Annotated in this window: 54 protein-coding genes and 2 tRNA genes (2 of these 56 only partly in view); 21 read left to right on the forward strand and 35 right to left on the reverse strand. The window is 41.1% G+C overall.

Features of this window, described 5'->3' with window-relative positions:
• Positions 1-320 carry the 5' portion of a glucosyl-3-phosphoglycerate synthase gene (gene gpgS, locus BKM01_RS03245; protein WP_072359958.1) on the reverse strand. It extends 904 nt beyond the left edge of the window, so only the first 320 of its 1,224 coding nucleotides appear in the window; the start codon lies at positions 318-320; the stop codon falls past the left edge of the window.
• 417 nt (positions 321-737) lie between these two features.
• Between gpgS and BKM01_RS03255 the strand changes: the two genes are divergently transcribed.
• From BKM01_RS03255 to purQ, 5 genes are all read left to right on the forward strand, one after another.
• Positions 738-1,010, forward strand: coding sequence for a tetratricopeptide repeat protein (locus tag BKM01_RS03255; RefSeq protein ID WP_072359954.1), 273 nt, complete (start codon positions 738-740; stop codon positions 1,008-1,010).
• Positions 1,011-1,112: 102 nt separating this feature from the next.
• Positions 1,113-1,364 carry a tetratricopeptide repeat protein gene (locus tag BKM01_RS03260; RefSeq protein ID WP_072359952.1) on the forward strand — a complete coding sequence of 84 codons (252 nt, stop codon included), beginning with the start codon at positions 1,113-1,115 and terminating at the stop codon, positions 1,362-1,364.
• 79 nt (positions 1,365-1,443) lie between these two features.
• Positions 1,444-2,031: a CDP-alcohol phosphatidyltransferase family protein gene (locus tag BKM01_RS03265; RefSeq protein ID WP_198926188.1), complete on the forward strand. Its 588-nt coding sequence runs from the start codon at positions 1,444-1,446 to the stop codon at positions 2,029-2,031.
• 67 nt (positions 2,032-2,098) lie between these two features.
• Positions 2,099-2,350, forward strand: coding sequence for a phosphoribosylformylglycinamidine synthase subunit PurS (purS, locus tag BKM01_RS03270; RefSeq protein WP_072359950.1), 252 nt, complete (start codon positions 2,099-2,101; stop codon positions 2,348-2,350).
• Positions 2,347-3,036, forward strand: a complete 690-nt coding sequence (purQ, locus tag BKM01_RS03275) for a phosphoribosylformylglycinamidine synthase I (RefSeq protein WP_072359948.1) — start codon at positions 2,347-2,349, stop codon at positions 3,034-3,036. The genes purS and purQ overlap by 4 nt, the downstream gene beginning before the upstream one ends.
• Here the strand turns inward: purQ and rnhB are convergent, their stop codons facing one another.
• The 3 genes from rnhB to BKM01_RS03290 are packed head-to-tail and all read right to left on the reverse strand — an operon-like array spanning position 3,037 to position 8,074.
• Positions 3,037-3,684 (reverse strand): ribonuclease HII, encoded by a 648-nt coding sequence (gene rnhB, locus BKM01_RS03280; RefSeq protein ID WP_072359946.1) that lies wholly within the window; start codon positions 3,682-3,684, stop codon positions 3,037-3,039.
• Between the two features lie 14 nt (positions 3,685-3,698).
• Positions 3,699-5,903 carry a type II secretion system F family protein gene (locus BKM01_RS03285; protein WP_099816289.1) on the reverse strand — a complete coding sequence of 735 codons (2,205 nt, stop codon included), beginning with the start codon at positions 5,901-5,903 and terminating at the stop codon, positions 3,699-3,701.
• Between the two features lie 17 nt (positions 5,904-5,920).
• Positions 5,921-8,074, reverse strand: a complete 2,154-nt coding sequence (locus BKM01_RS03290) for a type II/IV secretion system ATPase subunit (RefSeq protein WP_072359943.1) — start codon at positions 8,072-8,074, stop codon at positions 5,921-5,923.
• Positions 8,075-8,267: 193 nt separating this feature from the next.
• On the opposite strand from BKM01_RS03290, the gene pheT reads away from it, so the two are divergent.
• The gene (pheT, locus tag BKM01_RS03295) at positions 8,268-9,887 is read left to right on the forward strand and encodes a phenylalanine--tRNA ligase subunit beta (RefSeq protein ID WP_072359941.1); all 1,620 of its coding nucleotides are present in this window, start codon (positions 8,268-8,270) and stop codon (positions 9,885-9,887) included.
• A gap of 33 nt (positions 9,888-9,920) precedes the next feature.
• Here the strand turns inward: pheT and BKM01_RS03300 are convergent.
• From BKM01_RS03300 to BKM01_RS03330, 7 genes are all read right to left on the reverse strand, one after another.
• Positions 9,921-10,019, reverse strand: a tRNA-Arg gene (locus BKM01_RS03300).
• A gap of 56 nt (positions 10,020-10,075) precedes the next feature.
• Positions 10,076-10,849, reverse strand: a complete 774-nt coding sequence (locus tag BKM01_RS03305; protein WP_072359939.1) for a sulfite exporter TauE/SafE family protein — start codon at positions 10,847-10,849, stop codon at positions 10,076-10,078.
• Positions 10,850-10,855: 6 nt separating this feature from the next.
• Positions 10,856-11,539 (reverse strand): potassium channel family protein, encoded by a 684-nt coding sequence (locus tag BKM01_RS03310; RefSeq protein WP_072359937.1) that lies wholly within the window; start codon positions 11,537-11,539, stop codon positions 10,856-10,858.
• Between the two features lie 13 nt (positions 11,540-11,552).
• Entirely contained in the window at positions 11,553-12,557 is a 1,005-nt protein-coding gene (locus tag BKM01_RS03315) for a potassium channel family protein (RefSeq protein WP_072359935.1), read from the reverse strand.
• An 18-nt stretch (positions 12,558-12,575) separates the two neighbouring features.
• Positions 12,576-14,249 carry a site-2 protease family protein gene (locus BKM01_RS03320; RefSeq protein ID WP_072359933.1) on the reverse strand — a complete coding sequence of 558 codons (1,674 nt, stop codon included), beginning with the start codon at positions 14,247-14,249 and terminating at the stop codon, positions 12,576-12,578.
• A 106-nt stretch (positions 14,250-14,355) separates the two neighbouring features.
• On the reverse strand, positions 14,356-14,799 hold the full coding sequence (locus BKM01_RS03325) for an ester cyclase (RefSeq protein ID WP_072359931.1): 444 nt from the start codon (positions 14,797-14,799) through the stop codon (positions 14,356-14,358).
• A 300-nt stretch (positions 14,800-15,099) separates the two neighbouring features.
• Positions 15,100-15,726, reverse strand: a complete 627-nt coding sequence (locus tag BKM01_RS03330; RefSeq protein WP_233125660.1) for a molybdopterin-dependent oxidoreductase — start codon at positions 15,724-15,726, stop codon at positions 15,100-15,102.
• Positions 15,727-16,004: 278 nt separating this feature from the next.
• On the opposite strand from BKM01_RS03330, the gene BKM01_RS03335 reads away from it, so the two are divergent.
• A tRNA-Leu gene (locus tag BKM01_RS03335) sits at positions 16,005-16,090 on the forward strand.
• Between the two features lie 423 nt (positions 16,091-16,513).
• Here the strand turns inward: BKM01_RS03335 and BKM01_RS03340 are convergent.
• Positions 16,514-16,705, reverse strand: coding sequence for a putative zinc-binding protein (locus BKM01_RS03340; protein ID WP_233125658.1), 192 nt, complete (start codon positions 16,703-16,705; stop codon positions 16,514-16,516).
• Between the two features lie 267 nt (positions 16,706-16,972).
• On the opposite strand from BKM01_RS03340, the gene BKM01_RS03345 reads away from it, so the two are divergent.
• From BKM01_RS03345 to BKM01_RS03365, 5 genes are all read left to right on the forward strand, one after another.
• Positions 16,973-17,287, forward strand: coding sequence for a DUF6951 family protein (locus BKM01_RS03345; RefSeq protein ID WP_072359927.1), 315 nt, complete (start codon positions 16,973-16,975; stop codon positions 17,285-17,287).
• 78 nt (positions 17,288-17,365) lie between these two features.
• Complete coding sequence (locus BKM01_RS03350; RefSeq protein ID WP_072359925.1) at positions 17,366-18,220, forward strand: universal stress protein; 855 nt, start codon at positions 17,366-17,368, stop codon at positions 18,218-18,220.
• A 5-nt stretch (positions 18,221-18,225) separates the two neighbouring features.
• Positions 18,226-19,281: an ACR3 family arsenite efflux transporter gene (arsB, locus tag BKM01_RS03355; protein WP_072359923.1), complete on the forward strand. Its 1,056-nt coding sequence runs from the start codon at positions 18,226-18,228 to the stop codon at positions 19,279-19,281.
• A 64-nt stretch (positions 19,282-19,345) separates the two neighbouring features.
• Complete coding sequence (locus BKM01_RS03360) at positions 19,346-20,200, forward strand: fumarate hydratase (protein ID WP_072359921.1); 855 nt, start codon at positions 19,346-19,348, stop codon at positions 20,198-20,200.
• Positions 20,185-20,760, forward strand: coding sequence for a FumA C-terminus/TtdB family hydratase beta subunit (locus BKM01_RS03365; RefSeq protein ID WP_072359919.1), 576 nt, complete (start codon positions 20,185-20,187; stop codon positions 20,758-20,760). Before BKM01_RS03360 ends, BKM01_RS03365 begins: the two co-directional genes overlap by 16 nt.
• Here the strand turns inward: BKM01_RS03365 and BKM01_RS03370 are convergent.
• The 4 genes from BKM01_RS03370 to minD are packed head-to-tail and all read right to left on the reverse strand — an operon-like array spanning position 20,753 to position 25,432.
• Positions 20,753-21,736, reverse strand: a complete 984-nt coding sequence (locus BKM01_RS03370) for a type II secretion system F family protein (RefSeq protein WP_072359917.1) — start codon at positions 21,734-21,736, stop codon at positions 20,753-20,755. The two genes, BKM01_RS03365 and BKM01_RS03370, sit on opposite strands and share 8 nt — an antisense overlap.
• Position 21,737: 1 nt before the next feature.
• Positions 21,738-22,661, reverse strand: a complete 924-nt coding sequence (locus BKM01_RS03375; protein ID WP_072359915.1) for a type II secretion system F family protein — start codon at positions 22,659-22,661, stop codon at positions 21,738-21,740.
• Positions 22,654-24,612: a type II/IV secretion system ATPase subunit gene (locus tag BKM01_RS03380; RefSeq protein WP_072359913.1), complete on the reverse strand. Its 1,959-nt coding sequence runs from the start codon at positions 24,610-24,612 to the stop codon at positions 22,654-22,656. The genes BKM01_RS03375 and BKM01_RS03380 overlap by 8 nt, the downstream gene beginning before the upstream one ends.
• 16 nt (positions 24,613-24,628) lie before the next feature.
• The gene (gene minD, locus BKM01_RS03385) at positions 24,629-25,432 is read right to left on the reverse strand and encodes a cell division ATPase MinD (RefSeq protein ID WP_084006292.1); all 804 of its coding nucleotides are present in this window, start codon (positions 25,430-25,432) and stop codon (positions 24,629-24,631) included.
• Between the two features lie 200 nt (positions 25,433-25,632).
• Between minD and BKM01_RS03390 the strand changes: the two genes are divergently transcribed.
• Entirely contained in the window at positions 25,633-27,153 is a 1,521-nt protein-coding gene (locus BKM01_RS03390) for an AMP phosphorylase (RefSeq protein ID WP_072359909.1), read from the forward strand.
• Positions 27,154-27,195: 42 nt separating this feature from the next.
• Positions 27,196-27,723, forward strand: a complete 528-nt coding sequence (locus BKM01_RS03395) for a tRNA (cytidine(56)-2'-O)-methyltransferase (protein WP_072360294.1) — start codon at positions 27,196-27,198, stop codon at positions 27,721-27,723.
• 160 nt (positions 27,724-27,883) lie between these two features.
• Here BKM01_RS03395 and BKM01_RS03400 read toward each other — a convergent pair whose 3' ends face one another.
• Complete coding sequence (locus BKM01_RS03400; protein WP_072359907.1) at positions 27,884-28,624, reverse strand: Nif3-like dinuclear metal center hexameric protein; 741 nt, start codon at positions 28,622-28,624, stop codon at positions 27,884-27,886.
• A gap of 302 nt (positions 28,625-28,926) precedes the next feature.
• On the opposite strand from BKM01_RS03400, the gene BKM01_RS03405 reads away from it, so the two are divergent.
• Positions 28,927-29,718, forward strand: a complete 792-nt coding sequence (locus BKM01_RS03405; RefSeq protein WP_072359905.1) for a beta/alpha barrel domain-containing protein — start codon at positions 28,927-28,929, stop codon at positions 29,716-29,718.
• 9 nt (positions 29,719-29,727) lie between these two features.
• Positions 29,728-30,501: a Rossmann-like domain-containing protein gene (locus BKM01_RS03410; RefSeq protein ID WP_072359903.1), complete on the forward strand. Its 774-nt coding sequence runs from the start codon at positions 29,728-29,730 to the stop codon at positions 30,499-30,501.
• Positions 30,502-30,504: 3 nt separating this feature from the next.
• On the opposite strand, the gene BKM01_RS03415 is transcribed toward BKM01_RS03410, so the two are convergent.
• The 8 genes from BKM01_RS03415 to BKM01_RS03450 form a co-directional block, all read right to left on the reverse strand.
• Positions 30,505-31,275: a formate dehydrogenase accessory sulfurtransferase FdhD gene (locus BKM01_RS03415; protein WP_072359901.1), complete on the reverse strand. Its 771-nt coding sequence runs from the start codon at positions 31,273-31,275 to the stop codon at positions 30,505-30,507.
• Positions 31,276-31,277: 2 nt separating this feature from the next.
• Positions 31,278-32,585: a formylmethanofuran dehydrogenase subunit B gene (locus BKM01_RS03420; RefSeq protein WP_072360292.1), complete on the reverse strand. Its 1,308-nt coding sequence runs from the start codon at positions 32,583-32,585 to the stop codon at positions 31,278-31,280.
• A 1-nt stretch (position 32,586) separates the two neighbouring features.
• A complete protein-coding gene (locus tag BKM01_RS03425; protein ID WP_072359900.1) occupies positions 32,587-32,976 on the reverse strand; it encodes a molybdopterin dinucleotide binding domain-containing protein in 390 nt (129 codons plus the stop codon).
• Positions 32,977-32,985: 9 nt separating this feature from the next.
• Positions 32,986-33,795, reverse strand: coding sequence for a formylmethanofuran dehydrogenase subunit C (locus tag BKM01_RS03430; RefSeq protein WP_072359898.1), 810 nt, complete (start codon positions 33,793-33,795; stop codon positions 32,986-32,988).
• A 4-nt stretch (positions 33,796-33,799) separates the two neighbouring features.
• Positions 33,800-35,557 carry a formylmethanofuran dehydrogenase subunit A gene (locus BKM01_RS03435; RefSeq protein WP_072359896.1) on the reverse strand — a complete coding sequence of 586 codons (1,758 nt, stop codon included), beginning with the start codon at positions 35,555-35,557 and terminating at the stop codon, positions 33,800-33,802.
• 1 nt (position 35,558) lies between these two features.
• The gene (locus tag BKM01_RS03440; protein ID WP_072359894.1) at positions 35,559-36,584 is read right to left on the reverse strand and encodes a 4Fe-4S binding protein; all 1,026 of its coding nucleotides are present in this window, start codon (positions 36,582-36,584) and stop codon (positions 35,559-35,561) included.
• The gene (locus BKM01_RS03445) at positions 36,581-37,186 is read right to left on the reverse strand and encodes an FmdE family protein (protein WP_072359892.1); all 606 of its coding nucleotides are present in this window, start codon (positions 37,184-37,186) and stop codon (positions 36,581-36,583) included. Before BKM01_RS03445 ends, BKM01_RS03440 begins: the two co-directional genes overlap by 4 nt.
• A 188-nt stretch (positions 37,187-37,374) precedes the next feature.
• Positions 37,375-40,122, reverse strand: coding sequence for a UPF0182 family membrane protein (locus tag BKM01_RS03450; RefSeq protein ID WP_072359890.1), 2,748 nt, complete (start codon positions 40,120-40,122; stop codon positions 37,375-37,377).
• Positions 40,123-40,302: 180 nt separating this feature from the next.
• Between BKM01_RS03450 and BKM01_RS03455 the strand changes: the two genes are divergently transcribed.
• From BKM01_RS03455 to engB, 4 genes are read left to right on the forward strand one after another with little or no spacing between them, the layout of a single operon-like run.
• Positions 40,303-41,907 (forward strand): BatD family protein, encoded by a 1,605-nt coding sequence (locus BKM01_RS03455; RefSeq protein WP_072359888.1) that lies wholly within the window; start codon positions 40,303-40,305, stop codon positions 41,905-41,907.
• A 13-nt stretch (positions 41,908-41,920) separates the two neighbouring features.
• On the forward strand, positions 41,921-43,189 hold the full coding sequence (locus BKM01_RS03460; protein WP_072359886.1) for a hypothetical protein: 1,269 nt from the start codon (positions 41,921-41,923) through the stop codon (positions 43,187-43,189).
• 29 nt (positions 43,190-43,218) lie between these two features.
• A complete protein-coding gene (locus tag BKM01_RS03465) occupies positions 43,219-44,196 on the forward strand; it encodes a single-stranded-DNA-specific exonuclease RecJ (RefSeq protein WP_072359884.1) in 978 nt (325 codons plus the stop codon).
• On the forward strand, positions 44,193-44,816 hold the full coding sequence (gene engB, locus BKM01_RS03470; protein WP_072359882.1) for a GTP-binding protein EngB: 624 nt from the start codon (positions 44,193-44,195) through the stop codon (positions 44,814-44,816). The genes BKM01_RS03465 and engB overlap by 4 nt, the downstream gene beginning before the upstream one ends.
• A gap of 13 nt (positions 44,817-44,829) precedes the next feature.
• Here engB and BKM01_RS11195 read toward each other — a convergent pair whose 3' ends face one another.
• The 9 genes from BKM01_RS11195 to BKM01_RS03515 form a co-directional block, all read right to left on the reverse strand.
• Positions 44,830-45,774, reverse strand: coding sequence for a TatD family nuclease-associated radical SAM protein (locus BKM01_RS11195; RefSeq protein ID WP_084006291.1), 945 nt, complete (start codon positions 45,772-45,774; stop codon positions 44,830-44,832).
• Positions 45,775-45,776: 2 nt separating this feature from the next.
• Complete coding sequence (locus tag BKM01_RS03480; RefSeq protein ID WP_072359880.1) at positions 45,777-46,967, reverse strand: geranylgeranyl reductase family protein; 1,191 nt, start codon at positions 46,965-46,967, stop codon at positions 45,777-45,779.
• 46 nt (positions 46,968-47,013) lie between these two features.
• A complete protein-coding gene (locus tag BKM01_RS03485) occupies positions 47,014-47,466 on the reverse strand; it encodes a hypothetical protein (protein WP_072359877.1) in 453 nt (150 codons plus the stop codon).
• 11 nt (positions 47,467-47,477) lie between these two features.
• Entirely contained in the window at positions 47,478-48,956 is a 1,479-nt protein-coding gene (locus tag BKM01_RS03490) for a dihydropteroate synthase-like protein (protein WP_072359875.1), read from the reverse strand.
• A gap of 70 nt (positions 48,957-49,026) precedes the next feature.
• On the reverse strand, positions 49,027-50,187 hold the full coding sequence (gene ftsZ / locus BKM01_RS03495; RefSeq protein WP_072360288.1) for a cell division protein FtsZ: 1,161 nt from the start codon (positions 50,185-50,187) through the stop codon (positions 49,027-49,029).
• 42 nt (positions 50,188-50,229) lie between these two features.
• The gene (locus tag BKM01_RS11230) at positions 50,230-50,442 is read right to left on the reverse strand and encodes a ribbon-helix-helix domain-containing protein (RefSeq protein WP_394334657.1); all 213 of its coding nucleotides are present in this window, start codon (positions 50,440-50,442) and stop codon (positions 50,230-50,232) included.
• Positions 50,443-50,548: 106 nt separating this feature from the next.
• Positions 50,549-51,262 carry a UPF0280 family protein gene (locus BKM01_RS03505; protein WP_072359873.1) on the reverse strand — a complete coding sequence of 238 codons (714 nt, stop codon included), beginning with the start codon at positions 51,260-51,262 and terminating at the stop codon, positions 50,549-50,551.
• Positions 51,263-51,276: 14 nt separating this feature from the next.
• On the reverse strand, positions 51,277-51,663 hold the full coding sequence (locus BKM01_RS03510) for a 4Fe-4S dicluster domain-containing protein (protein ID WP_072359871.1): 387 nt from the start codon (positions 51,661-51,663) through the stop codon (positions 51,277-51,279).
• Positions 51,664-51,665: 2 nt separating this feature from the next.
• Positions 51,666-53,168, reverse strand: coding sequence for a homocysteine biosynthesis protein (locus BKM01_RS03515; RefSeq protein WP_072359869.1), 1,503 nt, complete (start codon positions 53,166-53,168; stop codon positions 51,666-51,668).
• A 128-nt stretch (positions 53,169-53,296) separates the two neighbouring features.
• Here BKM01_RS03515 and BKM01_RS03520 point away from each other — a divergent pair, with 128 nt between their 5' ends.
• Positions 53,297-56,134: a sensor histidine kinase gene (locus tag BKM01_RS03520; protein ID WP_072359868.1), complete on the forward strand. Its 2,838-nt coding sequence runs from the start codon at positions 53,297-53,299 to the stop codon at positions 56,132-56,134.
• Here BKM01_RS03520 and BKM01_RS03525 read toward each other — a convergent pair.
• Positions 56,120-57,671: the 3' portion of an ATP-binding protein gene (locus tag BKM01_RS03525; RefSeq protein ID WP_072359866.1), read on the reverse strand. It continues 110 nt past the right edge of the window; the window shows 1,552 of its 1,662 coding nt (coding positions 111-1,662); its start codon lies beyond the right edge, outside the window; the stop codon is at positions 56,120-56,122. The two genes, BKM01_RS03520 and BKM01_RS03525, sit on opposite strands and share 15 nt — an antisense overlap.

Consider the following 57,671-nt stretch of genomic DNA (forward strand, 5'->3'; position numbering starts at 1 on the left):
TCTATGATCTTTTGAACCCTTTTGCCATTACACCATATGAGCATATGGTCGGTTTTTAACTGGCTGAAAAATTGTGCAGCTTTTGCGTATTGTTCGGGATTATCAGCTGCCATCGGAATAATTATCTGTTTAACACAGTTGCATTTATTTAATTCCTCCACGATTTGCTGAAGAGGACGTTTTTCTACTTCCTCGTATAATATCGGTATGATCAAACAAGCAGGTCGCTTTTTTTCAAGTTGCTTGATTTTTTCTTCAAGTTTATTGACATCAATGCAAAAATCATGTATTGTAGTAATATCCTCCTGATGAAAATCCATTTAATACCCCCGTTTATGGATGATTTTTTGTACTATGAATATATTTTTGTCATCCTGATTCTCTCCCCCTATAAAGTCGAATCAGTGATTAGATGTCTATTCATAATTCCATTTTTGCTCTATATAATGGAGCCAAAAAATTTATAGTTTTCTATTTGCCTAAAATCTCCTATAAGAAAGGTCCAGAATATAAATTTGCAAGTTATATCACGTCAGTATCTCAGAAAAGTATGATTAATAGACTGCAGTGGATATTTGTTTCTACAATGATTATGATTGTAAATTTTATACAGGTTGAACTTTCGTGATGTCTATTTTGAATGATTATATGTAATGGATAATAAGTATTTTATACTTCGAATAACCTTATATTTGTACTTATACTTAATATCTGGCGTGGTCAGGAGCATACTATAAATGGAAGGAATGGCGGCAGAAAAATGGTTTCAGCTTGGTTTTCATGCCGAATATCCTGAAGATAAGATTCGTTGCTACTCACGCGTTCTCGAAGTGGAAAAAGATTCTCTTATCTGGGATAACGAAGCGATTGCTCTTGTATGGACAAATAAAGGTATAGCTCACAGTGATCTGACAGAATACCAGGAAGCTATTCATTGTTTTGATAATGCTCTTGAACTTAATGGTAATAATCCTGATATATGGTACAATAGAGGCATAGTCTATTCCTAGTTGAAATAGCCAGAAAAAGCGATTGAATGCTTTGACAAATCCACCAAGATTGATCCAGATTATGATAATGCATGGCTCAATAAAGGCATGATGTTCTGTACTATGGAAAGATATGAAGAAGCCCTGATATGTTATGAACATATAAACATCAGGGAAACTGATTCTGCTGAAAAGAAAACAATTTTGTGGAACTGTCGGGGCATATCACATTTCTTAAAAGGGACATATGATGAAGCGACACGATGTTTTTCTCATGTATTAAATCTTGATCCGGAATGTGAAGAAGCAAAAAATTACCTGAAAAAAGCCATATCCCTGCTTAATCAGCAAAAAAAACAAACATCCAATTACTAAGGACCCATTATTTGTGTTTAATTTTATATATGTGAAGTCCCAATATCTCTACGATCATACTACCAATTTATGAAGAGGGATGGAAATACTTGGTAATTTAAAAAACTACATACGTCATTCTGTATTGCCATTTGCATCCAGAATCCCCCTTTCTCCCGACACTATCACATATCTCGGGCTTTTTGTAAGTTTTCTGGCAGCTTTTGAGTTTTCAAAAGGCGATCTTTTATACGGTGCCCTTTTTTTAATTCTTGGAGGGGTACTTGATGTTTTGGACGGGGCCGTTGCACGTGCAAGTGGTACAACATCGGCTTTTGGAGGGGTACTTGATTCGGTTTGTGATCGTTATGCGGATGCTATTGTTTTTGCAGGTTTGATTTACGGTTTTGTAAACAACACAATTCAAGGGAGCGGATTTTTTATAGAAGGGTGGATCTGGTGTATCTTTGCAATGATTGGCTCATATCTAGTCAGTTACACACGCGCCCGTGCCGAAGCAGCAGGTGCATCCAAACTTGATATAGGGGTGGCAGAAAGATCAGAAAGAATTATAATTCTGATAATCGGCGCACTTTCAGGTTTCCTCCTGCAGGCACTTGCACTTATTGCAATCCTGACCCACATTACTTTTATACAGCGGGTAATGGGGGCAAAACAGCGCCTATAGAAGAGATTATATAACACATCATTTATGTCTAGATTGAATTACTTTACAGTCACAGCTGAGGATTAATATGCTATATGAGGCAGAAGTCACCATCAATCTAAAGGCCGGTATGCTGGACCCTGAAGGAACTACTATCAAGCGTGCTCTGGGACACCTGGGTTATAATACAGAGAGTGTTAAAAGCACCAAAAGGTATGTCATTGAACTTAATGCAGAATCAGAAGAAAATGCCCGCGGACTTGTTGACCAAATGTGTCAGAAACTGATTGCAAACCCTATCATTCATGATTACTCGATTGACCTGAGGGAAATAGAATGACCGTTGCCATCATACAGTTCGGTGGAAGCAATTGCGATAATGATGTCCTGCATGTCTTGCAGGATGTACTTGGAATTGATGCCGAACTTGTCTGGTATAAAGAGGAAAAACTCGATGACTATGAGGCTGCTGTAATCCCGGGTGGTTTTTCATATGGTGACTATCTGAGATCAGGTGCTATTGCTTCAAGGACACCTATAATGGATGCTGTGAGAAAAATGGCCAACGATGGCAAGCCAGTGATGGGAATATGCAATGGCTTCCAGATACTTACTGAATCAGGTTTACTGGATGGAGCCCTTACAACAAACAGTTATCCCAAGTTCAAATGTGAATGGTCATACTTGAAGGTAGAAAATACGAATACGCCTTTCACTTCAATGTATGAAAAAGGTCAGGTGATTCGTATTCCGATTGCCCATAAGGATGGAAAATACTATAATGATGATGCATCCCTGCAGCAGCTGGAGGATGATAATCAGGTTGTATTTAGATATGTAGATGAAAGCGGCAATCCAAACGAAGCTGTCAATCCAAACGGCTCACGTAATAACATTGCAGGCATCACAAATAAAACCGGCAATGTACTGGGTATGATGCCACATCCCGAAAGAGCATCAGAGAAAATTATAGGTTCTGATGATGGTCTTTTGATGTTTAAGTCGATGTTAATTGGTCAGAAATAATCATTTGCTTACTTTTATTTTTGCAGCGGTCTTCCAGGAATGCCTGACAAAATCGGGCAAATTCCCATTTTTATCCATCCACTCCTGAAGGAATTTTTTGGTTTTGGGATCTGATGGATAACCGCTTCCAAAATCTTCATTGATAGATGTTTTGATATTTCCTATAAGCTCGTCTCTTCTGACTTTTGCAATAATGGAGGCCGCAGATACTATTGGGTATATGTCATCGGCACGATGCTCGGAAACAATTTCCGGCTTTTTTTCTCCTTCATGCTTCTTTTCATATGCAGCAAGAAGTTTCTTGCCGAATCTTTCTGCGTTTACATCTGCAGCATCTACATATGCCATATCAGGTTTCAGGTTTTCGAGGACACTAGAAAATCCCCTTATCATGATATCATTCATGCTCATTATGTTGCGTAGCTCATCTATCTGGCATGCTTCTATTTCCTGTATAAATATCCCATCTGCATATTTACGTATCTGACGGGCGAGATTTTCCCTTTTTTTGGGGGACAGTTTTTTTGAGTCTGCCACACCCAGATTCTTCAGGGCGTTTATGTTTGATTCATCCATAATAACACCGGCAACACACATTGGTCCGATTACCGGTCCTTTGCCAGCTTCATCAATTCCTGCAATTTTCATAGTTGTCCTCATCTTCAGATAAATAAGGTAAAGATAACGTAAGCAATTGTCATCATCACTATTGAATGTTTCAATCCGGCAAGGACTTTTCCTTCACCCATTGCTCCTGCCATCAGACCGGAACTCAGTCCCTGTATCAGACAGGCATGTTTGAACAATCTCGTATACTCATCCAGGTTAAAACTTGAAAGGAAACTTCCCTGTGTTCCCGAAGCAGCCATTTTTGCACCCGCATCTGCCATTTCTGTCAGGAATGTAGTGGATATTACATATATCACACCTACAAAAACAAAAAAAGCAATGTAGATAATTACTATATAAATCATCATGCTCATTGAACGTTCCCGCTTCATATCCTGTTCAGATGATGCATCACGGGATGCTACGAGTAAAACCTGACCTATATCTCCACTGGATTCATTGGCCTTGGTAATAAGGGTAAATGACCTTGCCACAACCTGGGTCCTCAGTCGATTTGCAAACCTGACAAGACTGTCATTTATGTTTACTCCCCAGGAAATATCCCTCCAGACCTTTTTTATTTCCTTACTGAGAGTATCAGTCTCCTTTCTTGACATAAGCTTTATTGAATCCTGTAATGTCATCCCGGTTTCGTTAGTACTGGCCAGTTTTTTCAACAGGTCAGGAATATTTTGTTCCAACTTCTTCTTGCGCCGATTTTTCTTTTCATAGAATATAGTCAGGGGAACAACTGTTGCAAAAAATCCAAATACAAGATAATCATCAATAAAATCAATTATCCCGGAGGGTAATCCTCCATCTTTCATATTGAGAAGGAGGGGAATTATTATTATGCATGCACCAATCGGGCCCGTTATAACCAGTGTATATTCGGGCTTTTCAAGCATTGGCTTTAAAGGATTTCTTATATATTTCTTATATTGAAGGCCCTTTTTTGATTTGATAAAACTTTCAAAATATCCGCGTTTTTGTACTTTGTCTTCATTTTCTTCTATAACTTCCCCGTTTTCGTCATAAACCGGCTGGAGGTGTAGAGGTACTTCGGGGATTCCATGATCATATGTATCATTGGTCTTGAGTAACTTTGGTTCCCCTAGTTCGCCAGGTGTTATTATGCTGATCATAACAACAAACATGAGGGAACCGATGGGGAGGACAGCATATATGATTGCATATACCATTGATTTTGAGCCGGAACCCATGATAATCATCATAACTCCCATTATTATTATAAACAGTGGACCGGCCACAAATGCAGTTACATATGATTCAGAAAGCAATGCCAGTGTTTCCAGGAAACCTTTCTGGTCCACCATACTTTTCTGCAAGTATTGATCTGATTTATCCTGAAAATATTTTGCGATGTCTCCCCCACTATCTATTATTGTAACAAGATTGTATATCAAATCCTGAAACCTGTCTGAAGGGGTAGTACTGGATATATTTGTCAGTGCTGTTCTGATGTCGTGGCCGAAATATTCCATGTCCTTTACAATGGTATCGACTTCGACAGCCACTTCCCCATAGGTATCTTCTGCCTTTGCAAGGGATTTGAATACATCCAGGATATTCATCCCGCCCCTTGTTAATGCATACATAAAAGTTACTGCATAGGGGAGTTGTTGATCGATATTATTTTTCCTCTCCCCTGCCTGGAATGCCGGATAAAACATGAAGAGAACATAAGTTATACCTCCCAGTATAAGTGTCAGGAAAATAACAATAAAAAAGCCTATTATAATATCCCTGTAAGCCAGCAACCATGCAAACGATGAATTGACCTGGATGCCGGTTAGCTGATCGGGTAATCCTATGATCGTGAAAATAAGGTAAGCAAATAAAAGTCCCAGCAAAGCGCCGAAAATCCCTGCAACCACAGAATAAAATATCCCTGCTGATACATACATCTCATAAGACACAGGAATTCGTGCCTGTTTGAGCTGGAGCTGGAGGCTTGAATAACTGTTCCCTCTTTCCTTAACCCTCTCTCCCAGCAGGGCGAAAGGAATTTTTCTGGCAAGGTCAAAAAGAATTTGACCATAATCTTTCTCGGAGTTGCTTTTACCATTTAATTTGAAACGTGTTTTTAAATGTCTGGAAGAGTTTATTATTTTTTGTTTGAGCGATATTTTATTGGTTTGAGGTAGTTGGGATGCTTTTTTGACAGGATCCGTAGATTCATCGATTGCGTCGGGTTCAACTGTAGTTTCATTTTCTTCAGTTTGTGATCCATCCAAGTATTATCCCACCATTTTCATTTATCCATTCCAAATCTGGCAAGGGTTTTTTCGGGTGTTGCCTGGTACTCTTTAATGATGGTAGCAATCTCTTTGAAATCCCGGATTCCATTGTACAACATATATTCAAGTATATTCTGCCGGGTTTGCAGTTCTCGATTAATATCTCCTTCATTCCAGCCCCTTTGTAGCTTTATGTCATTCAATGCTTTGGATTTACCCGTATGCCTGAAGGAATCAGTCGATGAATCCCACGTAAATATGTCGTTGGTTCGAATATTGCGCGTATTTGGATCTATATCGGTGATCTCCACAAGTTTCAGGTTCCTCCTGACACGTTTGCCTGCTGAAAATGTCTGTGCCTGAATACTCATTATGTCAAGAGCCTGGATCATATTTCTGGGTACACTTATAGGAGGATTTTCCAGCCTGTGAATTGCCGATGATACAGAATCAGCATGCATGGTAGAAAATGTGGTGTGGCCTGTAGACATCGCCTGGAACAACGTTAGTGCTTCTTTGCCCCTGACCTCACCTACCAGCAGGTACTCCGGTCTTTGCCTCAAAGCCGCCTTCAGCAGGTCATACATGTCAACAGCTCCTCTTTCGTCTGCTGTAAATGAGTCCCTGGTAACTCCTGGTATCCAATTAATATGCGGTAATTTAAGCTCTCTTGTATCCTCAAGGGAAATGATTTTTGCCTTTTCAGGAATGAAGAGGGAGACTGCATTCAATGATGAAGTCTTACCTGAAGCCGTACCTCCTGCATATATCAGACTCTTATTATTTTCAATACACAACCACAGATATGTCATTCCTGCCGAAGAAAAGGTACCCCACTCAAGAAGGTCAATTGGTGTAATAGGAGTTTCACTGAATTTACGAATTGTGAAGGTACTGCCGTGAGTGGTTACAGTTGTACCCAGAGTCATCTGGATACGGGACCCATCTGGCATTGTGGCATCTATCATTGGCTCGGCTACGGATATATGTTTACCACTTTTTTGAGCAAGCTGGATTATAAAAGAATTGAGTTCATCTTCTTCAAAGTAGATATTGGTGGAAATATTGCTGTATTTTTTGTGATAGAGAAAAACAGGCTTATCGTGTCCGTTACCTGATATATCTTCTATTCCATCGTCATACATCAGTGGATCAATTTTTCCCAGCCTGACAAAATCCCTTTTTACATAGTAAATGATTTTTCCCAACATCAGGGGGGTAAATTTTATAGCATAATCCTTAAGGATGATCAGTATCTTGTCTTCCAGTATCTTTTCTTTATTTGCCAGTCTGTCAATATTTTCCACGAGTAAAACATCACGCAAACGATCTTTAATCTCTGTCAGGAAGATTTCTTCAAATTCATCTAATTTTGGTTCAACTATCTGGTACAGATAATCATTGAGGAGTTCATTATAAAGAATGACGACAAAACAAAATGGCTCATCAAGCCAATATCTCTCAATTTCTTCATAATTTGCTATCCCTTCAAAATATGTAATGGGACCATGGATAGCAGGGTCATACTGTTCGATTGGTTCTATTTCTCTTTCAAGGAGATTACGTATTTTCTGGACGAAATTAATATTTTTGAAACTTTTTTTTATTTTAGTTTGTGAATCAGCCTCTTCGCCTGATTCTTTATTTCCCTCCTCCGGTTCATCCTCCAGTAAATTTTCCGTGTCATCATTTACAGTAGGATCTTGAGATAAGGAAGTCTTCACCATTGCGCTGTTATTTAGGTCTTCAGAGTCATCTGTTTCAGTTGTTTTTTCCTGTAATTCTCTTATATTTTTTTCAGTATTATCGCTTTCTGGAGGGGGAGAAAATATATTTGGTAAATCCTCTTTAGAATTGGAAGTATTTGATTCTCCATCGGATAGTTTTCTTTGTTCTTCATTATTCTCGTTTGCAGATGGATTTTCTCTACGTATGGTTTTTTCACCTTTGGAAGGTGTGAAAATAATTTCATCCTTTTTTTCTTTAACAATCAAGGTGTCTTTTTGAGAAGATTTTTCTTTTTTACGGAAGGAGCCGGGTTTGAAAAGTTTTGGTTCTATCACTCCCGATTCTTCTTGCTTGCCAGTGGATGAGTTTTTATTGTTCTTTGAAAGTTCTCCCTTGCTTGAATAATCCATTCCCCTTTTTACGGAATCTTCATCACTCATTTTGTCACCGGAAATTAATTATTATTTATGGGTATTATGGGCCTAAATGCAGCGTACATATATATCAGTAATAATATTATAATCATTATTATAGTTATGGATAATATTCTCCTTATGTCTATCCATGAAAAACATTAAATCTTAGATACCCATTACTTTCCAAGCATACAGACCAACTTTACGGAAGATCCCCATGCCCATTATAACACTGGATTATGAAGACCTTGAGAAACTTACAGGTACTGACCGGGATAGAATAATAGATAGGGTTCCCATGATCGGAGCAGATATCGAACGTATTGAAGACAAATCCATTGATATCGAATTCTTCCCCGACCGTCCCGATCTATATAGTGTCGAAGGTGTTTCCAGAGCAATGCGGGGTTTTATGGATATTGAAAAAGGGCCTGTAAAATATGATATTAACGATTCAGATGTTGAAATATCTCTGGATGACAATATAAAGACGATCCGTCCTGTGCTTGCTTGTGCGATTGTCCGTGGAGTCAAATTCACCGAATCCTCAATAAAATCCCTGATGGATCTGCAGGAATCCCTGCATTGGGGATTGGGCAGAGACCGTAAGAAAGTGTCAATCGGGGTTCATGACCTCTCCGGACTCAAACCACCTTTCAAGTATATTGGTGCTGACCCATCAGTGGAATTTATTCCTCTTGATTTCACCGAACCCATGAACCTGGCAGACATCCTCGAAAAACATCCAAAGGGCACACGTTTTGCCCATCTTCTTGAAGGCTATTCAAAATATCCCCTTATACTTGATGCTGATAATCAGGTGCTTTCCTTCCCGCCTATAATTAACGGAACACTAACCATGGTGGACAAAAATACCACCGATCTTTTCATAGATGTAACAGGCCTGAGTGGCGAAGTTTATACAGCCCTCAACATTGTTGTGTCTGCACTAGCCGATCGTGGAGGCAGGATTGAATCTGTTAAGATTAATTATCCCGATGAGAAATCAAAAATCACTCCTGATCTCTCGCCGGAAAAACGTATTATTTCAATGGATGAAGTGAAATCCCTTGTTGGTATGGACTTCACATCAGAGGAAGTAGCAGGCCATTTGAGAAGAATGCGTTATGCAGCATCACCTGCAGGCACCAATGAAGTGGAGATAGAAATTCCTCCCTACAGGGCAGATATCCTGCATAATTATGACATAATTGAAGACATTGCAATTTCGGTAGGTTTTGACAATATTGAGGCAATATTCCCATCTACTTCCACAACCGGTGAGGCACATCCCCTTTCCCTGATGCAGGATAATATCAGGGAGATAATGGTTGGGCTGGGATATTCTGAAGTAATGCCATTTACTCTTACCAGTGAGAAGGTGCATTTTGATAATATGAGGAGGCCTCATACAGAAGATGTGACACCTGTAATGCATCCTATCAGTGAAGACCAGACAATGATACGCACGACCCTCCTGCCCAACCAGATGGAAATTCTCTCCCTGAACCAGCATCATGAACTGCCTCAGCGCATATTTGAGGTTGGTGAGGCAATCGTGAATTGTGCAAATAAACTGCACCTGGCAGCTACGTCTATCCATGCACTGGCAAATTTTGAGGAAATAAGAGAAATTGTTGATTCAATGATGATGGAGCGAAATGTTCCCTATTCAGTCAAGGCATCAGAAGACCCTGCATTTATTGAAGGCAGGAGAGCAGATATTCTTGTAAATGGTATAAAAGTAGGTGTGATGGGAGAAATTCATCCGCAAGTCATACTCAATTTCGGGCTTGGACAACCTGTTGTAGGTTTTGAAATAAACCTGGATGAATAACTAACTGATATTTAATTACTATTTAAAAAAGAACGGGCCCGCCGCGATTCGAACACGAGTCAATGGGTTTCTTCGTACCTATTTTAGGTAACATCGAAGCCCATCAGGATATCCTGGCTACCCCACGGGCCCGCAGGAAGCAGCCTTATCATAGTGATAACGTCTATTAAACTTTTCTATAGCGGCATTTAGAAACTGATACGATATTGCAACAATACAGCAACTACTATAAGCATCAATCCGAATATTTTTTTGAAATATTTTCTGGAAAGGGTTTCAAGATTCCATTTTGAAGTATACATAATCCGGGAGCCAAACTGGCTTCCAATCAGTGAGGCAGTTGCAAATAGAATCATTGTAGTACCAGAAATTTCTATATTGTTGAGATGGGAGATAAGGCCGGACAGTGAAGAGATCATTACAATTAGCGATGACGTGGCAGGTGCCTCTCTTATCCCGTATCCAAGACTAAGAAGCAGAGGTACCACGAATGTTCCGCCCCCTATACCCAGCATCCCCGCAGATATTCCTACTCCAACACCCACAAGTGACCCCAAAAACAGTCTACTGTGGGTTGCTGGTTCTGATATGTATGCTTGTTTTTTGCCATTAATGAGCATGCTTAATCCGACAAGAACTATTACAACACTGAAAATAAAGAGAATTGTTTCCTCAGAAACTCTCATGCCAATATGTGTTCCAATCGGTGCTCCGATTACGGAAAAGATAAGGAAAGGAATTGCAGTATGAAAATCTATCATTTTCTTTTTCAGGTATGTAAATGAAGCTGAACCGGCTGTGGTTACATTGAGTAGAAGGGCAAGTGGGATTGCGATTCTCAGGTCAATACCAATCCAGTAAAAAAGGGGTACATAGATTACTGCCCCTCCGATTCCCAATAATGCAAAAATGGAGGAAAGTCCCAGGATTAGTATTGTAAGAAGAAAGGGGTCTAAAGCCATTATATCTTACTTATCCTTTACATCTTTGTATCTTTCTTTGAAGCGGGCAATATCCTCACGTGTGCCTACAACAGATATGATATCTCCCTTTTCAAGGACTACATCATCCAGTTCTTCTATCTTTTTCGTATCTCCTTGCATATAGCCGATTACACGACACCCGATAGTACTATACAGGTCAAGTTCGCCGATTGTTTTTCCCGCCATATTCTTTCCAACGACAAGATTCTCAATTTCAGTTCCCTCATAAAGCATTATGTCTTCTATAGGGCAGTATCCTCCGGTCCCATAACAAACAGAAGTGATTTTTGCCAGCATCTGGCCGGCAACTATAGAAAGGGAAGCAACGTAATCGGCTCCTGCTTTGTATATTTTGTCAATGGATTCAACTGAATTTGCTCTGGAAAATATTGTGGACTCCGGATTTAACCCTCTGGAGATAAGAGTGGCAAAGATAACATCCGTATCGTGATTCAGACAAATTATAACTGTCGAGGCATTTTCAATACCCGCATTTTTGAGTACTTCTTCTTCCGTACCATTACCCACTATATATTCAAAATCCGGTCTCAGGAAAAGGTCTTCTTTTGAATCAACAATGACAAAAGGGATGTCGTTCTCGTCAAGTACTTCTGCAATCCTTTTTCCTACATCCCCGTATCCAAGAACGATTATATGGCCCATTTGCATTCCAGGTCACCTGTTATTTTGTAAGATCCTTTAATTTACTCAAATGTTCCATTGTACCGGTTGCAAGCAGTACAGTATTTTCTTTAATTATTTCTTCATCATCAACTTTAAGGAGCAATTTACCTTCTTTTCTTAATCCTATTATATTTGCTCCTGTTTTCTTGTGGATATTAGCTTCGTTGAATGATTTGCCAATAAGCTGGCTTGCAGGGTATACGGGAAGTTCTACAATGCTATATTTATCCAGGAATGTAGTTGCACCGCCAAGCCCCATTACATAGGGGTCCAGTGCTTTTTTTCCCAGAAACCTGCCAAGTACAAGTTTTGGGGAAACTACACGATTTGCACCTGCATATTTGAGGTATTTGATATTTGCTGAATCTTCGGCTACTGCTATTATGTAAGCATCTGCAAGGCTGGAAGCGGTAAGGACAATACTGGCGTTTTCTTCATCAGATCTATTTGCTATCAAAAAGCGGGCTTTGCCAACCCTAGCGTTTTCCAGTGTTTCATCATCTGTAGCTTTACCGTATATGCATGGTATTTTTTTTTCAATAAGGCTTCTAAGTATCTCTTCATTGTCTTCAATGATTATGAAATTGACTTTCTGGTCCTCAAGTTCATCTATGAGCGTTTCCATTAACCGGTTGTAGCCACAAATGATTATATGGGAAGAAAAAGAGTCCGGCGCTTTTGTTGGAAGGGGCATGTTCAGGGCTTTTTCAAACCACGGTGTAATGACAAAAGTAATCAAGATACCAAATACCATGACTACGCCACTCAATTGTACAAAGATGGCAAAAATTTTGCCAATTGGACTTGTTAAAACAATGTCTCCGTAACCTACAGTAGTGGTAGTTGAAATCACCCAATATAGAGCATCTACAGGATTATAAAACTGCGTTTGCCCCTCATAATTTACCAGCATGAGGAAGATGATCGTATCTATGATTACCAATCCCAGGGAAATTCCCAGGTAATGGTACAGTGATCGTCTCCACATGGCCGGTAATTTCATTTTAATTCATCCTTGTTTTTAGAAACCATGAACAATGTAGGGTCCGAAGATCATCAGGACAAAGGATAATATGATAAAGATTGTAAATGTGCCTGCTATGGTTCCTGCAAGGGTGGTTGATTTGATTTCATCCCCTGTAAACCTTTTGAGGAACGACTGGAGGTAATCTCTGAATACATGTCCTCCGTCCAGCGGGACAGCCGGAAGGCAGTTGAATAAGCCCACATAGAAGTTCAGCCATCCAACCCAGAGAAGGCTGTTGGCAATCCAGAAAACTCCTACACCGAGAGGCTCGCCCCATCCAACGGGTTCATAGAACTGGGCAAGAGTACCACTAAAGCCAGGGAACCCTTCTCCTGCAAATCCTATTATGGGCAGACCTAATAGAATTACCCAGCCAGCTACACCTGTAAGCATAGAAGGCAATCCTTTGAGCATATCCAGATATTCATGGGCGGGGTACTCGCCAATCGAAAGCCCTACCGGTATATTTTTTACTCCATCTGTGCCATAATAAACTCCCAAAAACCCTTTTTCGGAAGTACCATCAGGATGTTGGCCCAGTGTCAGAGTGTATATTTTACTTTCTCCCTCAGTTGTCTTCACCTCAATTTCCACTTCCTGATCAGCAGTTGTGGTATTCATGAAATTGACAAATTCTTCAGGGGTTTGGGTGGTAACATTATTGATGGAAAGTAAAAACATCCCTTTTTCAAGGTTACTTCTTTCTGCAGGTGAACCATCTACAATATCATTGATATATATTCCAAAATCTCCGGTATCCTGCTTGCCGGTTACTTCCAGTTCATATTCTCTTATCTCTCGGTCTTTGGCTGCCTTCAAGGTGACCGTGGACCCTGTTTCTGTTTTGTTCAAATAGGCTACAACGTCATTGGCATAACGTATTTCCTGATCATCTATACCAGTTATTATCATTCCCTTTTCAATACCTGCAATATCAGCTACAGAGTCTTCTTTAACATCCACGACCATTGTATCGCTCATAGGAGCTACAGCCCCCAACACTGGTCCGAAAAAGAGAACAAAAGCAATCAGGGCTACTGCAAAATTAGACATCACTCCGGCGGCCAGGATGCGTGCACGCTGGTTTCTGGTGGCCTTTTTTTCATTTATTACAGGACTTCCAAATTCGTCTTTCCCTTCCCCGAAAAGTTGCTCTTCATCGGGTTCAGCAAAACCTCCAATAGGCACCAAGGCAAAAAGTATTCCCATGGATTTAACCCTTATATCTTCTACCCTGGCAAGAATGGCATGGGCAAATTCATGAACCACCAGTGTTACTACCAGGGCAATGATGCCCCAGGTAAGCGGAATAAATTCGTTGACTCCCGGAATCAGGAATACATTGCGCGCCTCGTTGAATTTACTGGGTTGAGGCATTGCATTCTCTGTAAGGGAAGAAATAAGTGCAATATCTGAAAGAATGACAATAAAAAGCATGGCAAACATGCCTATGAACATTAGCACAATGCCGGTATTTGCAAAGACTCTCCAGTAACGGCGGGGTTTTGCAAGTTTATCCAGAAGAGCCAGCCCCCTGACAGTTCTGATCATGAGTATGGGGCCGTATGCGGATATGTTGTACTTTTCCAGTACTCCCTTTTTGCTAAGATAGGCAACTGCAGCCCAGTATACTAAAAATATCGCCAATATGAGGTTAGTAGTGTCCAATTGAATTCTCCGATGGATTATGCCAGTGATGATTAGATGGTTCAATTAATATCTTTTTATATTAAAATCAAATGGCAGAGGATAGTGTTGCTTGCTATACAATAAATCATATATCGTCGGGATAGACGCCAAATTGTTGAGTGAAGTTGAGCTGGTCTACTTCTTCCCAGTCCTCAGCAATCTTTTCACCCTTTACTCTGCTTATGGTTATGCCTGAAAAACTAACTTTACGGTTTGTAGGAAACACACCCTGGAATGTTTTTTTATGGGTTCCTTCTGCCTTCCAGCGTGTAACAACCTTATCATTTTCAGCTATTATATCTTCTATTTCAAAATGAAGGTCTGGAAGGGCATGGTGTATGGCGCCCATAAATTCTTTGAGATTTTCCCGATCCAGTTTTTCTCCGCCATAATGCATCAGATAATCGTCTGTACAGTGTTTATCTACTATTACAGGATTCCAGCCTTCTCTGGCGACTTTCAGCACGAGTTCTTTGTTTTTATCAAGAGAGCCACGGATTTGCTCATCGTTAGTCTCATTTTTTCCCATCGTTAATAATAGACAGGGTTTATATTTAAAAAGTTTATTTCACCAAAATTGCAGACTTATCCGGTAGTATCAGTATATGTCAGGTACAATTGGTTCTGACCTGTGGTTCTGTGACATATTTATTCTATATACTCTGTATATTATATTGTAGAAGTATAAGCGCAACAGAGGATTGATTGTAAATTCTGGAAGAGTAAGGCGGAGGTATTTGGGCTTAGAAACATAAAGTCCCGAATTGTATGGTTTGCACCTGTTTTACAATATCTCTTCCTTCTTCCAATCTCTGAAACTTATTTCTAATTATTGAAACCTTGGACCATCCACATCTGCATCATTATTGTAGCCACGCCTTTCCCAGAATCCTTCATAATTATCATCGTCCGTCACCTCGATCCCGGTGATCCATTTGGACCACTTGTAACCATATTTTCCCTCTGCTACAAGTTGCAGGGGAAAACCTCTTTCCTGGGGGAGAGTGACGTTGTTAAGTTTGTAGGCAACGATAATATTGTTATCAATCAGGTAATCCAGGGAAAGGGATGTAGAATAACCGTCTTTTGAATAGAAAATAACAGTATTCGCCCCTGCACTGACTTCTGCTTCTTCCAGGAGGGTTTCCACCGGTACACCGGTCCACAGTGCTGTAAAGCGCCAGCCTTCTACACAGTCAAGCGGCACAATCCTGGAAATGGCCGGGTAGGAGGTGAGCTGCTCATAACTTATATTTTCAGTTTCATTTACCATTCCATTAATTTTAAGCGTGTAGGTCTCTCTATCAATATACTGGGTTCCCTCGATGCCATTGTTGCGTTGCTCTTCAATAGGTGTAAGTTCAACACCGTTATATTCCAGTGTTTCTGTCTCATTGTCCCGCATACCATCTTCTGTTTCCTGCGGTGTGTTGGAAATGCAGCCTGCTACAAGCACTATAATGATAAGGAAAAGAAATATTGGATATCTAATGAAACCACCTCTGTATATGGAACTTGGAACTTATTGCAAAAATAGGTTTTGTATAATGTACTGAACTGTTTCTGCTTGCAAAGAAATGTACTTTTTAGAGCATTTATTGGAATGGCTAGCAAGTTGTCGTTGTTGTCTAAATTACAAGTTTCCTGCGATAGATTTATAAAAAATCATGTTATTTAGACGTTGCATATTCTGGTTGCAGAGAAATGTCAAACCAAATCTGCAATAAAAAGTGTGCGAGAGTAGCCAAGCGGCCAACGGCGATGGACTCAAGATCCATTCTCGTAGGAGTTCGTGGGTTCGAATCCCCCCTCTCGCACCAATCCATATTTTACATGTTTTAAATTCATTTAACAACTACCTCTTTTATCGGATCTATTTTCTCAGTTTTCAAGAATCATTTATGGCAGAAATGTAACTTGACTGGGAAATATAATAAATATCAATTTCTATCAGGTATGTGCCAGAAATGCCATATTCATAACTATTAGCAGGAGGTTTAAAGATGGGCTTTAAATGTGCAATATGTTCAAAAGAAGAAAACTCTCTTCTGAAGGTAAATCATGTTAAATTAAGAGTTATAAAAATTTGTGAAGATTGCTGGTTTCAAGAACATAACAAAGGCAACTTGATCTCTCTTAAAGGTGGATGTGATTGCTGCAGATAATTAGAGGGTTTCATCTTAACACAAAATGAAGAGGGCATCAATCAATTGCAACAATCTCATCGGTACCTTCGGTACTTTTTATAACCCCTGAAAATTGCCTCCAATTCCGATGGTACACATAATCTTACCTTTCCCCGGTTTGGTAAGCTCAACAGTTATCTTGTTTGCCACCTGTCCTACATCGAAGATACCAGAACACACATACAGTCCAATAATAGCTGCTTCACATGCACAAGTTGGCTTTTCTGTCACTTTCAGTTCTTCTGTCATGATTCATTCTCCATGACTTTGATACTTATGTATTCACTTTATCCACAATGAATTGATCAACCAAAGAGCTTTCAAGATCGTCTGTATCTCTACAGAGTTTAGGTAAAAATTTTCTTTAGTATAGGATGAATCAAATAAGGTACTCACAAAAAATCTATTTATATGTTAGTATTTCAAGATTCGTTGAAATACATATATATACAAGAAACAACAACCACTTAACTAGCGATATTCGATATATTAGTTGTCACAGAACGGAGATACAGTATGGCTGAAGTTACCATCAATTCAAGCATATGTGGATTTGAGCATAATGTTGTTGGGAAAAAGGAAGGAAAAAACATAATTATTGACATCGAAACGGATTGTGATAAAATAAAAAAGATGTCTCATATGGAAGTACCCATTGATCAGACACTTGATATCAAAGACAATTATGTGATATCAAAGGCCCAGCAATTGAACTGCTCATCCAATTGTCTTGTGCCCTGTGGAGTATTACATGTGTGCAGGATGGAAATGGGAATCCTGTCTGAATCCCTGGCAAAAAAATCCGGAAGAGTCAGCATCGATTTCCAATAAATTATCGTATTGAAAATAAATGTCTGATATTATATCAAGATCTCCTTGTTTATTAAGTAGATAATATTTGGGGAAAACATGATTCAAACTATACTTATACCTACTGATTTTACGATTGAGAGTGAGAAACTGCTCTCTTGTATTGCAGAATTGAAGAAAACAGGCTTGAAGAAAGCTGTATTGTTGCATGTTGTGGACATTTTTAAATCCCAGGGACTTGCTCCCATGTTCGAGGAAAATGCAAAGAAAAAAATTGCCGAATACAAGCAACTACTGGATGAAATGGGAATCGATACAGTCACACATGTTGTTGAAGGCGATGTCAATAAAACTATAATTAAAGTTGCAGATGAAGAAAACGTAGATTGTATTGTTATGGGTGCAACCACATCAGGAATTATAAAAGGAAAGCTTACAGGCAGGACTACAAACTATATTTCCCGAAGATCCGATAAGATTCTGCTCATTGAGAAATACAATAAACTTGAAAACGGTGAAGAAGAGTTATACGCGAAGGCATGTTCTGCAAAGTTTTCAAAAGTAATGGTTCCGTTAGACTTCTCGGATAATTCAAGTAAAATACTTGATGTGCTTTGGCAAATGACAGATGTCATCCATGAAGTTGTCTTTGTACATATTATAGAAAATACAAAAAATAAGCCTCAACTTGAACATAAGAAAAAGGAAAGTTTTGATAAACTCTATGAGATCGGTAATGATTTGGAGAAAAAGCTGGTAGTTAATTATGTTGTAAAGGAAGGCAAACCCGCAAAAGTACTGGATGAACTTGCAGAAGAAATGGGTATCACCCTGATAATGATAACCACACATGGAACCGAATCATTAAAGGATATTCTTCTGGGAAGTACTGCCGAAAACCTCCTCCGAAATACTGTCAAACCAATATTGCTAATTCCTGCAGACAACAGGTGAAAACAATGGAAGAAGAAAGAGAACTTGATTTTTTCAGCAAGTATTTGTCCATATGGGTAGCCATCTGTATTGTACTGGGTACTGCAATAGGTTCCCTGTTCCCCAAATTTGCAGATGCAATTGGTCAATATGAAATTGCAAATGTGTCTATTCCAATTGCAATCGTCCTTTTGGTCATGATGTATCCCATAATGTTAAAAATAAGTTTTGAAGAAATACTAAAAGTAAAAGAAAATAAAAAACCTCTTTATCTGACCGTTTTTGTAAACTGGGCAATCAAACCATTTACAATGACCATAATTTCCTGGATATTTATCAGTATATTTTTCTCTGGCCTTATACCACTTAATCTTCAAGCGGAATATATTGCGGGCTTGATTATACTGGGACTTGCACCCTGTACCGCAATGGTACTGGTCTGGACATATTTAGCAAACGGTAATATCAATTATGCTCTTGTACAGGTTTCTGTAAATGACCTGATTATATTGATATTGTTTGCTCCCCTGGGAGCGTTTCTTGTTGGGCAGACCACTGACTTCCCAATACCTGTACTAACCATATTCTATTCTGTATTATTCTATGTAGCGCTCCCTCTTGTCCTTGCAATGTTAACCAGGCATTATGTCATTAAAAGCAAAGGCCTAAGCTGGTTTGAAAATAATCTAATCAATAAAATAGAATGGATTACACCCGCGGGACTCCTTATAACCCTGGTCTTGATTTTTACTCTTCAGGGTGAAATGATAATCAAATATCCCCTCCATATTGTCTTGATTGCTATACCTATCATAGTGCAAACATATTTTATATTTGCAATAAGCTATTATGGTGCAAAAAAGCTGAAAATCCCCTTCTATGAAGCTGCACCTTCTACATTTATTGCACCAAGTAACTTCTTTGAACTGGCAGTAGCCACCACATTAATACTGTTTGGTGCAACTTCAGGAGCCACACTGGCAACTGTAGTAGGTGTACTGGTCGAAGTACCTGTAATGTTATCACTTGTAAAGATAATGAAAATGAACAGGCACAAATTCCAGTTTGAAGAAGGAATGTGACAGTTGGTATGAAAATTATAAGATGCATATTCATCTTCTTTTTTTATAACACAGGTGATCTTTCTTGGAATCAGGAATTAAACACGAATATATTGTGGAAGCAACGATCTCAGCCATACAAAGGGCAGAGACTGAATTGCCGGATGATGTGGTTACTTGTCTGGAAAAAGCTGAACAGAAGGAGAGCAGTGAGATTGCACGCTCTCATTTGCAGGCAATACTGAAAAATACAGGGATTGCTCGCAGGCATTCTGTGCCCATATGTCAGGATACCGGAATTATCATCCTTTTTGTGGAAATCGGCCGCAAAATCTCACCCCTTCCCGATATTGAACAAGCTCTTATTGAGGGTGTCAGGAAAGCCACATCTGCCGTACCTCTGCGACCCAATGCCGTACATCCTCTGACACGCATTAATAGTGGGGATAATACCGGAGATGGTTTGCCGGATATAAAATATTATTTTAATGATTCAGAAGAATTGAGGATCACAGCCGTTCCCAAAGGTGCAGGCTCGGAAAATATGAGCATACTGAAAATGCTTAACCCCACAGAAGGTGATTCAGTCGACCGTCTTGTCCTTGAAACTGTCAGGAATGCCGGGGGAAAGCCCTGCCCGCCTGTGATACTGGGTATTGGTGTTGGTGGATCATTTGACAAAGCCGCCCTGCTTGCCAAGAGTGCTTTGCTGGAGCAGGTAAATTACATGGATGAAAAAGAACATGCTCTGCTGAAAAAAGTCAATTCCCTGGGAGTTGGTCCCATGGGTACAGGTGGCGATACGACGGCTCTGGCGGTACATATCAGGACTGCTCACTGCCACACAGCTTCCCTGCCCGTGGCTATCAACATCCAGTGCTGGGCCAACAGGCATGCTACAGCTGTTGTTGGAGGTGACGGCAAATGGAATATCATCTGAAAACCCCTCTCACCATCGAGGACATAGAATCCCTGCGCATTGGTGATGTAGTTTACATATCAGGCAATGTTTTCACAGCCCGGGATGAGGCTCATTCACGTATCCTGGAAACCCCCCTGGAAAATATGCCCATTGATCTGGAAGGAGCAGCTATCTATCATTGCGGTCCTCTTATGCAGGAAAAGGAACCTGGAATATGGCAACCGGTGGCAGCCGGTCCGACCACCAGTGCACGTATGTCTGCAATGACTCCTCAACTTCTGGAAAAACACAATGTGAGAATGTTGATAGGTAAGGGCGGAATGGACAATGTAGCCGATTCAATGAAAGGAAAATGTGTCTATCTTGCCTATACTGGAGGTTGTGCTGCATTGGCGGTCAATTCCATAACAAAGGTTTGTGGTGTCCACTGGCTTGATCTGGGTATGCCAGAAGCAGTATGGGTACTTGAAATGGATGAATTCGGCCCCTTGATTGTGGGAATAGATACTGGGGGAGAAGACCTTTTCTGGAATATCAGGGAAAAGGTAAACGAAAATCTCGAAAAGAATCTTAGATAAGGAAGGTGAAAGTGGCCCAGGCTATGATGGTCAGCAATAAGGAGTGCTTTAAGCCTGCTGACACCTGTCCTTCCCCCATCTGGCCTGCTACGATTCCTGTAACAAACCCCTGGATCACAGAAGCGTGGAATAATATACGGGTGAAATGATCCGGATCAAAAGCACCTATGAATTGACTTCCTGCACCTGCAGATGCTGCTGCATTCCCGGCTTCTGCCATGGTTGGTACGAATTTAGAGGTTAGCATAAGAACCACGAAGAGGAAAACAAGGAATGACATGTAACTAATCACAACATAAACCACCATGTTTCCCTTTCTTTCCCTCTGCAAGGTTTTGATCTCATTTGCATCCCTGGCAGCTGCATCAAGTACGGATGAAGTTCTTCCGCCGGCCCTGTTTGCCTGTGTAATTAAAGCTACAGACCTTGAAATAAGGGGTGTATTCAGACGTTGGGCAAAATTTTCCAGCGTAACCTCAAAAGAAATGCCCCAGGAAAGGGAAGCATCCATTTTTTTAACTTCTTCTGTCAGTACTCCATAGTCAGCTTTTGTCAATGTATTGACTGCTGCAGGCAATGTAAGTCCGGCACGGCTCATCTCTGCCATGTCCCTGAGGAAATTTGGTATGTATTCCTCTACCTGATTTATAAAACGCCTTTTTTTGAAGAAAGTGTATGAAGGAAATGAAATTGAAATTAGAACTGAAAATATTATCACATCATCTATAAATGGTGTACCCCATGTCAACTTCAGTCCTATTATCAGAAAGATCAATGAAAGTGGTCCGCTAAATACTATAGAATAGGGGGGGTTTCTAAATAAAAATTCCTTTGGCTTTTTAGCAAATTCCTTTATGAGCACATATTCTCTGGCTTTTTCCAGTTTTTCTTTTATCGTGAGATCTTCAAGCTCCTGAAGTTTTTCCTCGCTTAAAGGTTCATTCCTTTCTACCGGATCGTTGCCAATAAACTTCATTTTACTCCTCCGGAGTCAAACTACTGATAAGGATCACAAATAAAATACTTCCTACAGGCACTATGGCATACACAAGAATATAGAGAAACAGCATATTTGCCCCACCCATTATAGACATGATCGATATGACTATTATAAGGAAAAGCGGCCCTGCTACAAAGGCAGTAACATAAGTTTCACCGAGAAGCCCCAGTGTTTCAAGAAATTCCTTTTGCCTCTGCCTGTTTTCCACTATGTACTGATCGGTCTTTATTTTAAAATAAGGTTCCAGCTCGCCCCCGGATGTAACAACTGTAATTGCTCCCTGCAAGAATTCCTGAAGCATAGGTGATGGAGTGGTGAGTGAAATGTTCTTCATGGCTGTTACCAGATCCTTTCCCAGCACTTCCATGTCCCTTACCAGATAGCGTACTTCAACCGCAACTTCCCCGTAGATGGAATTCTTGGCCAGAGACTTAAAAAGTTCTACAGGAAGCACTCCAGCTCCTGACATTGCAGACATATAATTTATAGCATAGGGCAGTATTTGTTCGATGTTGCGTTTTCTGTCTCCTGCAATCAAAGCTGGATAGAGAATAAATCCTTTAAATATGGATACAAAAGATAATAGTAGAATTGCTATACTTCCGGATACCTGCACGATAAGGGCTTTATATGGAACAATGGGGGCAAACCAGTAAGGCAGGTATAAACGTGTGCCCGGAATTTCCGGTATACCCGTAATGAAAATTAATACATTAAAGAATAAAAATACCAGTATGCTTCCTATTATAGCAGAAAGCATTGCTCCGGATAAATACATATCATAACCTATGTTCATCCTGCTTTTCAGCAGGTTGTGGCGGAGACGGTGGTATTTGAGTCTCTTTTTTGCAAAAAGGTCCCCGAAAAGGGTATATGCATAGCTGAAGTATCGTTTACTCATCTTGCATTTCCTGCTTTACCAGTTTAATTATTGTTTCAGGTTCTCTCTTATAGGCAACAATTATCTTCGAAAAATCCTTATAATTGCTAATTCCTTTCTGTAAAGCCCATTCTATAACTTCCTGGCGTTGTTGCAATTCCTTCCTGACAGTTGCATCATCCCATCCACGATCCTGCATCAGACTTTCAATTACATAGGACCTTCCTGAGTACTGGAAGGAGTCTTTCCCCGCCCCCCACAAGAACACTTCATTTGTAAGCAGTTCGCCGGTTCGCGGATCTACTCCAACGATTTCCGTAATGGACTTGCATCTCCTAACTCGATCTTCACCAACTTTGACCTGTGCCTGCACACAAACAACGTCAAGCGCCTGTATCATAATTCTGGGTACATTGATGGGAGGATTTTCAAGGCGATGGACGATTGATTGTACGGAATCTGCATGTATGGTGGAAAATGTGGTGTGGCCTGTAGACATTGCCTGAAACAGTACATATGCTTCAGCTCCTCTTACTTCTCCTACAAGAATGTATTCCGGGCGCTGTCGCAGGGATGCTCTCAGGAGCTCATACATACCTATGGATCCTCTTTCTTCTCCTGCAAAAGCCTGTCTTGTTACGCCCGGTATCCAGTTGGGATGAGCAAGATTGAGTTCCCTGGTGTCTTCAATCGAAACCAATTTCATTTCGGGCTGGATGAACATGGAAATTGCATTCATGGAAGTTGTTTTACCTGATGCTGTTCCACCAGCAAATATGATACTTTTGTTTGATTCAACAGCAAGCCAGAGATAGGCCATCATTGCTGTGGAATAAGTATGAAAACCAATTAATTGAGGTGGGGTTATTGGATTTTCATTAAAACGGCGAATCGTAAAAGTGCTTCCATAGGTTGTTACTTCCCTTCCAAGGGTCAGCTGTATTCTGGACCCATCCGGCATTGTTGCATCAAGCAAAGGGTTTGCAATAGAGATGTGCTTTCCACATATCTGAGCCATTCTGATTACAAAAGAATCGAGTTTCTCATCCAGGTCAAAAGTTATACTCGAAGGAATTGATTCATACTTTTTGTGATAGACATAGATTGGGGTAACAGGTCCGTCACAGGAAATATCTTCAATATCCGAATCGCGCATCACCGCATCAATATCCCCATAACCCAGGAAATCCCGCTGGATATAATAGGTAAGTTTTTCTCTGTTTGCCGGGGACAGGTCAATCCTGTAATCTTTCAGGAATTCGGTAAACCTGGACCTGAGTACATCTTTTGCATCTGATTTTTCGGTCTCCTTCAGATCAATATCCAGAGTCTCTATCAGACGCGATTTAATATCTTCGAGCAACTTTTTTTCCATATCAGTTAGCTCAGGTTCAATGACCTTGTACTGATATTCATGTATTTCCATGTCATAAAGGATGCGAATGTAGGAATAGGGAGGATTTATGGGATAAAGTTCAATTTCACGTACACCAGGATTATCTTCGCCGGATAGGTCTACAAGAGGACCATGTTTTACAATATCGTATTTTTCGAATTCAATCTCACGTTTTGTGATTATGTCTTTTATTTTCTGCAACATTGAAGACTTTTGTATTTCAATATTTTCTTCATCAACCATCATTTGTTCTTCTGTAATTTCCCGGATGGCTTTTTCCCAGACAGTTTGTACTTCTTCTGGTATCTTCCCCTGTTGCAGTTCCTGATTTATTAATTCTTTTTCAACAAGTTTGTCAATCCCTTCATTGACATTAGGTTCATTAGCTAAATCTGAAAATACAGTGTCCATCATTTCAATCTGTTCTTCAAGATTGAAATCATCTGGATTGTCGCCGTCCCCCCCAGGCGCATTTTTATGAATGTCTGTATTCCTCTCTTTGTCGGACTCCTCTGTGTCCCCCCTGCCCCTTTTTTCTTCCATTCTCTGTATTTGTTCTTCTGAAGAGGAAGCCATATAGTTACACCTTCATTTATTGAGCAAAAAATATACCTTTAATTCTCTGGAAAAAACCCTTTTTAGGCTGCGAACCTGTTTCATCCAGATATGTCGGGGAAATTTCAATACCTGCCATTTGGGCTGCTATTCTTTTCAAACTCAATGATGCAGCTGATGTTGGATAATTGCAAACGACGGGTTTTTGCAGGGAAAGAGATTTTTGAATTGCAATATCAGCAGGTATTTCCCCTATTATGTCCACCCCACTCGATTCATTAATTTTCTCTCTCAAATTCTGACTAAGTCCATTTTCAATACGGTTAACTACAACACCGCTTATTGGTACATCATAACCTCGGGCTATTGTTGCCGTTTTAAGGGAGTCTGTTTTTGAAGTGATCTCCGGATTCATTATCACCATAACATAATGTGAGAGTTTGAGAGGGATTATTATATTTGGATTGATTCCGGATGGTGTGTCCATTATTATAAAATCAAATTCCCTGTTCAACTGGTCAAGCACCGTTTCAAGCATCTTGATATTAGCTTTCTGATAGCCTTTAATTGTGTATCCGGCAGGAAGTATTTTAACACCGTAGGGCCCCTCATAAATTGCCTCTCTTACATCAACATCTCCTGCAAGCACATCATGCAGGGTTTTGTTTATATTTAAGCTGAAGAACAATCCCACATTTGCCATACCAAGGTCGGTATCAATAATTAGCACTCTTTTCCCCATCCCTGCAAGAGCTGTGGCTACATTGGCAGAAACAGTAGTCTTTCCAGTTCCCCCCTTTCCAGAGGCAAATGTATAAATCGAAGCCACTTTATTACCCAATAAATATTATATTTATTTATTATATATTAAGATTTGTTTTCCTGCAGAAGTTTATATAGCTTTTTCGATATACGACTCCATTAAGATTTGCCTTTGAATAAGCATAAATGAAAAGTAGATAACTTGATTAAACAAATCCTTTTGAAAACTTAAATAAGTTATCAATGTAATATAGTACAAAACTCATATAAGGTGTAAAAATGGAACTTAAAGTCCAGCCAATCGATATTAAAGTCGGAAAATACAAAATCATACTTAATTCCATAGATGCTAAAGAACTGGGTGTTTATGAAGGAGATCGGGTTCGTGTAACAGGACATGTTACAGTTACAGCAATTGTGGATTTTACAGAAGATATGATATCTCCTGGAATGATCGGACTGTATCACGAAGTTAAAGAACAGCTTCAGAGGGAGTGGACCGAAATTGTAGAGGTCGAACCTGCAGAGAAACCCAAATCTGCACGATTGATCCGCAAAAACATGGATGGGGAAAAACTTGTTCAGGAAGAGATATATGGCCTTGTCAAAGATATTGTGGAAGAGAACTTGAGTGAAATCGAACTAGCTGCTTTCCTGACATCCACTTATATAAATGATATGACGGATGACGAAACCGAATGGCTTACCCGGGCAATGATAGATACAGGAGAAAAACTTGAATTTGCGAAGGGTCCGATTATGGATAAGCATTCTATCGGAGGAGTGCCGGGTAATAAGATTTCTCTTCTGGTAGTACCTATTGTAGCCGCTAACGGGCTACTTATTCCAAAAACAAGTTCCCGTGCAATTACAGGTGCAGGGGGGACATCTGATCTCATGGAAATTCTTGCACCGGTTGAATTTTCCGCTTCCCAGGTAAAGGAAATGACAGAAAAGGTTGGAGGTGTTCTGGTATGGGGTGGTGCTACCAACATAGCCCCTGCAGATGACAAGCTTATCAAAGTAGAATACCCTCTCTCCATTGATCCACACTGTCAGCTCTTAGCATCAATAATGGCTAAAAAGGGAGCTGTTGGTGCTGAGAACGTGGTTATTGACATACCCACCGGTCCCGGAACCAAGATTGTAAACGTGCAGGAAGGTAGAAAACTTGCTCGTGATCTTATCAATCTGGGTGACCGCCTCGGGATGAATGTGGACTGTGCACTTACCTATGGTGCCTCTCCGATTGGTCGAACTGTGGGACCAGCACTTGAAGTACGAGAGGCTCTCAAGGTGCTGGAAACAGGCGAAGGACCTAACAGTCTGATCGAAAAAAGTATGGTTCTTGCAGGAATGCTGCTTGAGATGGGTGGAGTGGCTGCCCGTGGCCAGGGTAATGAACTTGCCATGGAAACCCTTAAAAATGGCAAAGCTCTTGCCAAATTCCGGGAAATAATAGAAGTACAGGGCGGCAATCCCGATGTGACTTACAAGGATATTATTGCTGGTGAGCATACAGCTGAGATAACCGCACCTGCAAATGGATATGTACTTGAATTCAAGAATAAGAGAGTGGTGCAGATTGCACGGCTTGCCGGTGCACCCAATGATAAGGGAGCGGGTGTGCTGATTCATAAGAAACAGGGAGAACCGGTCAAAAAAGGTGAACCCGTTCTTACCATTCATGCAGAAAAGAAAAATAAACTGGAAACAGCTCTGCAGAATGCCCAAAGAGATTCCCCTATAGTGGTTGAAGGTATGCTACTTGAACGAGTACAATCCTTTAAGGAAGTGTAAAGCGGCCATTACGCTTTAATACCCTTTTTCCTATTTTTGCCCATGAAAAGAATTGTCATACTGCGTCTGGGACACAGGCCTCAAAGAGATAAACGTATCACAACCCACGTGGCTCTTACAGCAAGGGCTTTCGGTGCTGAAGGGATACTCCTTGCAAGTAACGATCCCTCTATTACCCGGAGCGTGACCCAGATGTGCCAACGCTGGGGAGGAGAATTTTATATCCGTAATGATGTAAAATGGAAGACCGAGATTAAAAAATGGAAATCAGAAGGCGGGAAAGTTTGCCATCTTTCAATGTATGGTATCAATCTTCCAGATGCCGTTGCGTCTATGCAGGAATGTGAAAAACTCATGATCGTTGTCGGGGCGGAAAAAGTCCCTTTTGAGGTCTATGAACTGGCTGACTGGAATGTTGCTGTGGGTAACCAGCCCCATTCAGAAGTGGCCGCTGTAGCCGTTACTCTGGACAGGATTGCAGAAGATGAGCCCTTGAAGAATGAATTTAAAGATGCACAACTTCATGTTGTACCAATGGATCGCGGGAAGAAAGTAATCGAAAATTCCTGATTCAGTCTTCCTTTTTGTCCTTCACCTCGACACCCCTGTATATCTTATTGCGCTCGTATCCACCAAATCCCCGGTGTTTGCGATCCCTTTTTCTGGATGATTCTGCAAGCATGTCTTCCAGTTCTTCATCCGATATTTCATCTGAATCTATATTCTCACCTCAGGAAGTGCGTATCAGGGGATTGTGGTCAATAAATTCGGTGTCGATACCCAGGTCATTTTCCAAACGGGTTGCAAGGGCTTGCATTGCAGGATTTTCGGTGGCATAATGGGTTGCATCCACCAGCAGCATATCCGCAAAATTGCGGATCACATCATGTTTAAGTTCGGAGGATACATAGGCATCGACATCCATTGAATTCGCGATATCAAGGAATGGTCCTTTAAATCCACTTCCACCGAAGACCATAACTTTGGAAATTATTTCTTTTTCACCGACATATTGTACATGGGTGTTCAGGGACTTGCACACGTGATTGATGAAAACATCCTTCGAGACAGGATCCATTTCTCCTATACATCCCATGTCCAGTTTCTCAATATTTTTAAGACCCAGCTTTTCAGCAAGGATGTCATTCACTCCTCCTTCTGCGCGGTCATAGTTGGTATGCATTGCATAGAGGGAAATATTGTTATCCAGCGCGATCTTCAGGCGTTTTGCCAGGTTGCAGGATATTGAATTTATCGAATGGAATAATAAAGTATGGTGTGTAATTAGCAGGTCTGCTCCGATATCTGCTGCCCGGTTTAGTGTGTATTCGGTAGGATCCAGGGCCACAGCTATTCGATGAACTTCATTTTTCAGGTCCAGCGTCAATCCAATCCTGCCTTCATCAAATTCTTCTGCCAGTTCTGGAGGTGCAATTACCTCCAATTTTCTTACAATTTCTGAAAGGTTCATATTTCTGAAATTAATTTGTCCCAATATCAAACTGTCGGGTTTTAAATCGATAGCTTTTTATTGATATGTACACATGTACATAACGCATAGGAAATAGCCGATTGTCTCTGTCGGAAAAAACACTGGCCGAATAGATTTTACTTCTCTTAAAAATCGTTACATGCATCATTTATCGGTAGTCTCCAAACCTTTCTGTCTATTCGGAAAGTGTTATTCTATGCGCTAGGCAAAATGAGGGATGTCCAGGAATTTCTATACACTTAGGATTTGAAATGCTGGCGTAAATTAAAGGTTGGTTTAGTATGATAGAGTATTTTGAACATTACTTGCAGGAAGACTGTCCTTACGGGGATGAAACCACAGAATTGCTTCAGATAAATGGTGAAGGTACCCTGAACATTCTGTCACGGGATGAGGGAATTGGAGCATGTGCGGATGATCTGGAACAATTCTACAAAAGTAAAGGACTGGATGTGACCTACAGAGTTGAGAACGGTGAATATTTTGAAGGAGGAGCTGTAATATTCTCTGCACAAGGAAACCTCAGAAAATTGTTCAAACTCTGGCGTATCTCCCAGACTTTCCTTTCAATAGTATGTGCGATTGCAACGCGGACTCACAATTTCGTAGAAGCTGCAAGAAAAGAAAATCCCGATATTATGATCGCCACAAGTCGCAAAACCCATCCGGGATTCAGAAAATATGAATTAAAGGCAGTAAAGGTAGCTGGCGGAACACACCACCGTAATTCTTTGAGTGATTCCATTCTTGTGACACAGAATCATCTGGATGTAGCAGATTCTTTTGAGAATCTCAAGGCAGTGAAAAAAATAGAAATAGAACCACGTGATAATGATGAAGCACTCAAATACGCTGAAATTGCCGATGTCCTGTTACTTGATCATTATTCTCCCGAAGAGATGGCTATTATTGTTAACAAACTTAAAACAATAAATCCGGGACTTGAGATTGCTGTGGGTGGTATTAAGTCGGATGAGATTCCACAATATGCTCCTTATGTGGATATTATTGTCTCCACTGCACCTTATTATGCTCAGCCTCTTGATCTGACCACCAGAATTGAAAGAATGTAAGGTGTTCCGATGGATGATACACTAACCAGATTGATTGACAGGCTTGCTAAAGAAAATGCTGATACTTTTCCTGAAAGCATTGTAGATGAAATATCTCTGGGAGTGGTTTACAGTGGTGCCAGAATTGGTATCCACGGCGGTGTTGCTGCAACTCAGATTCCTCAATCAGCCCACTGTGAGACCCTTCCATCCGCAGGTAAAATTCATAATAATCCTTTGCCACGGGTTCTTGAGATGGGTAAATCATCCAATTCCCTAAAAAGAACAGCGGCGACCAGTGCACTCAATGCTTTCATCAAAAAGACCGGGGAAGAGATTTCTTCTTACGAATCGTCAGATACCAGTGTATTGGATATTATAAAAAATAATGATAGTGTAGCAATGGTGGGCCATTTTGCCCCCATGATTCCCGGTATATTAAAAAAAGCCTCAACCCTTTATGTGGCGGAAAAAAGGCCAATAAAAGATGAAAGGATAACCATTGTACCTGAGGAAGAGCTGAAAGAAACAATAGCATCATCAGATGTTGCTATTATCACAGGTACCACTCTTTTGAACAACTCCCTTGATCCTCTGATGGAATCAATAAGCCAGGCATCTAACTCGATTCTGCTTGGTCCTACTACGCCCCTTTATCCGGACCTTTTCTTTGAACAGGGATTTACTGCTGTAATGGGTACAAGAATCGATGATACGCCAACAATGCTAAGAATAGTTAGCCAGGCTGGCGGGACAAAACAGATTCACAAAAGCTGTGGCACAAAAATATCCTTTGTGCAGTAAATATCAGATTAAGCGCTCAGAATTAGAATAAATATAGAGATTGGGCCTGCGTGCAAATCCCACAAGTGTCATATTATTTTCCATGGCATGTTTGATTCCCTGATCCATTGGTGCAGCTTTACTCACCATAAGGGGAATTCTGGCATTGACACCTTTTCCCACCATTGTAACGGACAACCTGCCAGAAGTTGCCATTATGCAATCATTAAGTTTGACACCTTCAAGTGCAGCTTTGCCGATTGCTTTATCAACTGCTGATGCCCGGCTGACATCCTCACAAAATGTGAGTATTTCTCCTTCAGAGGTCGCGATTACAGTCGAATGGGCACCACCGGTACGCCTCCAGATTTTGCCCTTTTCAAAAATATGGTCGATAAGATCGAACAGGGTACTGCTTTTGACCCTCATTTCAGGGTTAGGAGTGGTCTTATCTAAGGATAATGGTTTTGTTTTGCAGAACAACTTATTTTTATCTATTACGATAGAAGTTATCTGGTTAACGTTTGCAATGTGGCCTTCACATAGGAGGTGGCCGGCAGCCATTTCCTTAAGTTGTCGGGGGCTTGCCAAAAAAGAAGATATGAAGTTGCCATTGAGGAATACCTCATACATTTTCTCAATAACAACATCTACATTGATTTTTTTTGGAGAAGCATCTCCTTTCACTTCGATACACTGGACGGGAATGTAAGGAGCGGTAGTATCCCGCTCCTCCTCTTTCCACGTAATCTCTGTATCCGGTTTCTTATCGAAGTGCCAGTCTGCTTTACTCATGCTTAACTCTTCATTTCCTTTATCTTCGCAAAGAGCTGCTTGAGGGTATCCTCATTGCTTTCTGTGAAGTCAAAGGGAGAGGAAGTAAAGGGTTTGAAATAGACAGACACGTTGTCCAGCCTGTAGAATGTACCGTCACATTCCATTGCATCAATTACACCAGGCAGTATTACATCAGCTGCAGTTGGTGTTGGACCTGGAGCAATGTCTATGCATACCATTGGAATTTCTGTGAGATAAGATGCACAGTCTGCCGGAGTATGTGCTATAAGGTCGGCACCTACAACCATTGCCGCATCCGTGTCCTTTTCCCTGAGAATATCCACACAGGTGGTCTCACCAGGGTTGTATCTGGGGTAGCCGCGTGTGAAATCAAGACCGAATGGATACCCATAGAGATAGGATGCAAGCATATTGAATCCTGCAACATTGCAGTGACCACGAAGGGCACCAATACTGGCTTTCGTTCCGTGGTTGTTGTTCAACTCTTTTATGACGTTAAGTGCCATTTCGATGTTACGGTGTTTACCATATGATGAACTGACACCCAGACCAACAGAGAAACTGGCAAAGTTGGCATCGAGAATCATGTCCACCATTTCCTCCATGATGGAAATTGGTACACCGGTGACTTTTTCAACAGAGTGGTGAGGCTCTTTTCCGTTAAGGATTGTCAAAAGAGCATTGAACAATTCATAATCACTGTTGGGATTGAGCTGGACATGAAGGTCTGAAGCATCGGCGGTCGGTGTCCTTCTTGGATCCACAGTAATAACTTTCCTGTCGAAACGTCCTCTCTTGGTCCAGTAACCTCTGGGGAAAATACCATACTTGGACATATGCCTGGGCATAGATTCCAGCGGGTTGGTACCCCAGTAGATGTTTACGTCACTGCGGTTCTTTTTGGTACCCGCAGTTGCTGCAGCACATCCTGCTTCCTGGATACCCATTACAGTTGGGCCGTGACAGATTGTCGCATTGGAATCTACTGTTCCACCAAGATATTCGCCTATATGCAGACCTACTTCCTGTGCTTCACAGGAGGTTTCACTTCCCATAAAGAGCATGGGTTTTTTAGAAGCGGAGAGGATTTCTGCAGCCTTTGTAAGGGCTTCCTCCCAGCTGACTTCCACGAATTCCCCATCCTTTTTGATCATGGGCTTTTTGATACGGTGATCACTCACTATTTCCTGGAACTTTGCATTACCCATCTTACATGCGTTCTTGACAGTGATGCTGTTATCTTTCAGTTCAACCTGTACATCATCACAAGAAGCACCACAGACGGGACAGAATATGTTCTTGAACATTTCACTTACCTCCTGCATATACTTTCAATACAATATCCTTGGCTGTGAGAACCTCCTCGTCAGTGGGCTCTATATCTACAGGACTTCCCTTGTAAATCGGTGATCCTGTGGAGAAGGTGTGTGGGTCGATTACCACATTGGACCAGATAGCACGGGGCATGAATATGTTACCGCACATTACCCTGTCAGTGCATCTTGTGTATACAGCTACGGTATGTTTACCATCCATGCTGGTTACTTTAACCTTTTCAGGACAACCCAGTTCTTCAAAATCCAAGGGAGAGATCCAGCACAGGGCACATTCCTTCATGTAACCTTCGGAATATTTTTCGCCACCCTTGGCAAATTGTCCTTCGTAAATTGTACTTCCGGTATTTAGTAATGCTTTCATAATATCACCTCAGAGCTCCAGGTTTGCTTCCTTGCCAGCATACAGGACCCCTTTTGGTTTTTTGGATATGGCAAAGTCACCTGTGAATTTTTTGAATACTCCGCCACATTCGATGTCTTCGAAACAGAGATCATATTGCTCGTCTTCATACTGCATACCGGGAGTGAAATTGGTAATATGGCCTTCGACCACAATTGTTCCACCGCTCATTTCGGCACCAATTGCACGTATAGCATTTCCTCTGATGACAATAAGACCGCCAGACTGGCGTATACCACAGAAATTTTCGGCACTACCGTTAACAATGATCTCGCCGCCTGTTAATCCTCCGCCGATCTGGCTCTGGGCATTTCCGTCAACAACGATACGCCCTCCGGTCATTCCTTTCCAGCTGCCGCGGTAGGCACATCCCAGGTGATCGACTGTGTTGCCCTTTACATGGAGCAAACCGCCTTTCATCTCGGTTCCTGCCCAGGAATCTGCATCCCCTTCCACGACAATTTCGCCGCCTTTCATCTCAGCTCCGACTTTCAGGCCGGTGGAACCCTGTATAGTGATCTTGCCGGCGGTCATTTCCGCTCCGATCATTTTCACACGGGCTACATCCCCTTTGATCACAATGGAAGTCTCTTCAGCAGAGCTTCCGCCCTGACCTTTCACATCAAAGAAGTTCTTTAAAGGTAGTTGGTCCGGTCCCTGCCAGACAATCAACTGCTCAATTTCTTCCTTGCTCTTGCCTGCAAACTCATCTGGTTTGATTACATCGGCTTCGATCTTAATATCAATTTCAGTGTTTGGTGTAAGTACTACCTCTGTCATGACATCACTTCTCCATGTTTACGTTGATGGGGGTTGGGTTGACGAGGTATTTCTCAGGTGTCGGATAGTTCTCGAAACCAAGGGTGTAGTATCTGAACCAATCCTTCACGTCCTCAAGCATCTTCTTTTCCTCGTTTGCATCGACCTTTATGTCACTGTAGTAGGTCCTTCTTTCGGGAATCGACATTATCTCGCCGTTATGGGCTGCAATTTCTCCGCCCTTGATGGTATAATCGGCATACCTGAATTTGGTGAGCAGATCATTGTAGTTGGCTGTAACGTCCAACCTGGTTGGATCGATATCATAAATGGTTACATCACCATCTGCTCCCACAGCAAGACTTCCTTTCCTGTGTGCCATACCATTGGTCTTTGCAGGAGTGGCACGGGTAATGGTTGCAATGTCATAGAGAGACAGTTCACGGCTGACACCGCCGAGTGTACTTCTGTCGTTTGCCCACTTGTGAACTTCGCTGAATGTCTCATTCCTGTAAGCCTCTGACATCAACCAGGTCATGACATTCGGATATTTGGTGAATGGTCCACCGTTAGGATTATCGGTTGTCATGATGGTCTTCCATGGATCATCGATCAGAAGCAGTGATTCAAGTCCCATTGCCCACTGGACACTGTGTACGGGGTTGCTCTTAAGATATGTGAACGGGCATACACCGGAACCACATTCAAGCTCTACATCACAGTTGGACCATTTACCGCCTGTAAGGACTGCGATATCATGAATAGACGGACCGTCACCGGTCATACATGTGGCTTCACCGAAAGGTACGCTACCACTGTCAATTACCACATGATCCTGACTGTTGACATAATCTGTAATATCCTTTACACCGGATTCAAAGTCTCTCCAGGATGTTCCGCCAAAAGCATTGAATTGCAAGTGGGTCAGGTAGATGGATTTATCCTTTGTAGGATCGATCTTTGTTTCTGCCCATTCGACTCCCATGTCCTGATTGGGTTTGACTTTTGATGGAATCGTAAGGGATTCCTTTGTTGTTTCATAACATCCCGGGTGACCCAGATTGTTGGCGTGCAGGTGTACTGGCATAGGGATACCGAGCATTTCATTGACTTCGGTAAGTCCTTCGATGATTTCCCTTGGTGTAATCTCAAAGTGGATGTTTGTCTCATCCAGGGATTCGACATTCTTTCCCCATCCCCAGTTCTCCACACCGGCAGGGTTCACACATTTTATACCATAGGTCTTGTGTGTCCTCATCATCCAGGCCACATATGCAGCAGCTTTGTCAATGTCGCCTTCCTTGAGATAGCGCATCATGAACCAGTTGTTACCAAGAACAAGGTATCCTCCCATGTCCAGCATTGGGATAGAATGCATCTCTTCATGGGTATGACGTGCTTCCAGAGGCGGGACTGCAGCTTCAAAAGCTGTTGTATATCCCATCTGGGCATACTCATATCCTTCAAGATATACGGAAGGAACCGTTTCCCCGGTTCCGCCATGGGTTATTGAGGTCTTTGGACGATTCCACTTGTAACTGTCCTCTGGCCGCATCAGACGACCGGAGTTTACTTTGGCACCCGCAATATGGGTGTGTGAATCTACACCACCTGGCATTACAGTTTTACCAGTGGCATCAACGACCTTTGCGTCTTTCATTTCCGCATCAGATAATTCAGGGACAACTTTTCCGTCCTTGATATAGATGTCCATGATATCCCCATTTATCTCATTGAGGGGATCAAAAACATGTCCATTTTTTATTGCAATAGTAGCTGCCATATTATTCCACCTCTTTCTTCTCCAGCCATATAGCGTTTGTCGGGCAGATCATGGCACATGCGCCACAGGAGCCACAAACGTCCTGATCAACTACATTAACTGCTCCGTTCTCGACTTCCAGCAATGCTTTCTCATCCATGTTATTGAGGTGCCCTGCAGCAAGTTCCTTGTTTGCATAAGCGTTCACAGGACAGACAATTACACAGTTTCCGCAGCCAAGACAGTCATATTTGTCGGTTACAAGTTTGGAAGTAAGTGTTGGCTTGACGGAAGGTTTGTCGAGGAGTTTTTTCTCGAATACTTTCTTCTTTTCCATTTCAGCTGCAATTGCAGTTTTCTTGACATCAATTGCCTGTACTGGGCAGGAAACTGCGCATGCTCCACAGTAGATACATGCATCAGGTCTCTGGGCCACTTTGTCAACACGTTCCCCGGCTTCCCAGTCCGGATTGAATAATGCATTGCAGGGGCATACATCAACACAGGTACGGCATGCTTGACAGATATCCTCATCCCTGAACCAGGTTCCTTCAAATGGTTTCTCCACTTCTATGGCATCAACCGGACAAACGGATTCACACCATCCACAATGCACGCAGCATTCCTGGTTGATTGTTGTTGTACCATCGATTTTTGCTTCATTATCGTTGGAGAGCCACTGATCCACTTCAATGCAACCCTGTGGACATACCTGTTCACAAAGTCCGCAGTGTACACAATCATCATTGACAGTGGTTGGTTTAATAGCATTTATGAGGAAGGTTTTTTCCTCTACTGGCTTTCCGTCTTCTCTCATTTCAAGAGCGCCTGTAGGACAAACTTTGGAACACATTCCACATGTTATACATGTGTTCGGTCTGATCTCCAGGAACTCTTTGTCGATGAGTCCTCTGGCAACCGGTCCGACTGAACCGATGACCAGTGTCTCTTTTGGACACACCATGACACAAGTTCCACAGCCGATACACTTCTCAGGAATGTATACCACCTGTTTGTTGTCCTTTGTCGATATCACTGTTTCATTCATATTGTAGTCTCCGTTTGGCTATCGTTACATGCATCACAAAGAACTTCATTGTTTCTTTGAATAAAACTTTCATTACATTTCTGGCATAATTTTATTGTCTTTTTCTTTTTTACCGGCACATCTATATCTACCATTTCATAGGAATAGACATTCTCACCGGCTTCAAGAAGCACAGGAACAACTTCTTCGTGGCGAAGTTTCTTTGTGTTCATATACCAGGCATGTAATTTAGGGTAATCTTTAGTCTTCTCCGGGTCGAGATATATTCTTACTCCCTTAACAGAAGCAATTCCCGATGGAGCTTGTTTGTTCACAGTTACAGCCATTTTACCTGTGTCGTGAACTCTCAAACGTTTATTGCCTGTAGTGGAACCTTCGAGTATCTGAAAAGGGTCCGGTATACAATTATACGTTTCACTTAGGGCGTATATCCTTTCCCCTTCCTTAACATCAAGTACCCTTTTTGCAATATTTAGCATGTGGATTCCTATTAAAGCACCACTGCTCAAAAAACCGTGGAATGGAACGACCTTTTCAACCTGTGAAAATAGTTCTGGATTTTCCACTTTTATCTTTTCTTGGATCTCATCCATAGTTTCCATATAAAAACCTCTAATAAAGAAGGCCGGTGAGATGCTTATAAGCTTCCGGATGCCTAAAGAACATAGCGATGAAAATTATATATAATTATCGATGTGCATCAACCCTGCAGACGTACCAAAAAAGAGGCTATGCAGCCTTGCTAAAGGCTGCAATAACTATCTGCAAAGAAGATCAGATCTCCATCCTTTTATTCTAATGGGATGGAATTATCTTCAGCCAGGCTCTTTGAAAGCTGGTTTAGCACATTTTCCATCTGATCTATTTCTTCCCCATAGCCGGTCCAATTGCCTTCCTTCAGATATTCCTGGGCCTGATTGTAATGGTCCAATGCTTTTTGTGCAAGTTGCCGGGAGGTTTGGGATACTTCCGGTTGATCGGTTTCTTCTTCCCTGTCAACACGACCTTCAACCAGCATTTGAAGGGATTCCCTCAGATTCTCTCCCATGACAACTTTTTGTCCTGAAGAAACAACGACTCTTCTGAGTTCCGGTATTTCAGACTGTTCAGCACTTATGAACAGGGGTTCTGAATACAATATCGAGTTACCGATTGGAACTACAAGCAGATTTCCCCTGATTACACGGGAACCACTTTGACCCCAGAGGGTCAGTTGCTGAGAAATATCAGGATCCTGATCGATTCTGGATTCAATTTGGGTAGGTCCATAGACAAGTTCTCCCTTTGGCAATTCGTAATGCTTGAGTTGTCCATAGTTTGGGTTATCGCATCTGGCTGCAATCCAGGCAATCATATTCTCTCTGTTACGGGGTGTAAACGGTTGCAGCAACACATATTCCAATCCACCATTATCGGGTAATCTGGTGATCATGTAATAGGGTTCCATCTCAATGCTGCTTCCCCTGTAAACTTCCCTTGGTATTTCCCAGGCATCCTCTTTATTGTAGAATTCTTGGGCAGATTTCATGTGGTAATTTTCGTATAAGTCCATCTGGACCTTAAAGAAATTCTTGGGATAGCGGATATGTTTTTGCAGGCCTTCCGGCATTTCATCAAATGACTTAAACAAATCCGGGAATATCTTAGAGTAGGTATTCACTACCGGTTCATCCTCTGTCACATAGAAATCAACCGTTCCATCATAGGCATCTACAACAACTTTCACTGAATTACTGATGTAATTAATACCGTTAAACTGCACTCCATAATAGGTTTCAGAATAAGGATACTTGTTAGCCGTAGTGTAAGCATCCATTATCCAGTAGATCTTACCTTCATGGATTACCGGATACGGATCAGTGTCATATTCAAGGAAAGGTGCTATTTCCTGTGCCCTGTCCTCGATCTGTTGACGGTACAACAAGCGGGATTCATCATCGATATACTGGCTCAGGACAAAATTCGGTTCACTAAAGGTATATGCGAATATCAGCTGCTTTACAAATGAATCCAGTAGTATTCCACTTTTACCTTCATATTGTGTAAATACATTCTGCCCTTGTTTTGGATAATCAAATTCATCCTTTCCGGTATTTACTATATTGTAATCCCTGTTGATTTCCCCGTAATATATCCGTGCATTATCAACTTCAAATTCTCCTTGTGGAGGTATATCCTGTAAGACAAATTCAGGTCTGCCATCTTCGGTCTTTGTACTGACCGGATTCATAACCATCCCGTAACCATGGGTATATACCAATTTTTCATTGACCCATGTCTTGGCTTCAGGGGCTAGTCGAGAGGTATCCAGTTCCCTGGCCGATATCATATACTGCTTGTACCCGTCGTCCGTATGATAGCGGTCTGTATCAACATCGTTGAAAGTATAATAGGTTCGGATCTGCTGAAGCTGTTTATAGGTCTGCTCCAGGGCACGCCGGTCCCATATCCTTATATTATCAATTACCTCTGAATTGTTTTCCAGCTCTGATGAAGTCAAATCCAAATTGGCTTCGAATGGCTTTTCTTCAACATCAGAAAGTCCGTAAGCGGCTCTAGTATATTCAATATTGTATTGCAGATAGGGTTCTTCAAGCTGGATTTCAGTAGGTTCTACCTTGAATTGCTGATAAATCCCCGGTACAAAGGAACTGGCCACTATAAATAGTGCTATAAGGGCTATAGCCACAAAAGGTATTTTTATGTTTTTCAGCTTTACGTTGGCCAGTAAAGCAATTGAGGTCAGCACTGACAATATAGTCAGGATGGTGAAAATCGGCAAGCTTACATTTACATCGGTATAACCGGCGCCTGCGACAACCCCCTGCTGGGAGAATAATATTTCATATCTTTCAAGGAAAAATCCAAAAGCAATTAGTGCAAACAGGAATGCAAGTATTGCAGAAATATGGACAAGAACTTTTGTAGGCAATTTATCCATTATTTCTTTTAAATCAATCGACTGATTCAAAAAATAAGGTTCTTCAGAATCTTCTATTTCAATTCTATCGGAGCTGAATAAAGGTTCAAGCCTGTAAAAATAAAGAGCCAGTACCAGTATCAGAGAAAGAATTGTCAGGCCGAGGAACACACCTCTTATCATATGAAGGAAAGGTAACTGGAATACGTAAAACCCAATATCATTCATAAGAATGGGGTCTTCTAATCCGAAAGATGTACTGTTAAAATATAACAGTATAGTTTTCCAGTTTCCACTGAATATGAGACCAAAGATAAATGATACAGCCACAATTGACACTAGGATTATCTGGGAATCCACTTTTTCTGATGTAATGTTCTTCTCTGTAAGGATCTTATCAATTGAGTCTCTTGCAAATTTTGCATTTATATAAAGGAATAAGAATGCAATAATAAAACCAGGAATTATTGCAATTAATTTCCATTGTAATATTGTTGTAAATACGGATGTGTATCCTACCATATCAAACCATAGGTAATCCGTGTAAATTCCTACAAGGGGACCTATCCCCACAAATAATGCCAGAATTAACAGGAATATAATTTTCATATCTTTCATAATAAACCCCATGAGTAACCTGACTCATATAAAAGTCTCATATAGAGAAGAAGTTGCATGTTTATAAACCTTTTTTCCCACATGATTGGGATAATTATATGAATATTGGTACATTTAACCAATACACAAAGTAAATATAATCTGCCTTATATACATTCCCTTTAATAAAGAGGTATATTCATGTATTCAAGACTTTTCTTATCCCTCCTGTTAATATGTGCTATGGCCACCACAGCATCTGCTTATACACTTGATGACGTCGAGTGGGACAAAAGTATAGATTCCGCAACCCTTCATTGGGGAGATTCCGTGGAGGATAATGGTTATACTATTACTGCTGAGGATTTTCAAAAGGATGAACACGTCTATATCAGCATATCAAAAAATGGCCAAACCTTGAAACATGGAGCATTGCTTGTTGGCGATAATCTTGAATACAGGGATACTGAAGAAGGAAAAGACATCCGGGTTCATGTGAATGAAGTTAAGGTTAATATTGATGATTGGACTGGAAATATGGAAGATCCTACCGCTGAAATTAGGACCTATAATCGAGGGGAGCCTGAGTTTGACATTAGTATCGAAACAGACAGGGATGAATACGACCCCCGTATAACTTCCGAAACCGAAATGGAAGTCACATTGAAAATCAAAAATGATGGTTCAGCCAAAGCTGAAGATGTTCAGCTTTCTATAGACCCAGCAGGAATGGATGTTGTTGGAGGCGACCTTACAGAAACCATATCTTCGCTTGAGATCGATGAGACTACAGAGGAATACAAATTAACCCTAAATGTTCCTCATCTGTGGGAGGAAACGGATTTGGATATTGTTGCTACAGTAGAAGGATATGATATCAACGGGGATTTGCATGAAAATGAAGAGATCGAAACTGTAACAATCGCTCCCAAGGTTGAATTGATATTAACCAAATCCGTTTCAGAAGAACTTTATATGGATGAAACAGGCAGATTTTCGGTTTCAATACGCAACAATGGTCTTTATCATGTGAGTGATATTACTGTAGAAGATGGAATCTTCGATCATATGGAACTGCTTGATGATGTAGCTCTTAATAAGAAAATTTCTCTTGAGGCAGGAGAAACCATTAAACTTTTTGAATACTCAATGAAACCCACCAAATCAGGAGAATTCAAAGCGCCTGCTACAGTTGCTTCTTTCAAAGCATCTAATGGGGAAATCTACGAATATGAATCCAACCAACCTGAAATTCAGATTGATGGTCCAGTAATAACAGTCACGCAGAGAACGGCGAGTTCAACGATCAGACCTTCAGATGAGGTGAAAGTTATCGTTAAGGTAAGCAATAAAGGCAACAAGGATGCGAGTGTGAATGCAGTATCTGAAATACCTGATGATGTTACCTTTGTAAGAGGAGAAACCAGTCTGGACCAGGTTATTCCAAAAGGTAAATCAAAAAGTTACAATTATATAATTCGTGCAGGAAATGAGGGTAATTTCACAGTGCCAGCTGTTAGAGCTTCTTTTATTGATATGGAAAATTACAAAGGAGAAAGGGTCTCCAATATCCTGCAATTTAATGTCACCAATACTTCAACTCAGGATGCAGCAACTGATGAGTCAAACGAGGCTGATTCACAAACATCCGGTGGTGGTGGAGACGATAATAGTATTTTCAGTGATGACGAATCAAATGGCGGTTCCGGTGAAACAAATGAAAACAACAAAGTCCAACCCGGATTTGGTGCATTGATGGTAATTTTTGTATTGGCAGGAATATACGTATTTGGGATAAAGCGGTAATTGAGGAAATAGTATGAAGCGCAACCTCACATCCTTGCCTTTCAGGATTTTTCTTTTTTTTCTGGTAATCTTTTTTGCAGCAAATATAACTGTAATGGCAGTTTCTGCAGCGGATATCGATTGGAAAGACCCGGAAGAATATACTCTCGATTGGGGTGAAGAGGTTAATGTTAGTGGTTATACAATAAAAGCAGTTGACTTTTCGAAATCTTCCCCTACGGATGTCGAGGACGATTTTGTTATGTTATCTGTAAGATCAAATAAGTCCGATAGCTGGACTGCTGTTTTGGGTACGAACCAATCATTTTATTCTCCGACAAAGGTTTTTAATGATCTTGTAAAAATAAATGCTTCCAAAATTGTAACCGGCAGTGATATCCCGATTCCTTATACTGTAATAAATGTATCAATTTCAAACGAAACTAAAACCTCTACTTCCTGGATAAATGACTCTGTTTCATTTTCCAGGATTACTGTTAATGAAATATATATTGACCAAAAAGCACATGTTACCGTTAAGGTCTCAAATCTTAAAGGCATTCATTTTGAAAAAATATCCATAAATACTTCTCTTCCTGATGGTCTCATAGTTGATCCTGATCAGGATCTTGATTTTAAAGGTTCACTACCCCCTCGCAAAGATAAGACATTTCATTATTCTGTACGGGCAATCAAGCCAGGAAATTATACCCTGAATCCTGTTCATTTAAATCTGACTTATCTTGGTATTGATTATCATCTAAAGACAAATGATAGTAATCTGGTAGTCCATGGTCCTTTCATCAATATCAGTAAAAACTATTCGTTAAAAGCAGAAGATGACACTTATTTTATAGATGTCAGTACAATAACTACAAACGAAGGGGATCGTGCTGCATATGTTAAATTTGAAGATCGAATGCCATCTGAAGCCAAAATAATCGGGAAAGATAAAGGTAAATCGGGTGTTTTATACCCTGATCAGTCGTTTACTATAAATAGTTCTTTAAAGGTGGAGGAAAAAGGAAACCTGGTACTCCCTGCCAGTTTTGCATCATTTTCAGATTCTTCTGGTTACAGTGGCTCTGTATCATCGGGAAATATTCTCATTCCCCTTGCCACCTTTAATGAAGCTGTCGAAAAAGCAAAATCAAAAGAGCCTCTTGAAATAAATGAATCGGTAAAACCAGATAACGCATCCATCAATGGAACAAATAATAATTCTTCCTTTGGTTCGGTGAGGTCTATAAAAGATTTTGTGAATGTAACAATGGAATTCATATATGATTCCCTCAATTTTTAATAATTGTAGCTATATTGATATGAACAGACATGAAAAAAACTGATACAATTATATTCACACATGGTGATTCGGACGGAGTATGCTCGGGAGCCATAGCCAAAAGTGCATACCCGGATGCCAGGGTCTATTTTACCAGTCCGGTGAGTCTGCATAATAGACTTGATATGGCTGAAGATTATGATAATATCATTATCTGCGATATAGCCGTGGATGAACGCTCATGTGTAAATCTCTACAATAAGATTAATGATATTGCCAGTCGTGCAGATGTCACCTACATTGACCACCATCCTCTTCCAAGGATGTGCTGGGATGAACCCTGGTTTTACCATGACCTGAACACATGTGCCGCAGAACTTACATACAAGGTCTTTAAATCCCGTCTGGAAAGGGATATCCGCAGGATCGCGGTGTATGGTGCCATAGGTGACTATAAGGATAATACACCTGCAATTAAGAAATGGACAAGGGATTGGGATAAAAGAAGTCTCTATTTCCAGGCAGGAACATTGATCCAGGCATTGCAATATGTTGGTAGAAACTATGATTTTAAAAGAGAAATCACTGACCCTCTTTCTACTGATTTGATTCCTTCAGAAATACCCAATCTCATTCCCTATGCAAAAAAAGCATCAAGAATTGAAGAAGAGTTGAGGATACGTGTAAAGGAGTTGGTCCATCCCCTTCATTCGATAGCTTATGTGCTTGATCCTGAAGGTTACCTTTCCAAATCCGCAATCTATGCAGCCTCTTATGGAAGAAAAGGAATAGGGATTGCAGCCGAACACAGGAATAATAAAGCTGCTTATGATCTGAGCTTGCGCTCCCGTAACAGCAGTGTGGATATCAACCTCCTTTTGCGAGATATTGCGCCCCAGTACGGTGGTAGTGGCGGCGGTCACCCAATGGCTGCAGGGGCCCGTATTCCAGAAGAAAAACTTGATGCATTCCTTCAGGAATTTGACCGAAGGGTCAATCTGGCTGAAACAAAGCAGGGAGATCTATGAAGCCTACTGCAGTACCCAAAAACAATGATTTTGAAATTGTATTTGCCGGTCGCTCCAATGTAGGCAAATCCTCTATTGTAAAAGCTCTTTCCGGAAGTAAAGTGAAGGTCGGCAAAAGACCTGGTGTCACCCTGAAACCCACTCATGTGAAGAAAGGAGAATTAGTGATTACCGACCTTCCCGGTTTTGGATTTATGAATGGTGTAAAAGAGCGCAAACAGGATATCGTAAAGGATAAGATCGTACGTTATATAGAAGAGGGAAATCAGCGGATTAACATCGCTGCTATAGTAGTTGATGCAGGTTCTTTTGTTGAGGTTGTGGATCGCTGGGATCAACGGGGCGAGCTTCCCATTGATATAGAAATATTCGATTTTTTTATAGAAATGGATCTTGAACCCCTGATAGTTGTAAATAAAATGGATAAGGTCAAGGAAGAGGATAAAGATGAGGTCCTTGATGCTATTATTGAAAGATTGGGGCTTTTTCCACCATGGAGGCAGTGGATTGACAGGGTAGCACCGATAAGTGCTAAAAAAGGAGATCTGCAAGCCTTAAATTCTATTATAAGGAAGCGCATCCATTCGGCTAAAAGGGATTCCTTGCTAAAATATATCTGAAAATAGGGTATTGTTAGCCCCTTATGCGGAAATCCACACCCATGTCCCTGGCTATCTGGCTGCATTTATCAGTATCAATTTCAGGAACATCTACCACGCTGAAACGTAAATGAAGACCTGCTTTTTTTGATTCTTCCGCAAATTTCAGCAGGGCAGCATATGAGTTTTGGTAGAATGGTTTACAAATCCTGTCATAAACTTCTGCGGATTCTGCATTGAGGCTGACTGAAACTGCATCCAATCCGGCATCCACAAGACAATCAACCACATTGATCCCTGGATTTATAAGTTGGCCGTGTCCATTGGTATCCAGTCTTACATATGTTCCCTTTGCTTTCAACCAGCGGGTGACAGCAAGCAGCACGTCAAAACGGGCTGTAGGCTCTCCGAATCCTGTGAAAACGATCTCTTTATACTTTTTCAGATCATGCTTTTCCAGTTCTGCAATTATCTCTTTTTCGGAAGGGTCTCTTTTAAGCCACAGGTTATATCCGTATAATCCTTCTCCCTGATTGCGAATACAAAAATAACAGTCTGCACTGCATTGATTGGTTATGTTCAGGTACAGGTTACCATGTGCCTCATAGCATATTGAGGGTTTATCAGTTTTCATTTTATTCCAAACTCCATCGGGAATAAGAGGAAAGTTAGAGGTATTACATACAGAAGTATCAATAAAATACATCCAGGCTTCTCTGTTGCTTTCCAGTTTTACTTTTTTTCTTGTAAAGAACTTGCCTTCAAGTATATCAAGGCTATTTAAAATATCCCTGTCAATACAATATACTTCTCCCTTGATATTACAACAATTACCAGTGTCCACAACAGCTGGAAAACTACCCAGATCGAACATGCAATATTGATCAGTTGTAGTATCTTTTCCAATAAATACAGAATCTCTGATTATATGATGATTGGAGAATCCATTTTTTAGAGTCCCATAAACAAAAATATCCATGATTAACCCAATCCGAAATTCAGCTTTGTGAGTGTTTTTTTCACAGGATCAGGAAGTTTGCCACACTGGATTGCTTTCATGTGTTGTGGTGAGATTGTCCGTATGGCCTTTGACATCAATCTGTCAGATCTCATCAGGTTGTCCATCATTTTCCGGATATAAACAGCAGTTTTTATCTCCAGTCCCATTTGCTCCCTCCATCTCCTTTCATAAATGGAGAGTTCACATTTACCGGCAATATATTCTCCAGCCGTTTCTCCTGCCAGTTTCCCCCCTATCATGGCCGTGGGAATTCCTCCTCCGTTGGTAGCGATCAACTGACCTGCAGCATCACCGGCAAGCATTACATTGTTTGAGACAGTTCTTTCGGGAGCGCCCCCTACCGGCACCACTCCGGAAACCACAGAAAGTATCCTTGCATCCTGCAGTTTATCGCCGGCAATTGGGTGTTTGTACATGAACTTTTCCAGATAATCCCGGGCACACATATTCTTCTCGAAAAGCACTTCCCGGATCCCCACACCGATGTTTGCGGTATTTCCTCCCTGTGAAATAATCCAGGCATATCCACCGGGAACATAGTCTTTTCCGAAATACATCTCTACGGCATCCCTATCCGCTGCGGTGTTTGCAAGTTCATATTCAAAAGCAGTTCCGATTCCCATTGGATCATGTTCCCGTTTCATACCGTGGGCTCTTGCAACAATAGAATTTGGACCGTCTGCACCTATCAGGACTTTACCCCTGATTGTCGATGGGCCAAAGACTCCGTCTACTTCAATTGTATTTCCGTTAACATCGGTTACATTGGTCCCCACCATCAACTCAGCGCCTTCCTCAGCTGCCCGGGATGCCAGGTGTCTGTCAAACCTTCTCCTGTCAAGAGAATCAGCCTCTACTTCAAAACCCTTTGAGTAGCCGTCAGGTGCAATAAAACGTTGGTAATTGCTGGTAGCATGCACACAGCTCTTCGGATAATCAAGCAGGGTGTGAGGAAGGTGTGCATCGGGCACAAGTTCCTGCAGGGTATCTGCATGGGGCATAAACCCGCCGCATTGAAGGGGCACACCGATGTCTTTTTTCCTGTCAACCATTAAAACGGATGCACCGGTCTGTGCGGCATACATTGCGGCTGTGGTGCCCGCCGGACCCGCTCCGACAACTACCACATCATATATTTCATCGGGATGCATGGGAATAATTGCTACTTTGGTATTACTTATAAACCTATTTCGTCAATCACATGCCGCCCCCTATCTGGGACAGCTCGAATTCCATGTCATCGGGGACTCTTGCAGTGAATACAAAAACAGTATACCTGAGTTTCCTTGCCTCGGAGATAGCTGTCTTTTGCCTGTCGCTTAATTCTTCAGTAGAACTTATGCACAGCATCTTGCGGTTTGCTCCAACCAAAAAATCAAATTGTTCTGCATAAGCATTCAAAAAATCAACCATATCCCGGAGTTCATCCCAGCGACTGCACATGTGCAGGCTTTTCGTAGAAGAATTTTCTACATACCAATCCTTACTCATGTAGGGGTAGGAATCATACTGATCCTTAATTTCTTCATAGGCTTTCTGTATTTTGGGCATGTCCTTTGCAAGGTTTACCCATTTCCATTCATTCTGCGAAAAGTATTTCCCGGCCAATATGTCAGCAATTTCCTTTTTATCTTTTGAATCAAGTTTCATGAGATCACCTGTTAAAAATCATCGTCCTGTACATAACTCCTGTCAAATTCAATCGCAATTTCAGCTTTTTCCAGTTCCCTTCCAAGATAACCAGCGTGCTCAAGGCTTGTGACAAGTCCTTTATCTATTATCATGTTCAGGATTTCTGCAGCATTTTTACCGATGATAGTTTCCTTTGCATGTTCTGCGACTATGTACCTTTTTCCATCATTTATATGTGCAATTCCTATATGGAATGCTCCGGCTGGATCCAGTTGCCAGCTGGGGCTACTATTTGCAGCAGTTGCATCATTGGGCATATCAATATCCGGTCGCTTTCGTTTTTCTTTGATCATGAACATGTCTATTCCCAGGTCCTTTGGGGAACTGTGCCTCTCCTCTGCCAGTTTCATCATTGAAGAGGCAGTTTTTAGTTCGGCAATGGAACCCTGGGTCTTATCACTGTATTCGGGTGTGAAAAGAATGGCTGCGCCGACCTCATGTGCTATTCCGCACAGGGTTGCATTTATACCTATAGAATCAGCATCCATGAGTTCCGTAACATTGCCAGCCCCAAAGAAAAGAGGGATATCCGGGTAAGTAACACGGAAATTTCTGTACCTTTCTACAGAAGATGTAAATCCGTGGCCAATTGGATCAAGCACAGGGTCTGCAATTATATTTTCAATTCCGAATTCCTTTGCTCGTTTGATATTCTGCATCAATGTATCATATTTATTGCCACTGGACGGGATTATCACAACAGCACACCCCTTTGCAGCGATCTCGGCTCCCAGCTCGTCAATATTTGTATCATTGAGGCTGAGGACCATATCAATATCAGCATCAATTGCACTACGTATATGGCCAGAATCCAGTGTATCCACACTTAGGGGTGATCCAGTCACTTCTCTTGCATTGAGAATGGCCTCATGGACGTTTTCAGTGGGTGTATCTATGGCCATGCCCAGATCGATGATGTCAGCACCTTTTAGGGTGAATTCTGCCACTTTACTCTGAAGAAGGTCACAATCCATATTTCCCGCATCAACGATTTCTCCCATGACTTTCATTTGGGAATTGCCCCCTACTTTCGTACCATTGAATATTAAAGGAGCAAAGGCACTCTTTTCCATCTGGCTCAATTTCTTGTATGCTTCCTGTTGACGTATATCTTTGAGTAATTCACATGCAGGGACTTTATTTGAAAACTGCACATCTCCTGCAAACCGTATTGCGTAATCCAGATCATAAGCATGTTTAGGGCCTAAGTAGACAGGGCAACCTATTTTGTTTGCAACTTCTGTGAAATCACCCGGGACAAGACCGGGGACAAGGACCATATCAAATTGTCCGGGTTTGAAATTATCGTCTTCATAGGAATGAATTAACCTGTGTGGGGTGATGAAAGCAGCTACGTCAGTATCAACAGTAAGTACACTTGTATCAGAACCAACCGCATGACGAACTGTGCTTTCCGCCAGGTGACCTGTAGCTACAAGAATTTTCATGGGAGAATAATCGATTGGATATTAAAAATAAGTATCTGTGAAAGATGCTTTTGAGGCATCTTTCCAGATTTTAATTAATTATGTCTATGATAGAACCGCCATTGTCAGAAGATCGATTCATTGGTTCGACTACCTGACGGCTTCCGTTTGGGACCTTTGTATAACGTGATTCAGTATTCTTTTCTACAATATCGGCCTGATATTGAGGTCCGAGTACCTGTGCTGACTGCACTCCGGTCATAATGGCCATTACACGAATCTTTCCTTCATAGTCATCGCGAATTCTGGCTCCCCAGATTACATTTGCATTTGATGACAATTCATATGTCAGGGATGCTGCAACTTCTTCAGCTTCCTTGAGGCTCAGGTCCGGCCCTCCGGTAATATGTACAAGGCTACCTGTGGCACCGCGGTAATCGACATCGAGAAGTGGGTGATTCAAAGCTGCCCTTACTACATCTTCGCTCTTGTCCTGATTCTTACTTTCCCCTACAAGCATTACGGCCACGCCACCACATCCCATAATAGCACGGATGTCTGCATAGTCCAGATTGATAAGGGATGGCTGTGTAATCGTTTCAGTGATGCCCTTTACGGTTTCAGCGATTAGCTGATCCATTACTGAAAATGCCTGCTCTATAGGGAGGTTTGGTACATAGTTGAGAAGCCTGTTGTTGTCAAGTACAATAACAGTATCTGCTGCAAGGCGGAAATCCTCTATTCCCTCTTCAGCTTTCACAGCACGGGCCCTTTCTACCCTGAAAGGACTGGAGACCATGCCTACTACAATTGCTCCCTGTTCTTTTGCTATATCAGCCACAACGGGGGCAACACCGGTACCGGTACCTCCTCCCATACCTGCAGTTACAAAAACAAGGTCACTTTCCTTGAATACCTCTTCAAGGGTTCCACGGGCAAGGTCTGCTGCTTTGGCCCCGACTTCCGGGAAGCCACCCGCACCAAGTCCACGAGTTAAGGTTTTACCAACAAGGATCTTCTTGTCAGCACGTATGTGATCAAGATGTTGTTTGTCCGTATTTATTGCAATAGTTTCGGCACCTTCGATACCGATATTATAAAGACGGTTGATGGTGTTGTTTCCGGCGCCTCCGCAACCAACAATGGTTATTCTGGGAAGTCCGAATTCAAAATCTTCTTCATCTTCAAAATTCTGGCGATACTCTCTTTCCTGTTCTGATAGTTTCAATGCATCTTGCACTATTGATTGCACATTCATCCCCTCTGATGATTCATGACTCAACGGCCTTCAAAATCACGACATGGCACTCAGTATCTCCGATCTGCGGAGAAGCTTTTCACCCCTATCGTCAATTAATTCTCTCACAGCCGTCCGTATTGCTTCGCTTGCGGACGGGAATTCGCCCTGAGCTACCATATAATCGATCATCTCCAACTGTTGTTCCGGAAGTCTGATCGTTATTCTTTGCATTTGTGTAGCCTCGGGGGTCTGACATGTGACAGACATAAGTCTGACTTAAAGCAGCCAAGCATCTGCTTTCTGTCTGACTATATTCTGACGGTTGTCTGACTTATTATTTATAAATAGTTGTATATAAGGGTATCTATTTATGTCAACCCTTTGTTATACAATCGTAATCGACACTGGCTCTTTTAAGGCCGGGTATGTTTCCCCACATGCCAATATACTCACCCTGAACAACAAGGGCACCATTTATACCCCCAATCCCTTCTAAAACTTTAAATGCTTTTTCCACAGCTTCCTTGCCAGGATCGGTTGCGTTTGAAAGAGCGGTTGCAGCAGAGTCAGCAAGGGATACATTTTCGGAAAAAACAACTGCAGCATCTGCCATTCCAAAACTGATCGATGGACCGACAGTGCCTGATGAAGTGCATATCCCTGTCACATTGTCAACCGGATCAAGCACAAAACCAACATCCTTTACGGCGGATTCTCCTGCATATATACCTACAACAATCTGTCTATTTGTTACATAGGCTATGTCTCCTCCATTGTCAACCAGTGCAAAACTTGCTCCTGCATCTACCATTGCTTCAACAGCAAGTGAAGCAATCGTACCGGCCACGGCACTCATCGGACCAAGTCCCATTGTAGCTGAAGCATCTGTCATTCTTCTGACTACTTCAGGAGCATCTTCGGGGCATGAATGAGGTTCCAGTGTAATCTGAAAATAAGGGTCCCTTCGAATATAATTCTCAAGCAGTGACCTGTGGAAGCCAATAGCTTCTTTGGCTGCTTCCACATGGCTGGCATCATCTGCATGGATGCTAACTATAGTTTCCTTGAGACGGTAATGTTCTTTCATGATTTGCAAGATAATTATTTCTCAAGGCTCAGGGCATGGTGCGGACACATTTTGATACAGGTGCCACACTGTATACATTTTTCTATGTCCTGGGCAATACCCCATTCCTCATCAAAGGAAAACACATGTCCGGGACAAACCGATATACAGGCTCCACATTCTACACATTCTTCCTCATCCCTGACGATCGGATGGTCTAGAACTGTTACTTTAGCACCCTTTGACTCAAGTGCTTCCCTTATAGACTTGAAATCATCAGTTTCGACCTCGGCAATTATCTCTCCGTATGTGGAATCGAAATGTGCCTGCGAAATGTTCAGGGCAGTTTTAGTTTCAATCATAGATTCTGCAAGTATAGGCTCACCTATGACATTGGACGAAATGTTGATCTTTATCATCATCCTCACCGCCTCCTTGCAAACAGTTTGCTGATATCATTACTCGTGATTATACCGATTACATATCTGTCTTTATCTATCACAGGCATTGCTGATACTTCCTTCATGTCAAGATTGCGTGCTGCAATATCTATGGGATCGGTGGCATTGGAGGTGAGAACCCTTTTTGTCATTATATCCTTCACATAATTACATCCCGTTTCAGCAACAGCTTTGGATATGTCCCATGCAGTCACAATACCTGCCAGTTTTCCATCCTCTGAAACTACAGGCAAATGGCTAAAAGTATTTTCCATGATCATTTTAGCTGCTTCATGAAAGGTTGCATTCTCATCGATGACTACTACATCCTTTGCCATTATATCCTGTACCAATGGGTTCCTCGTTGTTTGTCTCATTGGTTTGCATGTGGCTTTTGCAGGAAGTCTCTGGGAGGGGGTGTTTACAAAAAATTCTCCAGCTGCGACCCATTTTTTCAGTTCCCCTGCAATCTCACGTGATTTTTTGAAACTTGACATGGAGGAGGTAGGTGTATCTTTGCCGTTTATTTCGATGCTACCGGAGCGTAGTTCTTCATAATTGACCTTTCTGAGAACAGGCCTGTCCCTACTTGGCACCCCGTAATCCAGTACGTTTGTCACTACATCTTTATCTGTAACTGCGGTTGATTGTGCAAGTTGTTCATTCAGGATCGGTATAGGTATGCCCATTCCAACGTAGAGGGAAGTGCCGTATTCATGGAAATTCGCCGCACGAATATAATCTGCACTCATATCTTTCAGGTCACCCCTAAGCATCAATGTACCAAAATTAGTTTCCGGGCTGTGCTGTGTTCCTTCCCCAATAATATGTCCTTTTGTCCCACCAAGGAAGATAGGGGTGCCAACTCCGATTGTCTGATAATCAGGGTCATTGGATAATGGTGATAGTACACCAGCGCCGGAATAGGTTACATTTCCATAGTTGGGAAGTAACGAACCCATATATGTGTAAATCGTTCTGTTTATCCCGTTAGTAGCAACATTGTATTTCTGATATCCGTTACGGGGGTTGATCATGATTGCCTGGTTCAGGTCATATATGTTGAGTGTAGTGTCAAGTGTTTTTCTGGGATAACAATCGGTACCATAAGATGTGGCATGAAGATCAATGGATTTGCCGCGTATCAGGTCCTCAATTACATGGGCCCCGCCATAATCGAAACCTTCAGTTTCGGAAAGTTGTCCTGCGCCTATAAAGGCATCTACTGCAGCTACGCCTGAGTAGGCTTCCACGCCATTCAAAAAAACCTTATTCATTTTCATTGGTGGCTCTGGATGTCCGAAATTGAGCCAGGCTCCTGAGGAACACATTGCTCCAAATGTACCTGTGGTAACTACATCAACTTCCTTAGCAGCCTCTTTTGCACCCAGTTCTCCCACTATACCTACCATTTCCTCAGCCGTCACAACATTGACACTACCCTCTTTTATTCTCCTGTTTATCTCCTCTATGGATTTTTCTACCATGAAATCTACCTCTGTTAATATCAATTGGTAATATTAGAGTATCTATATATTACTTCTGGTTATTGGATATAATTCTTTTTTGTTTTTGTGAATCAAAGAGTTATTATATTTGGTGAAATATATGGCAAATGGGAGTTGGTATGGTGTTAATGGGTACTAGCATACATAATTCATTATTTGACAATATGTTATATGAAATCCTGGCAACGGATATGTCATTTGACCAAAAGATGGAAGAAATTGCAAAAGCCCTTCCTCAAATACTTCGATATCCGGAGAAGGCGTCTGCAAGGATATTATTTGGTCCTTATTCTTATAAGTCTCCTGGCTTTGAGCAGGGTAAATATCAAATCTCCTCTTCAAATATATCCAAAAATGAAGAGAAAAACCATGAGTTATGTCTTGAGTTATTTTATAATAACCTTTCATTGAAAAATAATTACGAACCTTTCACTTTTGATGAAAAACAAAAACTTGATTTTATTGCAAAGATTTTGTCTATATTTATTGATAAGGAGATCGAAGTGAAAAAAGCCCGGTATGATTACGATTTCCTTTTGGGTAGTACCAATGAAATCCCCTATTCCCTAAACAGTGAAGGAAAAATTGTCTACATTTCACCCAAGATTCAAGAATACGGTTTGCGTCCTGAACAAATGATTTCCCGGTCATTTACAGATTATTTATGCCCGGATGATAGGTATGAGTGGTTGAATATATTTAAAAAAATAAAATCAGTGGATATATTGCCTCTTAAAGCACAGATGCGTATTCAGAATAACAGTAAAGAGTTGCATTGGTTCCAGAATCATATAGACCCAATATATGATGAAATGGGGAATTTTTTGGGAAGTAATGGTTTACTCAGTGAAATAAACAGGAGAAAAGAGGCGGAAATCCATTCTCAGGAACAGTCCAATGCGTTTCGTTTTCTAGCAAGAGCGTGTAATCAGTTCGTAGACCCATTTTTTGAAGATATTGATCTGCTTATAGAACCAATTCTGGAAAAGATCCGGGGAATTCTTGATGCAGATTCAATTTTTATCTATGAACTAAACCATAGCGAAAATAATATGCATCTAACACATTACACTTGCGTGCCACTTTTAAAAGGTAGATGCGAATTGGAAATGGATAAATTAAGCTCACTGTCAACTGCACAATTCCCGACTATAATTGAGAAATTCCAGAAAAATGAGCCTTATTATGTGAATTCTATAGAGCAACTTCCAGATTCTGAAAAAAATCTGAAAGGACTCTTAACAACATTGGATCTTGAATCGGCCCAGATTATGCCTGTACATGTCGAAAATCAGTTGGTAGGATTTATCGGTGTAGTTTCGGCCACAAAAAACAAACATTGGCCATCCTATAGTGATGATCTCCTCAGGATATTGTTTGATTCCATATTCAATGCAAAGGAGCGCGGTAAGACCTATACTATGCTTGATAATACAATGCATCTTTACCGTTCTCTTTTTGACAGATCAAATGATGCTATCTTTATCCACTCTTCTGAAGGTACAATAATAGATGCCAATAGAAGTGCCTGCAAAACAATTGGCTGTTCCCATTCTGATATGTTATCTATGAAAATTGCTGATCTCTATCCTCATGAATCTAAATATATGGCACAGTCACGATCAGCAATCCAGAAAACATTGAATGAAGGATCTACACGTTTCGAATCGAAAATGAAACATATGAATGATTCAGTTATTGATGTTGAGATCAGTTCTTCTGTACTTGATAAAGAAAATAGTATCATGCTCAGTATAGTACGAGATATTACTGAACGTAAAAGTTCAGAATTGGAACTGGAAAATTATCGCAAACATCTGGAAGAAATTGTGGATCAACGTACCTCTGAACTCCAAACTGCCAATTCCTGGGTCTCTGCTCTCTATGACAATGCTCCTATAGGTATCGGTGTGCTTAATAAAGATCTGGAATTGATAGATCTTAATAAAGGTATGGCCGAAATTACTGGCATTCCTAGAGAAAATATTGTAGGTAAATCACTATTTTCTATATGCACTGAAGGATCTTCGAAGTATCTTGATAAGGACTTAGGGCCAGATATTCTTGAAAAACAATTTTCCACAGAATTGCACTGGGTATGCAATAAAAAACACATCTGTATACAGTTCAATTCTCAGCCACTGGATTTGAAAGATTCTCCTCAAAAGGTAATCTTTACTGCACAGGACATTACACGAAGAAAACAGGCTGAAATCGCCCTTAAAGATTATGCAGGTCAATTGGAGAAATCTAATGAAATGAAGGATCTTTTTACCGATATAATGCGCCATGATCTTTTAAATCCTGCAAATATCGTGAAAGGTTTTACAGACGTACTCATTAAGAAAGAAAAGGAAGAAAAAAAGATTCATTTTCTATCAAGGATCAGGGATAACACAGAACGCTTGATCGATATGATCGAAAACACAGCTTACCTGTCCAAACTTGAATCTACTGAAACCCTTGATCTGCAAAAAATGGACCTGGGTCGAATATTAACTTCCTGTATTTCAGAGATGGCTCCTCTGGCTGATAATGAAAATATGGATATAATACACGATCTGCAACAGCCATATCCTCTAAAGGCCAATCCTATAATCAAGGAGGTTTTTATCAATCTGCTTTCAAATGCAATCAAATATAGCCCTTCGGAAAGTTCAATTCATGTAGGGGTGCAGGAAAACGACTCTTCATTTAAAATAATGATTAAGGATAGGGGTTCTGGGATTGCTGATGATGATAAACCATACATATTTAACAGGTTTAACAGGGCACAAAAAGGAAGCATAAAGGGTACAGGTCTTGGACTTGCAATAGTAAAAAGAATTGTAGATTTGCATGGTGGCAGTGTTGGTGTGGAAGATAACCCGGAAGGGCAGGGTAGTGTTTTCTGGGTATATATAAAAAAAGGCACTGAAAACAATAGAAATTTAGGTCTTGGGTAATTTCACATGAACTGTAGTACCCAATCCTTCCATACTCCTTGCCCATATACTTCCATTATGAATATCGATTACCTTTTTGCATATATGGAGTCCCAGGCCAACACCATTATAGATGCGGGTTGTGGATCCATCTATTTGGTAAAACATGTCAAAAATACGCGGAAGTTTTTCTTTTGGTATTCCTATACCATTATCTTTTATCTTTATGTGTATATATTCTTCTTCTTCTTTCAGTGTAATTTTTATTTTCCCGGATCCCTGTGTGAATTTTGATGCATTGTCCAGTATATTAAGGAAAACGTTTGTTAACCTGTCTCTGTCACCATAGATAAGGGAAGACTTATTTTGGATATCAATACTTATATCGACATCTTTTCCTTCTGTGTGGACTTTCATTTTTTCCATGGAATCAGTTATGATTTCACCAACATCCACCTCTTCGAAGTGATACTGGTATTTGCCCTCTTTTTCCATACTCATATAAAGCAGGGAGTCAATTAGCCTTTTGAGCCGGTCTGCATTACGTACAACTGCCAAATTTGCTTTTTTCTGGTCTTCGTTTAATTCACCCAGTCGTCCTTTATCAAGCAGGTCACTGAATCCCTTGATAGATATCAGGGGTGTTTTCAGTTCATGGGTCAGGTTTGCGAGGAATTCACTCTTTAGCTTATCCAGATGTTTAAGGTCTTCATAGGCTCGCTGGGTCATCTCGAAAAGCTGGGCATTTTCAATTGCAATCCCGATGTGTTTGCCTACATGTTCCAGTACTTGCAGGCTTTTTTCACTGACTTCATGATTGAGAGGGATAGAAAGCTGGATAAAACCCATTACTTTTTCCCTGGAATAGAGGCGGAATAAAAGATATTTCTTGCGTTGCATTTGGCCCTGGTAATGGAAAGTATCTTCTGCAACAAGGGGGCCGGATGGAGCACCTGCAGAATTATTAAACATGTTTTCGACTACAGAATAGTGGATGCTTTCAGGATATTCTCCTCTTGGACCTATATAGGCACGCAATACTGCCTCTTTTTCTTCTGGGTTTATTATGTATACTCCACCGGCAGTAATGTCAAGAAGGTCTCCCATTTCCATTAACATTTCATCAAGGAGATCATCCACATCAAGAGATTCTGATGCAAGAGCAGATGCTGAATATAGGATGGATATATCACGTTCCTTTTCCAGAATGGTCCGTTCGGACATTTTACGGTCTGTTACATCAAGCAAAATTCCATGGTATTCCAGATTATCATCACATTTGCAGGGGAATGTAATCTCTGAAATCCATTTTATGCTGCCTGAAGAATCTACAACACGATATTCACAGGTAAACTGGTTTGACGAATTTTTCCGGAAGCTGTCAAACTCATTATGGACAAAGCTGCGATCTTCGGGATGGATTAATTCATTATATGTCATCCTTCCTTCCAGGAAGTCTTCAGGTTTGTATCCAAAAATTGTTACTCTTTCAGATACATAATTTGTCCTGGCACGCTGATCCCCTTCCCAAAAAAAAACAATCATGGGGCTTTTATCG

The organism is Methanohalophilus portucalensis (assembly GCF_002761295.1).
GTDB lineage: Archaea > Halobacteriota > Methanosarcinia > Methanosarcinales > Methanosarcinaceae > Methanohalophilus > Methanohalophilus portucalensis.

Coding starts and splice junctions, on each gene's coding strand:
- BKM01_RS03255 (WP_072359954.1), top strand. CDS start 738: ATGGAAGGAATGGCGGCAGAAAAATGGTTTCAGCTTGGTTTTCATGCC.
- BKM01_RS03260 (WP_072359952.1), top strand. CDS start 1,113: ATGGAAAGATATGAAGAAGCCCTGATATGTTATGAACATATAAACATC.
- BKM01_RS03265 (WP_198926188.1), top strand. CDS start 1,444: ATGGAAATACTTGGTAATTTAAAAAACTACATACGTCATTCTGTATTG.
- purS (WP_072359950.1), top strand. CDS start 2,099: ATGCTATATGAGGCAGAAGTCACCATCAATCTAAAGGCCGGTATGCTG.
- purQ (WP_072359948.1), top strand. CDS start 2,347: ATGACCGTTGCCATCATACAGTTCGGTGGAAGCAATTGCGATAATGAT.
- rnhB (WP_072359946.1), bottom strand. CDS start 3,684: ATGAAAATTGCAGGAATTGATGAAGCTGGCAAAGGACCGGTAATCGGA.
- BKM01_RS03290 (WP_072359943.1), bottom strand. CDS start 8,074: ATGAGTGATGAAGATTCCGTAAAAAGGGGAATGGATTATTCAAGCAAG.
- pheT (WP_072359941.1), top strand. CDS start 8,268: ATGCCCATTATAACACTGGATTATGAAGACCTTGAGAAACTTACAGGT.
- BKM01_RS03305 (WP_072359939.1), bottom strand. CDS start 10,849: ATGGCTTTAGACCCCTTTCTTCTTACAATACTAATCCTGGGACTTTCC.
- BKM01_RS03310 (WP_072359937.1), bottom strand. CDS start 11,539: ATGCAAATGGGCCATATAATCGTTCTTGGATACGGGGATGTAGGAAAA.
- BKM01_RS03315 (WP_072359935.1), bottom strand. CDS start 12,557: ATGAAATTACCGGCCATGTGGAGACGATCACTGTACCATTACCTGGGA.
- BKM01_RS03325 (WP_072359931.1), bottom strand. CDS start 14,799: ATGGGAAAAAATGAGACTAACGATGAGCAAATCCGTGGCTCTCTTGAT.
- BKM01_RS03340 (WP_233125658.1), bottom strand. CDS start 16,705: ATGACAGAAGAACTGAAAGTGACAGAAAAGCCAACTTGTGCATGTGAA.
- BKM01_RS03345 (WP_072359927.1), top strand. CDS start 16,973: ATGGCTGAAGTTACCATCAATTCAAGCATATGTGGATTTGAGCATAAT.
- BKM01_RS03350 (WP_072359925.1), top strand. CDS start 17,366: ATGATTCAAACTATACTTATACCTACTGATTTTACGATTGAGAGTGAG.
- arsB (WP_072359923.1), top strand. CDS start 18,226: ATGGAAGAAGAAAGAGAACTTGATTTTTTCAGCAAGTATTTGTCCATA.
- BKM01_RS03365 (WP_072359919.1), top strand. CDS start 20,185: ATGGAATATCATCTGAAAACCCCTCTCACCATCGAGGACATAGAATCC.
- BKM01_RS03370 (WP_072359917.1), bottom strand. CDS start 21,736: ATGAAGTTTATTGGCAACGATCCGGTAGAAAGGAATGAACCTTTAAGC.
- BKM01_RS03375 (WP_072359915.1), bottom strand. CDS start 22,661: ATGAGTAAACGATACTTCAGCTATGCATATACCCTTTTCGGGGACCTT.
- BKM01_RS03380 (WP_072359913.1), bottom strand. CDS start 24,612: ATGGCTTCCTCTTCAGAAGAACAAATACAGAGAATGGAAGAAAAAAGG.
- BKM01_RS03390 (WP_072359909.1), top strand. CDS start 25,633: ATGGAACTTAAAGTCCAGCCAATCGATATTAAAGTCGGAAAATACAAA.
- BKM01_RS03395 (WP_072360294.1), top strand. CDS start 27,196: ATGAAAAGAATTGTCATACTGCGTCTGGGACACAGGCCTCAAAGAGAT.
- BKM01_RS03400 (WP_072359907.1), bottom strand. CDS start 28,624: ATGAACCTTTCAGAAATTGTAAGAAAATTGGAGGTAATTGCACCTCCA.
- BKM01_RS03405 (WP_072359905.1), top strand. CDS start 28,927: ATGATAGAGTATTTTGAACATTACTTGCAGGAAGACTGTCCTTACGGG.
- BKM01_RS03410 (WP_072359903.1), top strand. CDS start 29,728: ATGGATGATACACTAACCAGATTGATTGACAGGCTTGCTAAAGAAAAT.
- BKM01_RS03415 (WP_072359901.1), bottom strand. CDS start 31,275: ATGAGTAAAGCAGACTGGCACTTCGATAAGAAACCGGATACAGAGATT.
- BKM01_RS03420 (WP_072360292.1), bottom strand. CDS start 32,585: ATGTTCAAGAACATATTCTGTCCCGTCTGTGGTGCTTCTTGTGATGAT.
- BKM01_RS03425 (WP_072359900.1), bottom strand. CDS start 32,976: ATGAAAGCATTACTAAATACCGGAAGTACAATTTACGAAGGACAATTT.
- BKM01_RS03430 (WP_072359898.1), bottom strand. CDS start 33,795: ATGACAGAGGTAGTACTTACACCAAACACTGAAATTGATATTAAGATC.
- BKM01_RS03435 (WP_072359896.1), bottom strand. CDS start 35,557: ATGGCAGCTACTATTGCAATAAAAAATGGACATGTTTTTGATCCCCTC.
- BKM01_RS03440 (WP_072359894.1), bottom strand. CDS start 36,584: ATGAATGAAACAGTGATATCGACAAAGGACAACAAACAGGTGGTATAC.
- BKM01_RS03445 (WP_072359892.1), bottom strand. CDS start 37,186: ATGGAAACTATGGATGAGATCCAAGAAAAGATAAAAGTGGAAAATCCA.
- BKM01_RS03450 (WP_072359890.1), bottom strand. CDS start 40,122: ATGAAAGATATGAAAATTATATTCCTGTTAATTCTGGCATTATTTGTG.
- BKM01_RS03455 (WP_072359888.1), top strand. CDS start 40,303: ATGTATTCAAGACTTTTCTTATCCCTCCTGTTAATATGTGCTATGGCC.
- BKM01_RS03460 (WP_072359886.1), top strand. CDS start 41,921: ATGAAGCGCAACCTCACATCCTTGCCTTTCAGGATTTTTCTTTTTTTT.
- BKM01_RS03465 (WP_072359884.1), top strand. CDS start 43,219: ATGAAAAAAACTGATACAATTATATTCACACATGGTGATTCGGACGGA.
- engB (WP_072359882.1), top strand. CDS start 44,193: ATGAAGCCTACTGCAGTACCCAAAAACAATGATTTTGAAATTGTATTT.
- BKM01_RS11195 (WP_084006291.1), bottom strand. CDS start 45,774: ATGGATATTTTTGTTTATGGGACTCTAAAAAATGGATTCTCCAATCAT.
- BKM01_RS03480 (WP_072359880.1), bottom strand. CDS start 46,967: ATGCATCCCGATGAAATATATGATGTGGTAGTTGTCGGAGCGGGTCCG.
- BKM01_RS03485 (WP_072359877.1), bottom strand. CDS start 47,466: ATGAAACTTGATTCAAAAGATAAAAAGGAAATTGCTGACATATTGGCC.
- BKM01_RS03490 (WP_072359875.1), bottom strand. CDS start 48,956: ATGAAAATTCTTGTAGCTACAGGTCACCTGGCGGAAAGCACAGTTCGT.
- BKM01_RS11230 (WP_394334657.1), bottom strand. CDS start 50,442: ATGTCTGTCACATGTCAGACCCCCGAGGCTACACAAATGCAAAGAATA.
- BKM01_RS03505 (WP_072359873.1), bottom strand. CDS start 51,262: ATGAAAGAACATTACCGTCTCAAGGAAACTATAGTTAGCATCCATGCA.
- BKM01_RS03510 (WP_072359871.1), bottom strand. CDS start 51,663: ATGATGATAAAGATCAACATTTCGTCCAATGTCATAGGTGAGCCTATA.
- BKM01_RS03515 (WP_072359869.1), bottom strand. CDS start 53,168: ATGGTAGAAAAATCCATAGAGGAGATAAACAGGAGAATAAAAGAGGGT.
- BKM01_RS03520 (WP_072359868.1), top strand. CDS start 53,297: ATGGGAGTTGGTATGGTGTTAATGGGTACTAGCATACATAATTCATTA.